Origin of the sequence: Amycolatopsis sp. MtRt-6 (genome assembly GCF_017308975.1) — a bacterium.
GTDB lineage: Bacteria > Actinomycetota > Actinomycetes > Mycobacteriales > Pseudonocardiaceae > Amycolatopsis.
In genome coordinates, this window is record NZ_JADWPD010000035.1 from 55,825 (window position 1) to 111,784 (window position 55,960).

General features: G+C 71.4%; 55 protein-coding genes (1 of these 55 cut by a window edge). 30 read left to right on the plus strand and 25 right to left on the minus strand.

Annotated elements, in window-relative coordinates:
- Positions 1–1,276, minus strand: partial view of a Na+/H+ antiporter gene (locus tag I4Q55_RS40465; RefSeq protein ID WP_242547660.1) — the 5' portion only. The gene continues 620 nt to the left of window position 1, outside the view; the window shows 1,276 of its 1,896 coding nt (coding positions 1–1,276); the start codon lies at positions 1,274–1,276; the stop codon falls past the left edge of the window.
- Between the two features lie 68 nt (positions 1,277–1,344).
- On the opposite strand from I4Q55_RS40465, the gene I4Q55_RS50415 reads away from it, so the two are divergent.
- Complete coding sequence (locus tag I4Q55_RS50415) at positions 1,345–1,560, plus strand: carboxylesterase family protein (RefSeq protein ID WP_307793445.1); 216 nt, start codon at positions 1,345–1,347, stop codon at positions 1,558–1,560.
- A 55-nt stretch (positions 1,561–1,615) separates the two neighbouring features.
- Positions 1,616–2,731: a carboxylesterase family protein gene (locus I4Q55_RS40470; RefSeq protein ID WP_307793446.1), complete on the plus strand. Its 1,116-nt coding sequence runs from the start codon at positions 1,616–1,618 to the stop codon at positions 2,729–2,731.
- Between the two features lie 33 nt (positions 2,732–2,764).
- On the opposite strand, the gene I4Q55_RS40475 is transcribed toward I4Q55_RS40470, so the two are convergent.
- The 6 genes from I4Q55_RS40475 to rnhA form a co-directional block, all read right to left on the minus strand.
- The gene (locus I4Q55_RS40475) at positions 2,765–5,821 is read right to left on the minus strand and encodes a carbohydrate-binding protein (RefSeq protein WP_206795875.1); all 3,057 of its coding nucleotides are present in this window, start codon (positions 5,819–5,821) and stop codon (positions 2,765–2,767) included.
- 114 nt (positions 5,822–5,935) lie between these two features.
- Positions 5,936–7,168 (minus strand): hypothetical protein, encoded by a 1,233-nt coding sequence (locus tag I4Q55_RS40480; RefSeq protein WP_206795876.1) that lies wholly within the window; start codon positions 7,166–7,168, stop codon positions 5,936–5,938.
- Positions 7,169–7,211: 43 nt separating this feature from the next.
- A complete protein-coding gene (locus I4Q55_RS49830; protein ID WP_242547644.1) occupies positions 7,212–7,373 on the minus strand; it encodes a hypothetical protein in 162 nt (53 codons plus the stop codon).
- Between the two features lie 201 nt (positions 7,374–7,574).
- Positions 7,575–7,955, minus strand: a complete 381-nt coding sequence (locus I4Q55_RS40490) for a YchJ family protein (protein ID WP_206795877.1) — start codon at positions 7,953–7,955, stop codon at positions 7,575–7,577.
- Positions 7,956–8,031: 76 nt separating this feature from the next.
- Positions 8,032–8,688, minus strand: coding sequence for a hypothetical protein (locus tag I4Q55_RS40495; protein WP_206795878.1), 657 nt, complete (start codon positions 8,686–8,688; stop codon positions 8,032–8,034).
- A 201-nt stretch (positions 8,689–8,889) separates the two neighbouring features.
- Positions 8,890–9,354 (minus strand): ribonuclease HI, encoded by a 465-nt coding sequence (gene rnhA / locus I4Q55_RS40500; protein WP_206795880.1) that lies wholly within the window; start codon positions 9,352–9,354, stop codon positions 8,890–8,892.
- Between the two features lie 74 nt (positions 9,355–9,428).
- Here rnhA and I4Q55_RS40505 point away from each other — a divergent pair, with 74 nt between their 5' ends.
- The 4 genes from I4Q55_RS40505 (at position 9,429) to I4Q55_RS40520 (ending at position 12,441) form a co-directional block, all read left to right on the plus strand.
- Complete coding sequence (locus tag I4Q55_RS40505) at positions 9,429–10,136, plus strand: Crp/Fnr family transcriptional regulator (protein WP_206795882.1); 708 nt, start codon at positions 9,429–9,431, stop codon at positions 10,134–10,136.
- 110 nt (positions 10,137–10,246) lie between these two features.
- Complete coding sequence (locus I4Q55_RS40510) at positions 10,247–10,414, plus strand: hypothetical protein (protein WP_206795884.1); 168 nt, start codon at positions 10,247–10,249, stop codon at positions 10,412–10,414.
- Between the two features lie 166 nt (positions 10,415–10,580).
- Entirely contained in the window at positions 10,581–11,579 is a 999-nt protein-coding gene (locus I4Q55_RS40515; RefSeq protein WP_307793447.1) for a hypothetical protein, read from the plus strand.
- 79 nt (positions 11,580–11,658) lie between these two features.
- Positions 11,659–12,441, plus strand: a complete 783-nt coding sequence (locus I4Q55_RS40520) for a DUF1684 domain-containing protein (protein WP_206795886.1) — start codon at positions 11,659–11,661, stop codon at positions 12,439–12,441.
- A 25-nt stretch (positions 12,442–12,466) separates the two neighbouring features.
- Here I4Q55_RS40520 and I4Q55_RS40525 read toward each other — a convergent pair whose 3' ends face one another.
- Together I4Q55_RS40525 and I4Q55_RS40530 are read right to left on the minus strand one after the other, a co-directional pair.
- The gene (locus tag I4Q55_RS40525) at positions 12,467–12,958 is read right to left on the minus strand and encodes a hypothetical protein (RefSeq protein ID WP_206795888.1); all 492 of its coding nucleotides are present in this window, start codon (positions 12,956–12,958) and stop codon (positions 12,467–12,469) included.
- Between the two features lie 228 nt (positions 12,959–13,186).
- A complete protein-coding gene (locus I4Q55_RS40530) occupies positions 13,187–13,864 on the minus strand; it encodes an MBL fold metallo-hydrolase (protein ID WP_206795890.1) in 678 nt (225 codons plus the stop codon).
- A 110-nt stretch (positions 13,865–13,974) separates the two neighbouring features.
- On the opposite strand from I4Q55_RS40530, the gene I4Q55_RS40535 reads away from it, so the two are divergent.
- Together I4Q55_RS40535 and uvrA are read left to right on the plus strand one after the other, a co-directional pair.
- Complete coding sequence (locus tag I4Q55_RS40535) at positions 13,975–15,180, plus strand: acyltransferase (RefSeq protein ID WP_206795892.1); 1,206 nt, start codon at positions 13,975–13,977, stop codon at positions 15,178–15,180.
- Between the two features lie 77 nt (positions 15,181–15,257).
- Positions 15,258–18,119 carry an excinuclease ABC subunit UvrA gene (uvrA, locus tag I4Q55_RS40540; RefSeq protein ID WP_206795893.1) on the plus strand — a complete coding sequence of 954 codons (2,862 nt, stop codon included), beginning with the start codon at positions 15,258–15,260 and terminating at the stop codon, positions 18,117–18,119.
- A 4-nt stretch (positions 18,120–18,123) separates the two neighbouring features.
- On the opposite strand, the gene I4Q55_RS40545 is transcribed toward uvrA, so the two are convergent.
- Positions 18,124–18,660: a fibronectin type III domain-containing protein gene (locus I4Q55_RS40545; protein WP_206795894.1), complete on the minus strand. Its 537-nt coding sequence runs from the start codon at positions 18,658–18,660 to the stop codon at positions 18,124–18,126.
- 223 nt (positions 18,661–18,883) lie between these two features.
- Here I4Q55_RS40545 and I4Q55_RS40550 point away from each other — a divergent pair, with 223 nt between their 5' ends.
- The 4 genes from I4Q55_RS40550 to I4Q55_RS40565 all read left to right on the plus strand — a co-directional run bounded on the left by I4Q55_RS40550 (position 18,884) and on the right by I4Q55_RS40565 (position 21,243).
- Positions 18,884–19,387 carry a hypothetical protein gene (locus I4Q55_RS40550; protein ID WP_206795895.1) on the plus strand — a complete coding sequence of 168 codons (504 nt, stop codon included), beginning with the start codon at positions 18,884–18,886 and terminating at the stop codon, positions 19,385–19,387.
- A 146-nt stretch (positions 19,388–19,533) separates the two neighbouring features.
- Positions 19,534–20,085: a sigma-70 family RNA polymerase sigma factor gene (locus I4Q55_RS40555; RefSeq protein ID WP_026469270.1), complete on the plus strand. Its 552-nt coding sequence runs from the start codon at positions 19,534–19,536 to the stop codon at positions 20,083–20,085.
- Complete coding sequence (locus tag I4Q55_RS40560; protein WP_206795896.1) at positions 20,082–20,798, plus strand: zf-HC2 domain-containing protein; 717 nt, start codon at positions 20,082–20,084, stop codon at positions 20,796–20,798. Before I4Q55_RS40555 ends, I4Q55_RS40560 begins: the two co-directional genes overlap by 4 nt.
- Position 20,799: 1 nt before the next feature.
- Complete coding sequence (locus tag I4Q55_RS40565) at positions 20,800–21,243, plus strand: SRPBCC family protein (RefSeq protein ID WP_206795897.1); 444 nt, start codon at positions 20,800–20,802, stop codon at positions 21,241–21,243.
- 104 nt (positions 21,244–21,347) lie between these two features.
- Here I4Q55_RS40565 and I4Q55_RS40570 read toward each other — a convergent pair whose 3' ends face one another.
- On the minus strand, positions 21,348–22,769 hold the full coding sequence (locus I4Q55_RS40570; RefSeq protein ID WP_206795952.1) for a DHA2 family efflux MFS transporter permease subunit: 1,422 nt from the start codon (positions 22,767–22,769) through the stop codon (positions 21,348–21,350).
- A 122-nt stretch (positions 22,770–22,891) separates the two neighbouring features.
- Here I4Q55_RS40570 and I4Q55_RS40575 point away from each other — a divergent pair, with 122 nt between their 5' ends.
- Positions 22,892–23,293 (plus strand): helix-turn-helix domain-containing protein, encoded by a 402-nt coding sequence (locus I4Q55_RS40575; RefSeq protein ID WP_206795898.1) that lies wholly within the window; start codon positions 22,892–22,894, stop codon positions 23,291–23,293.
- Positions 23,294–23,390: 97 nt separating this feature from the next.
- Here the strand turns inward: I4Q55_RS40575 and I4Q55_RS40580 are convergent, their stop codons facing one another.
- Positions 23,391–24,737, minus strand: coding sequence for a cation:dicarboxylate symporter family transporter (locus I4Q55_RS40580; RefSeq protein ID WP_206795900.1), 1,347 nt, complete (start codon positions 24,735–24,737; stop codon positions 23,391–23,393).
- Positions 24,738–24,893: 156 nt separating this feature from the next.
- Here I4Q55_RS40580 and I4Q55_RS40585 point away from each other — a divergent pair, with 156 nt between their 5' ends.
- The gene (locus I4Q55_RS40585; RefSeq protein ID WP_206795901.1) at positions 24,894–26,468 is read left to right on the plus strand and encodes a sensor histidine kinase; all 1,575 of its coding nucleotides are present in this window, start codon (positions 24,894–24,896) and stop codon (positions 26,466–26,468) included.
- Positions 26,465–27,133 (plus strand): response regulator, encoded by a 669-nt coding sequence (locus tag I4Q55_RS40590; protein WP_176171321.1) that lies wholly within the window; start codon positions 26,465–26,467, stop codon positions 27,131–27,133. The genes I4Q55_RS40585 and I4Q55_RS40590 overlap by 4 nt, the downstream gene beginning before the upstream one ends.
- A 13-nt stretch (positions 27,134–27,146) precedes the next feature.
- Here I4Q55_RS40590 and I4Q55_RS40595 read toward each other — a convergent pair whose 3' ends face one another.
- A complete protein-coding gene (locus I4Q55_RS40595) occupies positions 27,147–27,587 on the minus strand; it encodes a hypothetical protein (RefSeq protein ID WP_206795902.1) in 441 nt (146 codons plus the stop codon).
- A 173-nt stretch (positions 27,588–27,760) separates the two neighbouring features.
- Between I4Q55_RS40595 and I4Q55_RS40600 the strand changes: the two genes are divergently transcribed.
- Together I4Q55_RS40600 and erm are read left to right on the plus strand one after the other, a co-directional pair.
- A complete protein-coding gene (locus I4Q55_RS40600) occupies positions 27,761–29,509 on the plus strand; it encodes a M64 family metallopeptidase (RefSeq protein WP_206795903.1) in 1,749 nt (582 codons plus the stop codon).
- 224 nt (positions 29,510–29,733) lie between these two features.
- Complete coding sequence (erm, locus tag I4Q55_RS40605; protein ID WP_242547645.1) at positions 29,734–30,477, plus strand: 23S ribosomal RNA methyltransferase Erm; 744 nt, start codon at positions 29,734–29,736, stop codon at positions 30,475–30,477.
- On the opposite strand, the gene I4Q55_RS40610 is transcribed toward erm, so the two are convergent.
- Genes I4Q55_RS40610 through I4Q55_RS40645 form a run of 8 tightly spaced genes read right to left on the minus strand, consistent with a single transcriptional unit; the run spans position 30,474 to position 40,379 of the window.
- Positions 30,474–31,841 carry a beta-N-acetylhexosaminidase gene (locus tag I4Q55_RS40610; protein WP_206795905.1) on the minus strand — a complete coding sequence of 456 codons (1,368 nt, stop codon included), beginning with the start codon at positions 31,839–31,841 and terminating at the stop codon, positions 30,474–30,476. The two genes, erm and I4Q55_RS40610, sit on opposite strands and share 4 nt — an antisense overlap.
- A 1-nt stretch (position 31,842) precedes the next feature.
- The gene (locus I4Q55_RS40615; RefSeq protein ID WP_206795906.1) at positions 31,843–32,691 is read right to left on the minus strand and encodes a carbohydrate ABC transporter permease; all 849 of its coding nucleotides are present in this window, start codon (positions 32,689–32,691) and stop codon (positions 31,843–31,845) included.
- Positions 32,682–33,629 (minus strand): carbohydrate ABC transporter permease, encoded by a 948-nt coding sequence (locus tag I4Q55_RS40620; protein ID WP_374194530.1) that lies wholly within the window; start codon positions 33,627–33,629, stop codon positions 32,682–32,684. The genes I4Q55_RS40615 and I4Q55_RS40620 overlap by 10 nt, the downstream gene beginning before the upstream one ends.
- Complete coding sequence (locus I4Q55_RS40625) at positions 33,629–34,903, minus strand: extracellular solute-binding protein (protein WP_206795907.1); 1,275 nt, start codon at positions 34,901–34,903, stop codon at positions 33,629–33,631. Before I4Q55_RS40625 ends, I4Q55_RS40620 begins: the two co-directional genes overlap by 1 nt.
- Positions 34,904–34,930: 27 nt before the next feature.
- Entirely contained in the window at positions 34,931–36,058 is a 1,128-nt protein-coding gene (locus I4Q55_RS40630) for a lactonase family protein (RefSeq protein ID WP_206795909.1), read from the minus strand.
- Positions 36,059–36,100: 42 nt separating this feature from the next.
- Positions 36,101–37,489, minus strand: a complete 1,389-nt coding sequence (locus I4Q55_RS40635) for a GntP family permease (protein WP_206795910.1) — start codon at positions 37,487–37,489, stop codon at positions 36,101–36,103.
- Entirely contained in the window at positions 37,486–39,081 is a 1,596-nt protein-coding gene (locus I4Q55_RS40640; RefSeq protein WP_206795911.1) for an amidohydrolase family protein, read from the minus strand. The genes I4Q55_RS40635 and I4Q55_RS40640 overlap by 4 nt, the downstream gene beginning before the upstream one ends.
- Positions 39,081–40,379, minus strand: a complete 1,299-nt coding sequence (locus I4Q55_RS40645; RefSeq protein WP_206795912.1) for an amino acid deaminase — start codon at positions 40,377–40,379, stop codon at positions 39,081–39,083. The genes I4Q55_RS40640 and I4Q55_RS40645 overlap by 1 nt, the downstream gene beginning before the upstream one ends.
- Positions 40,380–40,530: 151 nt before the next feature.
- Here I4Q55_RS40645 and I4Q55_RS40650 point away from each other — a divergent pair, with 151 nt between their 5' ends.
- From I4Q55_RS40650 to I4Q55_RS40660, 3 genes are read left to right on the plus strand one after another with little or no spacing between them, the layout of a single operon-like run.
- Entirely contained in the window at positions 40,531–41,466 is a 936-nt protein-coding gene (locus I4Q55_RS40650; protein WP_242547668.1) for a sugar kinase, read from the plus strand.
- The gene (locus I4Q55_RS40655; protein ID WP_206795914.1) at positions 41,463–42,221 is read left to right on the plus strand and encodes an IclR family transcriptional regulator; all 759 of its coding nucleotides are present in this window, start codon (positions 41,463–41,465) and stop codon (positions 42,219–42,221) included. The genes I4Q55_RS40650 and I4Q55_RS40655 overlap by 4 nt, the downstream gene beginning before the upstream one ends.
- Entirely contained in the window at positions 42,221–42,604 is a 384-nt protein-coding gene (locus I4Q55_RS40660) for a RidA family protein (protein ID WP_206795915.1), read from the plus strand. Before I4Q55_RS40655 ends, I4Q55_RS40660 begins: the two co-directional genes overlap by 1 nt.
- A gap of 15 nt (positions 42,605–42,619) precedes the next feature.
- Here the strand turns inward: I4Q55_RS40660 and I4Q55_RS40665 are convergent, their stop codons facing one another.
- The 3 genes from I4Q55_RS40665 to I4Q55_RS40675 form a co-directional block, all read right to left on the minus strand.
- Positions 42,620–43,615 carry a 1-aminocyclopropane-1-carboxylate deaminase gene (locus tag I4Q55_RS40665; protein WP_206795917.1) on the minus strand — a complete coding sequence of 332 codons (996 nt, stop codon included), beginning with the start codon at positions 43,613–43,615 and terminating at the stop codon, positions 42,620–42,622.
- Entirely contained in the window at positions 43,612–44,247 is a 636-nt protein-coding gene (locus I4Q55_RS40670; RefSeq protein ID WP_374194531.1) for a GntR family transcriptional regulator, read from the minus strand. The genes I4Q55_RS40665 and I4Q55_RS40670 overlap by 4 nt, the downstream gene beginning before the upstream one ends.
- A 129-nt stretch (positions 44,248–44,376) precedes the next feature.
- Positions 44,377–44,736 (minus strand): DUF1844 domain-containing protein, encoded by a 360-nt coding sequence (locus I4Q55_RS40675; protein WP_191313234.1) that lies wholly within the window; start codon positions 44,734–44,736, stop codon positions 44,377–44,379.
- 188 nt (positions 44,737–44,924) lie between these two features.
- On the opposite strand from I4Q55_RS40675, the gene infC reads away from it, so the two are divergent.
- From infC to pheT, 7 genes are all read left to right on the plus strand, one after another.
- On the plus strand, positions 44,925–45,545 hold the full coding sequence (infC, locus tag I4Q55_RS40680) for a translation initiation factor IF-3 (RefSeq protein WP_086840451.1): 621 nt from the start codon (positions 44,925–44,927) through the stop codon (positions 45,543–45,545).
- A 67-nt stretch (positions 45,546–45,612) separates the two neighbouring features.
- Positions 45,613–45,807, plus strand: a complete 195-nt coding sequence (gene rpmI, locus I4Q55_RS40685; protein WP_206795919.1) for a 50S ribosomal protein L35 — start codon at positions 45,613–45,615, stop codon at positions 45,805–45,807.
- Positions 45,808–45,874: 67 nt separating this feature from the next.
- Entirely contained in the window at positions 45,875–46,252 is a 378-nt protein-coding gene (gene rplT, locus I4Q55_RS40690; protein WP_004559056.1) for a 50S ribosomal protein L20, read from the plus strand.
- The gene (locus I4Q55_RS40695) at positions 46,249–47,064 is read left to right on the plus strand and encodes an RNA methyltransferase (RefSeq protein WP_277992078.1); all 816 of its coding nucleotides are present in this window, start codon (positions 46,249–46,251) and stop codon (positions 47,062–47,064) included. The genes rplT and I4Q55_RS40695 overlap by 4 nt, the downstream gene beginning before the upstream one ends.
- Positions 47,065–47,116: 52 nt before the next feature.
- On the plus strand, positions 47,117–47,950 hold the full coding sequence (locus I4Q55_RS40700) for a DUF6159 family protein (RefSeq protein WP_206795920.1): 834 nt from the start codon (positions 47,117–47,119) through the stop codon (positions 47,948–47,950).
- A 133-nt stretch (positions 47,951–48,083) separates the two neighbouring features.
- Complete coding sequence (gene pheS / locus I4Q55_RS40705) at positions 48,084–49,145, plus strand: phenylalanine--tRNA ligase subunit alpha (protein WP_206795921.1); 1,062 nt, start codon at positions 48,084–48,086, stop codon at positions 49,143–49,145.
- Positions 49,145–51,715 carry a phenylalanine--tRNA ligase subunit beta gene (gene pheT / locus I4Q55_RS40710; RefSeq protein WP_206795922.1) on the plus strand — a complete coding sequence of 857 codons (2,571 nt, stop codon included), beginning with the start codon at positions 49,145–49,147 and terminating at the stop codon, positions 51,713–51,715. The genes pheS and pheT overlap by 1 nt, the downstream gene beginning before the upstream one ends.
- A gap of 317 nt (positions 51,716–52,032) precedes the next feature.
- On the opposite strand, the gene I4Q55_RS40715 is transcribed toward pheT, so the two are convergent.
- Entirely contained in the window at positions 52,033–52,722 is a 690-nt protein-coding gene (locus tag I4Q55_RS40715; RefSeq protein WP_206795923.1) for a DNA alkylation repair protein, read from the minus strand.
- Between the two features lie 193 nt (positions 52,723–52,915).
- On the opposite strand from I4Q55_RS40715, the gene I4Q55_RS40720 reads away from it, so the two are divergent.
- The 3 genes from I4Q55_RS40720 to I4Q55_RS40730 all read left to right on the plus strand — a co-directional run bounded on the left by I4Q55_RS40720 (position 52,916) and on the right by I4Q55_RS40730 (position 55,952).
- Complete coding sequence (locus I4Q55_RS40720) at positions 52,916–54,499, plus strand: alpha/beta hydrolase (RefSeq protein WP_206795925.1); 1,584 nt, start codon at positions 52,916–52,918, stop codon at positions 54,497–54,499.
- Positions 54,500–54,702: 203 nt separating this feature from the next.
- Positions 54,703–55,200, plus strand: coding sequence for a helix-turn-helix domain containing protein (locus I4Q55_RS40725; protein ID WP_206795926.1), 498 nt, complete (start codon positions 54,703–54,705; stop codon positions 55,198–55,200).
- Positions 55,201–55,277: 77 nt separating this feature from the next.
- Positions 55,278–55,952, plus strand: coding sequence for a hypothetical protein (locus I4Q55_RS40730; RefSeq protein WP_206795927.1), 675 nt, complete (start codon positions 55,278–55,280; stop codon positions 55,950–55,952).
- Positions 55,953–55,960: the final 8 nt, after the last annotated feature.

Below are 55,960 nucleotides of genomic sequence, written 5' to 3' on the forward strand. Positions count from 1 at the left end.
GGACGGCCGCCTCCTGCAGCGCGTCCTCCGCGGGGTCCGGCCGCGGCAGGCGCAGCCGCCGGATCAGCGGCGGCAGCGTCATGCCCTGCACCGCCAGGGTGCCGGCCACGACGACGAACGCGGCGAGCACCAGCACCGCGCGCTGCGGGGTGTCCGCGGGCAGCACGAACGCGGCCGCGAGCGTCACCACCCCGCGCATACCCGCCCAGGAGATCACCGCCGAATAGCGCCATGGCCAGATCTTCGGCTGCTTCCGCTTCGGCAGCAGACGCCGTTTCACGCGCTTCACGGTGCCGATCCCGGCCAGCCACAGCATCCGGGTGAGGATGGTCGCGCCGAGCACGGCGACGCAGATCCAGGTGAGCGTGAGCAGCGACAGCCCGCTCTCGCCGACCTCGGCGAGGATCCGCCGCAGCTGCAGGCCGATCAGCAGGAAGACCATGTTCTCCAGCAGGAACTGGATGGTCTGCCAGTTCAGCCGGGACGCCAGCCGGGTGGAGCCGGACAGGATCTGCGGCGCCTTGTGCCCGAGGATGAGCCCGGCGATGACGACCGCGAGCACGCCGGAGCCGTGGATCGCCTCGGCCGGGAGGTAGGCGATGAAGGGCACGGCGAACGACAGCGCGGTGTCGAGCACCGGCTCGGTCATCCGGGCGCGGACGAAGGCGGCCGCGAACCCGACGACCAGCCCGACCACGGCCCCGCCGATGGCCGCGCGGAAGAAGTCGGCGCCGACCTGCCACAGGCTGACCGACCCGGCCAGCGCGGCGATGGCCGTGCGGAGGGCGACCAGCGCGGCGGCGTCGTTGAAGAGGCTCTCGCCCTCCAGCAGCCGGATCAGCTTCCGGGGCATCCCGACCCGCCGGGCGACGACGCTGGCGGCGACCGCGTCCGGCGGCGCGACGATCGCGCCGAGCGCGATGCCGCCGGCCAGCGGCAGCCCGGGGATCACCGCCCAGGCGACCACGCCGACGCCGAGCGCGGTGAAGACGACGAGCCCGACCGACATCAGCCCGATCGCGCCCCGGTTCTTCCGGAAGTCGACGAGCGACGTCTGGATGGCCGCGGAGTACAGCAGCGGGGGCAGCAGGCCGAGCAGCACGACCTCGGGATCGAGGTGGTACTCGGGCACGCCGGGGACGTAGGACGCGGCGACGCCGACGACGATCAGGCACAGCGGGGCGGACCAGTCCAGCCGCCGCGCCACCGCGCTGACGACGAGAACGGTCACGACCAGCGCCACTATCTCTGTCGCTACGTGCACGGGGGTAATCATCACCCGGGTGCCGTGGCGGGCGTCATCGGGCCGGGCCGTCGTCCGGGGCAGGTCCCTAGGCTGAGCACGTGACGACGGTGGAGATCGCGGCCGGCGCCCTGCGCGGGTCCGCACGGGACGGGGTCAGGACGTTCCTCGGCGTGCCGTACGCCGCGCCCCCGGTGGGGGAGCTGCGGTTCCGCGCGCCCCAGCCGGTGCCGCACTGGGCCGGTGAACGCGACGCGACGAAGTGGGCGCCCCGCGCGCCGCAGCCCGAGCTGACCGGGGCGCGGCTTCACCGGTGACGAAGACTGCCTCTTCCTGAACGTCTACGCGCCCGCGCGCCCCGGCTCGTACCCCGTGCTGGTGTGGATCCACGGCGGCGGTGGCGTGCTGGGCGCGCCGCACCAGTTCGACGCCTCCGCGTACGCGCGGCGGGGCGTGGTCGTCGTGACCGTCGCCTACCGGCTCGGCGTGCTCGGGATGCTGCACCTGCCCGGCGTCGCCGACTCGAACCTGTCCCTGCGCGACCAGGTCGCCGCCCTCGAATGGGTACGGGACAACATCGGGGCCTTCGGTGGCGACCCCGGCCGCGTCACGCTGGCCGGGCAGTCCAACGGCGGCCGCACGGTCGGGACGCTGCTGGCCGTGCCGGCCACCCGCGGGCTCGTCCACCAGGCGATCGTGCAGAGCGGCACCGGCGTGGGCTCGGTCGTCCACACGCCGGCCGAAGGCGCGGCCGTGGCCGAAGCCGTCCTGACGGAACTGGACGTCTCGCCGGACGAGCTGGCGACGCTCCCGGTGCCGCGGATCCTCCAGGCGCAGCAACGGGTTTCGGCCGCGTCGGGCACCAAGGTGACCTACCGCGTGGTGGTCGGCGACGAGCTGCTCCCGCACCGGCCGCCGGACGGCGTGCGCGACGTCCCGCTGCTGATCGGGACGACGGCGGACGAGGAGGACCTGTTCAGCTGGCTGCAGTCGGGCGGCGCGAAGCTGCTGGGCGTCGGCTCGACCGTGCTGTCCCCCGAGCAGGTCGAAAAGGCCGTCGCGGCCTACACCGAGCTGCTCGACTGGCCCGCGGACCAGGTCCGCAACCGCGCGCTGACGGCGGGGGACTGGTGGATCCCGGCCATCCGGTTCGCCGAACGGCAGCCGGCTGCCTGGATGTACCGCCTGGACTGGCGGATCGCCCCGCGCGGCCGCGGCCTGGGCGCGGCACACGGGCTCGACCTGCCCCTGGTGTTCGACGACATCCGCAACCGCAACTGGCGGTTCCTCTTCGCCGGCCGCCCGTTCCCGGCCGAGCGGATGCAGGCGGTGGCGACGGAGATGTTCGACGCCTGGGTCCGGTTCGTCACAACAGGCGACCCGGGCTGGCCCCGTTACCGCCCGCAAGACCGCGTCACGCGGATCTTCGACGACGTCTCGACCACCGTCAGCGACCCGGACCGCGAGCAGCGCCTCCTCTGGGACTGAGCCGGGGCGGCGCGAGACCGCCCCGGCCCGGACCTAGACGGTGATCTTGTCGACGTTCGGGCCGCCGTTGGCGGTCGTCGCGGTCGCCTTGATCTTGTTCGTGCCGGCGACCAGGGACACCGGGACCGTGACCGTCTGCCACGTGTCCCAGTTCCCCGTCCCGCCGAAGGCCACGTTCGACCCGACCTTCGTGCCGTTGACTGCGATGTCCATCGGGCGGTTCGCCGTCGTGCCGTTGGCGAACCGCAGGACGACGTTCGCCGGGCCCGCCGCGGCCGCGTTCACGGTGAACTCCACCGCGCTGCCGGTCGCGTTGCCGTAGTTGACGAACCCGGTTCCCGTGTAGCCCAGGTGGTTCGACTCCGCGACGCCGTTCGTGATCGTCGCGTCCTCGGCCTGGTAGTCGGCCGGCGCGGCCGAGCCGTCCGCCGGGATCGTCTTCGTCCCGGTGTTCCAGCCCGCGACCCGCACCGAGGGCGCGGCACCGTGGAGGTCCGCGGTCCGGTACGTCGCCGTCAGCGTCGTGGACTCACCGGGCCACAAGCTGACCTGGTTGTCGGTCCACCGCACCGGCAGCACCGGCGCGCCCGCCGCGTCGACCACGTGCGCGTCGACGAAGAACGCCGGCACCTTGCCGGTCGAGTCGTTCTTCAGCGTCACCTTGGTGGTCGTGGTGCCGTCGGCGTTGGCCGTCGAGGTGGCCGTCGACCCCAGTGGCACCTGGGCCAGGCTGTTCAGCCCGGACAGATCCGCGTACGACGTCGTCGGCGTGTAGTACCAGTCGCTGTTGGCCCAATCCAGGGTGTCGGCCTTGGTGGACAGCCAGTACACGTTCCGGCTGACCTCCTTGCCCGCGGCATCGGTCAGCACCAGCTTCGCCAGGTACGTCGTCGACAGCCCGCTCACCGAGCCGATGGTCAGCGCGGTCGTCTTCGCGCCGTCGCCGCCCACCGACACGCTCTTGGCCTGGTTGAACTTCTCCGTCCCGTCGAGGTTGTAGAGCTTCACGGACGCCGTGAGGTTCGACGCCGCGTCGTGGTTGTGGTTGACCACCACGACCGACTTCGTGTCGTACGAGTACTGGATGTGCAGCGGCTCGTTCGCCTTCTTGGCCCCGAAGTACGAGCCGTTCTGGTCGAGGTAGGCGTCGAACAGCTGCCAGTGCAGCGACGTCCAGCCGCTGTTGAGCATCCAGTAGATGATCCCGGTCGCCGGGTTCGAGCCGTCGCTGAAGTTGCGCGAGTGCGACTCGAACTCGGCGCGGACGTTCTCGTACTGCGCCAGCTGCGCCTTCCGGACGAAGTCGCCGAGGCTCGACGGCTTGCCGTAGCGGCCGGTCAGCGCGTCGCCGAAGAGCTTGAGGTTGCCGAACGTCGACGACGAGGAGCGGTGGTACTGCGGGGCCGCGGGGTTCTTCCACATCGTGTCCAGCTCGCTCGCCGACATCATCCGCTTGAGCGTGTCCATCGTCGGGATGTCCGGCCCGGCGCTGGTTTCGGAGTTGAAGCTCCACGCGCCGCCGCCGTCGGAGTGCGCCTTGTCGTACCAGTACACCGGCGGGATCCAGTCGTACGGCCCGTTCATCTTCATCCCGGACGACCCCAGCTGCGGCGACGACTTCGCCGACGCGGCCGGCACGATCGGCGTCTGCCAGTCCGCGGCGGTCAGCGCGTCGAGGTAGTTCTTCTCGATCGTCGCGTCGGGGGCGAAGTCGCTGCCGATGAGGAACGAGATGACGCTGGGGTGGTCGCGCAGCCGCTCGGCCTCCGCCGTCATCGACGCCTTCGCGATCGGGTAGTCCGCGGCGGTCCACGGGTCACCCTTCTCGCTGCCGTTGACCTGGCCCTCCCACTTGTCGCAGCACTCCCAGCCGGGCAGCGTGAGCACGCCCATCCGGTCGGCGAGGTCGAAGAACTCGTCCGGCTCGATGTGGCCCTCCAGCCGCACGGTGTTGAGCCCGAGGTCCTTGACGTAGGCGAGCTTGTCCGCGGCGGCTTGGGCGTTCCAGCGCAGGAACAGGTCCGGCGAGTAGCCGCCGCCCTTGATGAGCAGCGGGCGTCCGTTGATCGCGTACGCCCGGCCGCCGCTCGCGTTCTTGTTCGCGGTCACCTGGCGGATGCCGAAGGTCGAGTGCGAAGAGTCCGACACCGTCCCGCCGACGCTCGCGGTCAGGTCGAGGTCGTGCAGCGGCTGCCCGCCCATCCCGGCCGGCCACCAGATCCGCGGGTTGTCGATCCCGATCACCGGGAAGGTGACCGTCTTCTTCTCCTTGGCCGCCAGGCTGACCGTCTGGCTGATCGCGCGCCCGGCGACCGTGCCGGAGACCGTCGTGGACACGGCGGCCGCGGAGTCGTTGCGGACGTCGGCCTTCACCGTGAGGTCGGCGTGGGTGAGCCCGGTCAGCTTCGTGACGACGTGGCCGCCGCGCAGCGCCACCGCGCCGCTGCGCCGGACGAGGACGTCCCGCACGATGCCCATGTTCTGGTCCGGCGGGGTCTGCGCCCAGTCGATCCAGCCCATCGACAGGTCCTTGTTCGGGTCGTTCGGGTAGACCTTGAACGCGACGCTGTTCGTGCCGGCCTTCACCAGCGCGGTGATGTCGAGGTCGTGGCGGGTGTAGGCGCCGTTGACCTGCGTCCGGTCGGCGACGCGCGTCCCGTTGACCCAGACGTCGGCCTTCGACAGCACGCCGCTGAAGTCGAGGTAGGTGCGCTGGGACGTGTCGGCGACGGTGAGGTCGGTGCGGTACCACCAGGGGACCTGGAAGTCCGCGACCGGCACGTTCTTCATGTTCGTCGAGTAGAACGGGTCGGCGTACTTGCCGTTGGCCAGCAGGCCGGCGTAGACGGTCGAGCGCGGGCCGACCGGGTACCAGCCGGCCGTGTTGTACCCGGGCCTGGAGACCGCGGAGTCGTCGCTGACCTGCGCCGACGTCTGGATCAGGAAGCCGGGCACGGGGGTCGCCGCGGCCGCGGCCACCACGCTGGCCCGTTCCTGCCCGGTCGCGGCCGGGACGGTCGCGCCGGTCACCGCGACGGCCAGTACGGCCGCCGCGAGGAGGGTCCGGGTTCTTCTCTGCCGATAGCTCACTAGCGCGCCTCCTAGGCACCCACGGCGGCGGGGGACAGGCCTATCGTTAGGGAACTTTCCTAACAATTGCGCACGATCGTAGCGGCCCGGTCACGCCGGGAACAGGGTGATTCGTCAGACGCGGGCGGCCTGCCACGCCGCGGCGGCACGCAGGGCCAGCAGGAGCGGCAGGGAACCGTCTTCCCAAAGCCGGTGCGGCAGTGCCTCGCTGAGCGGGACACCGCCGGCCAGCGCGGCGCCGATCGCGGGGAGGTCGACGTCGAAGAGCGTCAGGCCCGCGCTGTAGAGCCGTTCGCCGCTGACCGGGCGGCGCCGCGCGACCTCGGCGCTGTCGACCGCCAGCCGGGTCAGCCCGAAGAACTCGGGCTTGGCGCCGCGTTCCATCCAGCGCGCGAAGCCGACGACCTTCGTCTCGCGGACGTCCGCGGGGGTGAGGCCGCTCTCCTCGCACAGTTCGCGTTCCATCCCGGCGCGGACCGCGGTGTGCAGGAACCGGCGGGTGCCGCCGTCCGGCGTGCGCAGGTCGCGGGGCTCGAGCGAGCCGCTGCCCGAGGGCGCCAGCAGCAGCCCGCTCACGGCGTTGAGCGCCGACTGCCGGACGGTGACGAGCTTGCCGTCGGTGGTGAACGCGACCGTGGAGACGCCGACGTGGTCGGCGAGCGAGCTGCCGCTCAGTTCGCGCAGCGCGCCGGCGGAGTCGGTGAGCTCGGCCGTGCGCAGGTCGTACTCCTCGCCGGTTTCGGTGCGCGTGATGCGGAGCGTGCCGAGCTCGTTCGAGCAGACGGCGTCGAAGAACCGGGCCCGGTGCAGCCGGATCGGCGCGGGCCGCGCGCCGGCGGCGGGCAGCGGGTCGCCGCGCATGCCGACGACCGGGCCGTTGAACAGCAGCCGGCCCCGGGCCCGCAGCGGAAGGACGTGCGGCGCGGTCGCCTTGAGCGCGGGCGGCAGCCGGTAGGGCTCGCCGTCGACCGCGACGGTGAGCCGGTCCGCCCAGAGCTCCCGGTCGATCGCGGCACTCACCAGCGCGGTGCCCCGGGCGGGCACGGCCAGGTAGGCCGCCTCCGGGTAGGCGGACGGCGGGGGCAGTTCCGCCGTGGGGAAGGGGGCGGCGATGGTGGTGAACTCGAACCCGGCCCACCGCCGGCGCAGCAGCCGGACGTCCCGGGTGAAGGTGGCGACGCCGAGGGCGAGCGCGACGCACGAAAGCACCACGCCGACGGCGCTCGGCAGGATGGTGACGACGCCGAGCAGCACCCCCAGCCCGGAGGCGGCGAGCGGCCACTCCCGGGCGCCGATGAAGCCGAGGTAGTCCGCCTTCGCCCGGGCGCGGCGCGTCAGTTTTCCCATCGCCGCACTGTTTAGCACGCCGAGGATGCCGCGTGGGGCGGGATTACCGCTTCTCGATCCCGAGGTCGGCCTTGAAGAGTTCGATCACCGCGAGCCGTCGCCGGTCGACCGCCTCCACGACGGACTGCTCGACCCCTTCGGCCCCGGCGATCTTCGTGTGCACGTCGATCACCAGGCCCGCCAGCTCCCGCGCCGGACCGGCCACATCCCGGCCGGCCAGGACGTCGATCTCGGCGGCGGCGGCGTGCAGGCGCGCGTAGGTACTCGGCGTAGACGGCCTGCTTGAGCTTGCCGAGCGCGTCCTCCCGCTGCCACCGGTGGTTGCGCGCGGTCTGCAGCAGCTGGAGGAGCCCGCCGGCGAGGACGCCGAGGAGGGTGCCGGCGACGCCGACGATCGCGGTCCCCATCAGGCCTGCGCGTCGAGATAGACCCAGTGGCCGTCCTCACGGCGGAAGCGGCTGTTCTCCTCGAGGAAGCCGTCCCGGCCCTGGTGGCGGTAGTGCGCCCGGAACTCGACGGTGCCCTCGGCGTGCAGCAGCCCGCCCCCGGTGCGGCCGAGGATCTCCAGTCGCGTCCACTCCTGGCCGGGATCGAGCCGCAGCTGCCGCGGCCGGGTGTCCGGGTGCCAGGTGCGCAGCAGGTACGCGGTGTCGCCGACGGCGAAGGCGCTGAACCGCGAGCGCATCAGCAGTTCGGCGGTGGGAGCGGTGAGCCCGCCGCCGTGGAACCGGCCGCAACAGGCGGCGTAGGACTCGGCGAGGCCACACGGGCACGGAGCGGGAGGCATCGGGGAATTCTGCCACGAAGGCTTCCGGCTCCCGCGGCGACAGGAGCGGTCGGCGCACGAAGAAATCGTTGTCCCGTCACGGCACCGGAAACTCCGCGGCAACCTCCGACGCGTCGTCGAGCACGGCCGGGTCCGGGTGGCCGCCACCGCTCGCCGCCTCGGCGATCACCAGGAGGGAGCCGTCGAGCCGGGACTCGTAGTGCTCGCCGGTGAACCGGACGCCCGCCCGCTTCAGCAGGGCGTCGGGCACGGCGTAGATGTTGCCCGTCCCGTCGCGGTCGGCCAGTTGCCGCAAGTCGCGCGCTTCGGTGGTCCGCGGCATCCGGACCCAGGCGATGGTGACGACCACGGTGTTCCCACCGCCGTCGCCGGCGGCCAGCAGCATCCGGGACAGCGCCTTGCACGGGTGGCGTACGAAGAAGTCCTGGACCTGGCCGAACGCGTACGGCGCGCACTTCGGTTCGCGCTTGGCGACCTTCTTGATCGTCTTGAGCCCGAGGCGTTTCATCGCGTCCTCGTGCTTGCCCTTGCGGGCGGATTGCTTGCCGGAAGTGCGTGCCTGCAGGCTCGACCCGCCGCCCGGCTCGACTGAGGCAGCGCCGCCACCCGTGCTCAATGCCGTGCCACCCGCGGCGGCGGCACCGACGACCGCGGCGACGACCGCGGCACGGCCCCTCGGATTGTGACGCGGCCTGACCCTGCCGCTCGAGTCCGTGTAGAAGCCGTCGGCCATCGTCCGTTCCCTCCCCGGTCCGGAAGAGTCCGATCCTGCATCGGAACTCCGGAAGAGGGAACGCCTGTCGCCCGGACGGCGCAGCGACCGTCCACTCCGGACTACTGCGCCGTTCGTCACCAATCCGACCACAGCCACGGCCGGATGGCTTTCGCGGCAACGGTTGCTTGCCGCTCGGGGCGCGGCCTGCTTTTGGCCGGATTAGTAACCTGCGTTGACCGGCTTCCCGGTCTCCCGCGCCTCCTGCGCGCCCCGCACCGCGAGCCGGTCGGCTCGCTCGTTCTCCGGGTGTCCCGCGTGGCCCTTCACCCACAGCCACTCGACCGTGTGCCCGCCGATCGCCGCGTCCAGGCGCTGCCAGAGATCCGCGTTCTTCACCGGGGCGCGCGCCGCCGTCTGCCAGCCGTTGCTCTTCCAGCGGGGCAGCCACTGCGTGATGCCGTTGCGGACGTACGTGCTGTCCGTGTAGACGCGGACCTGCGACGGCCGGGTCAGGCTCTCCAGCGCGCGGATCGGCGCCGTGAGCTCCATGCGGTTGTTCGTCGTCGGCGTGGCCTCGCCGCCGTACAGCTCGCGCTCGTGCCTGCCGTAGCGCAGCACCGCGCCCCAGCCGCCCGGTCCGGGGTTCCCGCTGCACGCGCCGTCGGTGTAGATCTCCACGTCCACGCGGCGACCCTACCGGTCGCGGTGGTCGCCGAAGACCGCCACGCCGGGTTACGGTGAGTCTCCGGAGGGGAACCATGGGCGGCGGGCACGACGACGCGGGCGAGGGTGCGCTCCTCGCTTACCTCGCCGACGCCGATCGCGAGTACCTGCTCGCCCGCGGCACCCGCCGCCGGTTCCGCGCGAACGACGTCGTGCTCATGGAAGGCGACCCGTCCGACCACGTCCACGTGCTCGTCTCCGGCTGGGTGCGCGTCTCCAAGATCGTGGAAGACGGCCGCGAGGTGCTCTTCGGCCTGCGCGGCCCCGGCGAGGTGCTCGGGGATCTCGCGGCGGTCACCGGGCGGCCCCGGTCGGCGTCGGTGCGCGCGATCGAACCCTGCACCGTTTTCCAGCTCACCGGCGCCGAGTTCGTCGACGTCCTGCACGCGCGGCCGGCGATCGCCGTCGCGACGATCAAGACGGTCGCGGCCCGGCTCCGCAACGCCGAGTCCGCCCGGCTCGACGCGGCCGCCTACGACGTCAGCCGGCGGGTCGCGGCGGTACTGGTCCGGCTGGCCGAGGAGCGCGGCCGGACCGTGCCGGAGGGCGTCGTCGTCGACGCCCTGTCGCAGGAGGACGTCGCCGCGCAGATCGGCGCCGCCCGGCGTACCGTCGCCCGGGCGCTGCGCTTGCTGCGGGAACGCGGGATCGTCGAGACCGGCCGGCGCCGCTTCGTCATCCGCGAGCTCCGCGTGCTGAGCGCCTTCGCCCACTCTGAGCCAAACGGCACACAAGGCCCGTGACAGCGGACATGTGATGGACAGCCCGCCCGGGCGATCCTGGAACCGGCCGGGAAGAATGCGATGCCACCCGGCCGGACGCCATTTCCGAGCGAGGTCGGGGAGCCCTTGTCGTGAACGTCTACTGCAAGATTTTGACCCTGGTGAAATCGGTCTTCGCCGCGTTCGTGGTCGGCGCCGTCGCGGGTTTCGCGGTGGCCGCCGGAAACGCGGCGGAACCGGCCGCGCCGACGTTACACGGCTCCGCGCCGCTCTCCGCCTCGGCCTGGGTACAGCGATGAGGAGGTGTGTCTGATGGAGAGCCACTCGATCTGGGCCCTGATCTTCGGGGCGGCCTGACCGCGGTGAGACCCGGCCGGCCGGCTCGTGGGGGGTCGGCCGGCCGGGTATTCCCCGAATACCGATGTCCGTAATTTGTCCAGCTCGCGGAGAACGGAAACTGGTAACGTGGGAAAATCTGCGGGGAAACGAGGGGGTGGCAAGACGGAGGAGCACACCTCACCGTTCGTGCGCGAGCTGAACGAACTCCGCCGCGGCCGTGGCCTCGACGCGGCCGACCTGCACCAGCGGATCGGCCCGTGCCTGCGGGCGGCGTGCGCGATCGCCGAGACCGACCAGCCCGCCGCCGCGCGCGAGAAGCTCGTGCTGCGGCTGACCGAGCTGTGCGGGCGGCTGCCGCCGGACCTGAAGCTGGCCGCGCTGGCGGCGTTCGGGCTGCACGAGGAGGCCGCGGGGGAGTTCCTCGACCGGCGGATCTCCTGGCTGGCCAGCGTCCTCGACCGCGACCCGCGCACCGCCCGCCGCCGGATCGACCTGGCGTTCCGCCGCCTCGACGAGCTGCTCGGCGCACCCGCGCCCCGCGGCGACCTGCACCCGCTGGCCGGCTGGTACGTCGAGTCGATGAAGGCGATGCTCCGGCTGGACCGCGACCCGCCGGAACTGCAGGAGGAGCGCCGGATCGTCGCGGAGGTCGACGAGCTCGACGAGCTGGTGCTGCCGTTCAGCGTGCCGGCCGAACCGGGCAGCGACCCGGTGCCCGACATCGCCGCGGACGCGCTGTTCGGCGGCGAAATCGTCGAATCACGCCAGGTTTCGGTGAGCCACGCGCAGTTCGTCATGCGGCTGCCGAACCCGCTGCGGCTCGGCCAGCGGCACGAGTACGGCATCCGCTTCACGCCCCGGCGCACGGAACTGCGGCCGTACTACGTCATGACGCCGCTGCGCCGCTGCGAGGAGTTCTCCGTGCGGGTCTGCTTCGACCGCGCCGCGCCGCCGCGGCGGGTGTGGCGGCTCAACGGCGTGCCGGGCCGGGTGATCGACGACGGCGTCGACTCGGGCGACGCGCTGACCGTCAACCGGGTCGGCGAGGTCGGCCTCGAGTTCCACGACCTGCACCAGGGCCTGAGCTACGGGCTGCAGTGGTCGTTCGATCCGCCGGAAGGCTGAGCCGTCCGGATGCTGGGACCCGGAATAGCGGCGCGGGCGGTGGGTTGGCACCGTCGTAGCCGAGGAGAAGGGGCCCGCGATGAGCACGTTCACGCAGGAGTGGCAGGACTGGAAGGCCCGGCGCGAGACCGACCTGGCCGAGCCGCACGGCTGGCTGGCGCTGGTGTCGCTGGACTGGCTGACGGACTCGCCGCGGGAATACCCGGGCATCCCCGGCCGCTGGTGGCAGGACGCGGACGCCGCGTACGTCGACCCGGCCGGCGCGTCGCTGTCCCACGAGGGCGAGCCGATCACCGACGTCCGGCGGTTCGAGCTGGTCAACAGCGGCCCGGGCACCCGGGTGCTGGCCGGCGACGTCGAGATCGAGGTGGCCCGCCGGTCGGGGTACCTGATCCGCGTCCACGACCCGAAGGCCGAGGTGCTGCGCGAGTTCCGCGGCGTCCCGGCGTACGAGCCGTCGCCGTCGTGGGTGCTGTCCGGGCGGTTCGAGCCCTTCGCCGAGCCGCGGCCGACCACGGTCGGCGCGGTCGTGGAAGGCCTGAGCCACGTCTACACGGCGCCGGGCGTCGTCCGCTTCTCCCACGACGGCGCCGAGCACACGCTGACCGCGTTCAACGGCAAGGACGGCGGCCTCAGCATCCTGTTCACCGACGGAACGAGCGGCGTGACCACCTACGCGGCCAACCGGTCGCTGCCGGTGGGCGCGCCGGCCGCCGATGGCGCGGTGACGCTGGACTTCAACCGCGCGGTGAACCTGCCGTGCGCGTTCACCGACTTCGCGACCTGCCCGCTGCCGCCGGCGGGCAACCACCTGCCGTTCGCGGTCGAGGCGGGGGAGAAGATCCCGTACGAGCGCGGGTGACTCCCCCGCCCGCCATGCGGTGGGCTCAGTGGGCGACGTCGATGACGACGCGGTTGGGCGCGGTGAGGGTGAAGACCTTCACCGCGGTCCGCGACCGCACCCCGAGCCCGATGGTCACCTGCGCCTCGAAGTCCCCGGTGACGGCGACGGCCATGACGTTGCGCAGGTTCCACGTCCGGAACTTCCGCGGCCCGGGGAAGGTCGGGTTCCCGTCGGCGTCGTGCGCGGCGGCTGGGGTGGTGAAGACCTCGATGAAGAACTCCCCGGTGAGCCACACGACCTCCCCGCTCGCGTCCGCGAGCAGCTCGTCGACGAGCTGGTAGGAGACGGACGGCGCGGGCCCCGAGCTCAGATCGAGCACGACCCGGTCGAACCCGGTGTTGAGCCCGGTCCGGATGTTCGTCATGGTGGGAACGACGGGATCGGCGGCCTGCGCGGGCCCCGCGGCGGCGAGCAGCCCGCTCCCGGCGAGCAGCAGCATGACGGCGGCGAGCGCGCGTCTCTTCGGTCTGGACATGGTGGGCCTCCTGGCGGAGCGAACCGGTGGAAGTCCCAGCGCTGGGTTTGCGAGGGACGCCCGGTTCGTCCGGTGCGTTGCCCTGGTGTCCTCTATCGTTATCCGGCTGCTCCGAACGTGTCCGCAGGCGGGCGGCTCGCCTGGATCCCACGACCCCTCGGCCCGGCACCAGGTCTCATGGTCACCGGAAACGGGGCTGCCCGGTAGGCAGCCCCATTCGCGGGAGGATCACCAGCCGCGGTCGCGCCACTCCGTGAGCTTCGGCCGTTCCGCGCCGAGCGTCGAGTCGTCCCCGTGGCCCGGGTAGAACCACGTCTCATCCGGCAGCTCATCGAAAATCCGAGAAGACACATCGTCCAGCAGGGACTCGAAATCCGATGGCGACGCCGTCTTCCCGACCCCGCCCGGGAACAGCGAATCCCCGGTGAACAGGTGCGGGTGACCGGCCGGGTCGCGGTACAGCAACGCGATCGAGCCCGGCGTGTGCCCGCGCAGGTGGATCACCGACAGCGTGACCTCGCCCACCGTCAGCGTGTCCCCGTGCTCGACCAGGAAGTCCGGGGGCACCGGCAACGGCGGAGCGTCCAGCGGGTGGGCTGCCGTGTTCGCTCCGTTCGCTCCCGCCACCGCGCCCAGGGCCTGCCAGTGGTCCTGGTGCTGGTGCGTGGTGACGACCGTCTTCAGCGAAGGCCGGTCCGGGCCGTGGCCGATCAGGTCGGAGATGCGCTCGGGGTCGTTCGCCGCGTCGATCAGCAGTGCCTCGTTCGACGACCGGCACACCAGCAGGTACGCGTTGTTGTCCATCGGGCCGACGGACAGCTTGGTGATCGTCAGCGCGTCCAGGGTGCGGCGGGTGGCGTCGCCACCCGGGTCGACGTGCCCGGTGTAGGTGTCCACGATGTTCACCGTGCACACGGTAGTCGTTTCGCTCCAACCGGTTCCACCCGCACAAGCGCACGGCCGCCCAGCCACGTAGGCTCACCTCGACCCCCGGCCAGACCGACCCCAGGACGATCGTGCCCACCTCCCCGACGCCGCGCCGGATCAGCTGGGACCTCCTCCGGGTCGTCGCCGTTTTCGCCGTCGTCCTCGGGCACGTCACCCACCAGGGCGCGCTCCTGCACCCCGAACTCACGGGGTACCCCGTGCGGGTGACGGCGCAGTTCGGTGCCGCGATCCTGCTGGTGATCTCCGCCTTCTTCGTCTGCGCGAGCCTGCGCAAGGGCAGTCCCGGCCGGTGGCTGTGGCACCGCGTCGCGCGCCTGGTGCCCGCGTACCTGGTCGCCGTCCTGGTGACCTACGTCGTGACGCGGTGGGCGGCCATCTCCTTCAGCGGCCTGCCCTACCCGCCCGGCGTCACCGGGTTCCTGTTCGGCGTGCCGCCGGGGCCGCCGGCGAACCCCTCGCCGTGGTACATCCCGACGTGGCTGGACCTGGTCGCCAACCTCGGCATGGTGCAGGAGTGGGGCATCCGCTGGGCGGCCTTCTACTACCTGGACGGCTCCTACTGGACGCTGCCGGTGCAGCTGCTCGCCTTCACCGGCGCGGCCCTGCTGTGGCCGCGGTCGTGGCGCACGCACCGGCTGACCGTCGCTCTGCTGTGGACGCTGATCCTCGTCCCGCTGGCGCTGCGGTTCCTCGTCTTCCCGCCCGGGACGGCGGGCCCGGTCGTCGAGACGTTCTACTACGGCCTCGGCCTGCACCGGCTGCACGTCTTCGCCGTCGGTGTCGCGATCTGGCTGTGGGCGCGACGCCGGATCGCGACCTGGCACGCCGCGCTCTTCGTGGCCGCCGCCGTCGCCGCGCAGGACCTGCAGGTGTTCCCGTTCCACGTCGCGCTGCCGCAGGACGCCGAGCGCTGGCCCTCCACGATCGGGTTCGCCGTCCTGCTCCTGCTGGTCTGCCTGGCCGCCCGCGGCCCGGACTGGCGGTTCCCCGGGCTGGCGCGGATCGCCCCGGCCGTCACCTGGCTCGCGGGCATCTCGTATGGTCTTTACCTGGTGCACCAGGAACTGGGTTACGTCCTGGCTCGTGCTCTGCTCGACGCCGGTCTCCCCGGCTGGCTGCGGCTCCCCGTGGTCGCCGGCGCCGCCGTGCTGGCCGGCTGGGCGGTCACCGCGGGGGTCGAACGCCCGGCCCACCGGTGGCTCACCAGACGCCGGAAGCCCGAAGAACCGCAGGTCAAGGACGCGGAACCCGTTTTTGTCGGTGGTGGCTCGTAGCATGGATCGCGGCCACCCGTGTAGCTGAAAACCGGGTGAGCGACCGCACCTGAGAATGACATTGAGAGGACCCTGGCGTGGCTGATCGCCTCGTTGTTCGCGGTGCCCGCGAGCACAACCTCCGCGGCGTGGATCTCGACCTGCCCCGCGACAGCCTGATCGTGTTCACCGGCCTGTCCGGGTCCGGGAAGTCGAGCCTCGCCTTCGACACCATCTTCGCCGAAGGGCAGCGCCGCTACGTCGAGTCGCTCTCGGCGTACGCCCGGCAGTTCCTCGGGCAGATGGACAAGCCGGACGTCGACTTCATCGAGGGCCTCTCGCCCGCGGTGTCGATCGACCAGAAGTCGACCTCGCGCAACCCGCGTTCGACCGTGGGCACGATCACCGAGGTCTACGACTACCTGCGCCTGCTCTACGCCCGCGCCGGCAAGGCGCACTGCCCCAAGTGCGGCGAGGCGATCAGCAAGCAGACCCCGCAGCAGATCGTCGACCAGGTGCTCGCGATGGAGGAGGGCACCCGGTTCCAGGTGCTCGCCCCCGTGGTGCGCGGGCGCAAGGGCGAGTACGTCGACCTGTTCGAGAACCTGCAGCAGCAGGGCTACGCGCGCGTGGTCGTCGACGGCACGGTCCACGCGCTCACCGACCCGCCGAAGCTGAAGAAGCAGGAGAAGCACCAGATCGGCGTGGTCATCGACCGGCTCACGGTGAAGGCGGCCTCGCGGCAGCGGCTCACCGACTCGGTCGAGACGGCGCTGCGGCTGGCCGACGGCCTGATCGAGCTCGAGTTCGTCGACCTGCCGGACAACGACCCGCACCGCATTCGGGGCTTCTCCGAGAACCTGGCCTGCCCCAACGGCCACCCGCTGGCCATTGAGGACCTCGAGCCCCGCTCGTTCTCCTTCAACTCGCCCTACGGCGCCTGTCCGGAGTGCACCGGCATCGGCATCCGCAAGGAGGTCGACCCGGAGCTGGTGGTCCCGGACGACGAGCTGTCGCTGGCCGAGGGCGCGATCGCGCCGTGGTCGGGCGGGCAGAGCGCGGACTACTTCGTCCGGCTGCTGGAGTCGCTGTCGGAGACCATCGGCTTCCGGATGGACACGCCGTGGCGGCGGCTGCCGGCGCGCGCCCAGAAGGCGGTGCTGCACGGCGTCGACGAGCAGGTCCATGTCCGCTACAAGAACCGCTACGGCCGCCAGCGCTCGTACTACGCGAACTTCGAGGGCGTCATCCCGTTCCTCGAGCGGCGCCAGGAGCAGACCGAGTCCGAGTACATGCGTGAGCGGTACGAGGGCTACATGCGCGAGGTGCCGTGCCCGGCCTGCCAGGGCACCCGGCTCAAGCCGGAGATCCTCGCCGTCACGCTGGCGCACAAGACCCGCGGCGACATGTCCATCGCCGAGGTCTGCGCGCTGTCCATCGCGGAGGCGTCGCAGTTCCTCGACGAGCTGGAGCTGGGGCAGCGCGAGGCGATGATCGCCGGCGCGGTGCTCAAGGAGATCCAGGCCCGCCTGCGCTTCCTGCTCGACATCGGCCTGACGTACCTCTCGCTCGACCGCGCGTCCGCCACTCTTTCGGGTGGTGAAGCCCAGCGCATCCGGCTCGCGACGCAGATCGGCTCGGGCCTGGTGGGCGTGCTGTACGTGCTCGACGAGCCGTCGATCGGCCTGCACCAGCGCGACAACCATCGCCTGATCGAAACGCTGACCAGGCTGCGCAACCTCGGCAACACGCTGATCGTCGTCGAGCACGACGAGGACACCATCCGCTCCAGCGACTGGGTGGTCGACATCGGCCCGGGCGCCGGCGAGCACGGCGGCCACATCGTCCACAGTGGACCGTACAAGAAGCTGCTGAAGAGCAAGGAATCGCTGACCGGGCAGTACCTGTCCGGGCGCCGGAAGATCGAGGTGCCGGCGATCCGGCGCCCGGTCGACAAGAAGCGGCAGCTGACCGTCGTCGGCGCGCGCGAGCACAACCTGCGCGGGCTCGACGTCTCGTTCCCGCTCGGCTGCCTGGTCTCGGTCACCGGCGTGTCCGGCTCGGGCAAGTCGACACTGGTCAACGACATCCTCGCGACGGTGCTGGCGAACAAGCTCAACGGCGCCCGCCAGGTGCCGGGCCGGCACACCCGGGTCAACGGCCTGAACAACGTCGACAAGCTGGTGCGGGTCGACCAGTCGCCGATCGGGCGGACCCCGCGGTCCAACCCGGCCACCTACACCGGCGTCTGGGACCACGTCCGCAAGCTGTTCGCCGCGACTACCGAGGCGAAGGTCCGCGGCTACCAGCAGGGCCGCTTCTCGTTCAACGTCAAGGGCGGCCGCTGCGAGGCGTGCGCCGGCGACGGCACGATCAAGATCGAGATGAACTTCCTGCCGGACGTCTACGTCCCGTGCGAGGTCTGCAAGGGCGCCCGGTACAACCGGGAGACCCTCGAGGTGCACTACAAGGGCAAGACCGTCTCGGACGTGCTCGACATGCCCATCGAGGAGGCCGCGGAGTTCTTCGAGCCGATCAAGGCCATCCACCGCCACCTGCAGACGCTGGTGGACGTCGGCCTCGGCTACGTCCGGCTCGGCCAGCCCGCGCCGACGCTCTCCGGCGGCGAGGCGCAGCGCGTCAAGCTGGCCAGCGAGCTGCAGAAGCGCTCGACGGGCAAGACGGTCTACATCCTCGACGAGCCGACGACCGGTCTGCACTTCGAGGACATCAACAAGCTCATCGGCGTGATCAACGGGCTGGTCGACAAGGGCAACTCGGTGATCGTGATCGAGCACAACCTCGACGTGATCAAGACCTCCGACTGGATCATCGACATGGGCCCCGAGGGCGGCTCGGGCGGTGGCACGGTGGTCGCCGAGGGCACGCCGGAGCACGTGGCGGGCATCGAGGAGAGCTACACCGGCCAGTTCCTGAAGACGGTCCTCGCGGCCGAATAGGCGGCTACCGCTCCTTCCCGGTGGTCTGGTGGACCACCGGGGAGAGCGGCCCGTAGTACAGCGCCCGGATCCGGAAAGCCGAGTTCTCCTCGCCGGGCAGCAGCGAGAGCACGCACGTCGTGACGTCCGGCTCGGTCACCTCGACCGGGTCGAAATCCGGCGCGCCCGGCCGCCGGATCTCCAGCAGGAACCCGGCTTCGTCCGGCGTGCGGTCGGGCCAGGTGAACGTCACCGTGTCGCCCGTGTGCGCCACCTGCAGCTCCGTCGAGACCGGACCGGTGAACGGCCGCACCCGGTAGTGGAACGGCGTCTCCGGGATCAGGTCCGGGTGGTGGTAGCTCCTCACGTGCGGGGCCAGGAACCGCAGCGTCGTCCACGGCCCGGCCGGGTCGTTGGCGTACTCGACGCGGTGGCCCGCGCCGTCGTCCGGCCAGCCGAGCACCACGTCCGTCGGCGAGGTCAGCGTCGCCGTGAGAGCCGGCGCGGGAGCGGAACAGCCCGCGGCCAGCAGCGTCACCAGGGCGAGGGGTTTGACGGGCACGGCGGCCTCCCGGCACGGGCAGGGGCGGCGGTGCGGACGTGATCAGCTTAGGAAGCCGCCCGCACGGCGACAAGATCGTGCCGATCACCGGGACACACCAATCCGCCCGCGAACCGGCACCGAATGGGCGTGAACCCGGCTGAACCGTTTCGCGGTGGCGGCCGTGTCTCAGGTGTCGAGGTCCACCGGACGGTGGAGCCGCCCTCACCGAGGAGAGAACGTCATGAACCGTATCCGGCCGGTGGTCGTCAGCGCGGTGGCGCTGGCCGCTGTCGCCTCCTTGTCCGCCTGCGGTGACATGGCCGGCGGCGCCCAAGGACCGCAACACGGGGAGCCGGGGCACAAGATGCTCCAGGTCGCCACGGTCGACGGCGTGGGCGCGGTGGTCACCGACGCCGACGGCAAGACGCTCTACCGGTTCGACAAGGATCTCTCCTCACCGCCGACGTCCAACTGCGACGGCGAGTGCGCGACCCAGTGGCCGCCGATGCTCGCCGGGGTGGCCACGCCGATGCTCAAGGGCGTCCAGGACACCCAGGTCGGCACGACGACCCGCAAGGACGGCAGCAAGCAGATCACGCTGAACGGCTGGCCGCTCTACGGCCACGCGGGCGACAAGGTCACGGGCGACATGACCGGCCAGGGCGCCAACGGTACCTGGTTCGCCGTCGCGCCGGACGGCAGCAAGATCACCGCGAAGAGCAAGGCCGGCGGCGCAGGGTACTGACAGACGACGGGTTTCCGGGCAGAACGAGGAAGGACGGGCAGCCGATGAACACCATGGTCGCGCTGCGCTCGGCGCACGCACCGCCGGTGGAGCTGAGGGTTGCAGTACTGTCCTCGCCGACTCAGAACACCGTCGGGAGGACGAGGGTGGCCATAGGAGGCAGGCGGCCTAAGAAGGCCAAAGGCGAGGACCTGATTCGGCAGCTGTACGCCGAACACGGGCGAAGCCTGCTGGCCTACGCGACGAGGCTGACCGGGGATCGGGCGGCAGCCGAGGACGTGGTCCAGGAGACGCTGGTCCGAGCCTGGAAACACGCGGACGACTTGCAGAACGACGGAAAGGGCTCGGTGCGCGGCTGGTTGCTGACCGTCGCGCGCAACCTGGTCACCGACCGGGCACGAGCGCGGGCGGCCCGGCCACAGGAAGTGGCCGAACCGGCCGAAGGCGTGCCGACCCCGGCCGTCGAGCGGGACCACGCGCAGGGCGTGGTCGACTCGATGACCGTGCTCGGCGCGATGGACGGGCTGTCCAACGAGCATCGAGAGGTCCTGGTGGAGATCTACTACCGGGGGCGGACGGTGGCCGAAGCGGCGAGAACACTGGGCGTCGCACCGGGTACCGTGAAATCAAGGTCGTACTACGCACTACGAGCACTCAGAGCAGCGATGATTTCGAGCGGAACGGAGGTGGCGCGATGAACTCGGTGGACGAGAGTCACACGCAGCTCGGCGCGTACGCCCTCGGCGCGCTCGATCCCGCGGAGGCGGCCGACTTCGAGCGGCGGCACCTGCAGACCTGCGCCCAGTGCCGGTTCGACCTGAACGAGCTCGTGGCACTGCGCGACTCGCTCGACGAAGTGCCGCCCGAGGCGTTCCTCGACGGGCCGCCCGAGGGCGGGGACCTGCTGCTGCAGAAGACCCTGCGCCGGGTGCGCGACGAAGAAGAGCGGGTCGCTCCACCGGCCCGCTCGGCCGGACGCCGGGGCCTGGCCCTGGTCGCGGCGGCGGTACTGGTGGTGGCCGCCCTCGGTGGCGGGATCCTGGTGGGCCGCCAGACGGCCCCGGACAACGGCGGCTCCCTTGCGGTACCGCAGTCGAACGTGCCCGGCACGAAGACCGTCGAAGCCCGGGACCCGACGACCGGCGTGCAGCTGGCCGCGTCGATCGCTCCGTTCCAGGGCTGGGTCAAGACGGACGTCAGCGTGAAGGGCGTCAAGGCCGGGGAGAAGTGCCTCCTCCAAGTGGTCACCAAGGACGGCAAGGCGGTGACCGCCGGCAGCTGGCAGGTGTCCGAGAAGTGGGAGAGCACGGGCTTCAACCTCGACGGGTCGGCCCTGGTCGCCCCCGACGACGTCGCTTCGATCGACATCGTCACGGTGGACGGCCGGAAGCTGGTCTCGGCCCAGGTGTGACGTGACGGGTGCGCGCTACCGGTTCCGCAGCACGTGGCTGCTGCCGGGAACCGCGCCCGGGCGGGTGTTCGACGTGGTCACCGACCTCGCCGGCTACCCGCGGTGGTGGTCGGACGTCCGCGCGGTGCGCCGCGTGGACGACGACACCGCCGAGCTTGTTTGCCGGTCCCGGCTGCCGTTCCGGATCATCGTCCGGATGCACCGGGACCACCAGGACGAGCGCACGGGCCTGATGCGGGTCAGGCTCAGCGGCGACCTCGACGGGACCCTGGCGGGAGCGGTCCGCGCGGCGGGCGCGGGCACGCTGCTGGAAATCACCCAGGACGTCCAGGCCCGGAAGAAGTTGCTGCGGCGCTTCGACACGGTGGCCCGGCCGCTCTTCCGCGCGAACCACGCGCTGATGATGCGGCGGGGCCACCGTGGGCTTTCGGCCTACCTCACCTGAGGCCCGGCCCCAAGCGCCCCAATGTGGCCTTCGGTGCGTTCAACGCACCGAAGGCCACATTGGGTGCGTTGAGCGCAACCAAGGCCACATTGGGGCGCTGGGAGCTACCGGGCCTGGTCGGCCACGCAGACCTCCGGCTCGGGAGCGGCAGCGAACTTCCGGGTGCGGCGGGCCAGCACCAGCCCGCCCAGCGCGACCGCCGCGATCAGGAAGCCCGCGCTGACCCCGTAGGCCAGCCGGAACCCGGCCGCCAGCGCTTCGCGGTGATCAAGCTCACCCAGGCTCTCCGTGCGGGCGGCGGCCACCGCGGCCAGCACCGCCGTGCCGACCGCCGCGCCGGCCTGCTGAGTCGTGTTGATCAGGCCGGACGCGACGCCCGCGTCCGCGGCCGCGACGTCGGACATCGCCAGGCCCATCAGCGCCGGGATGGCCGCGCCGGCGCCGAGACCCATCAGCAGCAGCGGCGGCAGGACGTCGGCGAAGTAGGAGCCCGACACCCGGGTGAGCAGCAGCAGGCCCACGATCACCAGGCCGAGTCCCGACAGCAGCACCGCCCGCGGGCCGAAGCGCGCGGCGAGCTTGTCCGCGAAGCCGAGCGACGCCACCGCGATCACCACCGGCACCGGCAGGAACGCGACACCGGTCCACAGCGCGTCGAGGCCCAGCACCTGCTGCAGGTACAACGCCGTGACGAACTGGAAGCCGAGCAGGCCGGCGACCATCAGCACCATCACCACGTTCGCGCCGGCCACCGCGCGGATCCGGAACAGCCGCAGCGGCAGCAGCGGCGTCCGCGCCTTCGCCTGCCGCACCGCGAACGCCGCGAGCAGCACGGCCGCCGCCACCAACGCGCCCCAGGCCGACGCCGAGATGCCGTACACGCCGAGCATCACCGCCGCGGTGACCAGGACCGCGCCGAGCACGTCCAAGCCCGCCCGCAGGCCAGTCCCGCGGTCCGGCGAGACCACCCGGACGGCCAGCACGAGCGCGGCCACGCCGATCGGCAGGTTGACGTAGAAGGTCCAGTGCCAGCTCAGTGCCTGCGTCAGCGCGCCGCCCGCGATGAGCCCGATGGACGCGCCCGCCGCCTGCGTGAAGCTGTAGACGCCGATCGCCTTCGCCCGGGCGCGGGGCTCGGGGTACATCGTGACGATCATCCCGAGCACCACGGCCGACGCGAGCGCGCCGCCGACGCCCTGGGCGAACCGCGCCACGACCAGCACGCCCGCGTCGGCGGCCAGGCCCGCGACCAGGGAAGCCAGCGTGAACAGGCCGAGCCCGCCGAGGAAGACGCGGCGGCGGCCGAGCAGGTCGCCGAGCCGCCCGGAGATCAGGAGCAGGCCGCCGAAGGCGACCAGGTAGGCGGTGACGACCCAGGACAGCCCGGCGGGCGTGAAGCCGAGGTCGGCCTGGATCGCGGGCAGCGCCACCGCGACGATGCTGCTGTCGAGCACGACCATCAGCGAGGCGGCACACAGCACCGCCAACGCGAGGCCGCGGGAGCGGGTGGGGTGGTTCTCGGCCACGTTGTTGTCGAATGACACAGTAGGCCCCTCCAGACGAGATTTCCCCTGGTCGTCGCCAGGGCACTTCTTGTAACAGTGCCCATCTTGTGTGACTATGGGGTCGCCGGGAAGGAGGCACTTTCATGTCCCAGGGGAACATCGGTGTACCTGTCCAGGTCACCGAGATCGACCCGGAGAAACTCGACGTCTGCACGGTGCTCGAGGTCATCAACCGGATCAGCGGCAAGTGGGCGATCGGCATCCTGCTGGAAGCCATCCGCGGCCCGGTCCGGTTCACCGAGCTGGAACGCGCGGTCGAGGGGATCAGCCGCCGGATGCTGACGCTGACCCTGCGCAACCTCGAGCGCGACGGCCTCCTGGTGCGCACGATCTACCCGACCGTGCCACCACGCGTGGAGTACGAGGCCACGCCGATGGCGAAGGAGCTGTACCAGTCGCTGAACGGCCTGCTCGGCTGGGCGGAGCAGCACCGGGACGACATCGCGGCCGCCCGCGTCGCCTACGACGGCCACGCAGCCTGCTGAAGACGTGGAACGGGCCGCGGTGCGAGGTCGGGGAGACTCGCACCGCGGCCCGGGTGGTTCGTGCGCAGCGGGGGCATGAGCACGAACGTTCAGGGGGTCAGGCTTTCGCCGCGGCTTCCTCGGGTTCGGGTTGCCGCTCCTCGTCGATCAAGGTGGCCTCGTCGAACGGCGCGGTCCCGGCGAACACCCGTTCCGCCTGTTCGCGGTCGAACTCCTTCGTCCAGTTTCCGATGAGGACGGTCGCGACGGCGTTGCCGGCGAAGTTGGTCAGCGCGCGGGCCTCGGACATGAACCGGTCGATGCCGAGGATGAAACCGACGCCGTTGACCAGTTCCGGCCGGTGCGACTGCAGGCCGCTGGCCAGGGTGGCGATGCCGGAACCGCTGACACCGGCGGCGCCCTTCGACGCGATGATCATGAACAGCAGCAGCCCGATCTGCGCGCCGAGCGACAGCGGCTCGTCCTGCGCCGCGGCGATGAACAACGTCGCCATGGTCAGGTAGATCGCCGTACCGTCCAGGTTGAACGAGTACCCGGTGGGCACGGTGATGCCGACGACCGACTTGCCGACACCCAGGTGCTCCATCTTCGCGATCAGCCGCGGCAGCGCCGACTCCGACGACGACGTCGACAGGATCAGCAGGAACTCGCGGCCGAGGTAGCGCAGCAGGCTCAGGATGTTGACGCGGGCGCCGATCCACAGCACCAGGCCGAGGATGACGAACACGAACACCAGGCAGGTCGCGTAGAAGCCGATCATGATCACCGCGAGGCTCTTCAGCGCCGCCCAGCCGGTCGCGCCGACCACCGCGGCGATCGCGCCGAACGCGCCGATCGGCGCGGCCCACATGATCATCGCCAGGACCCGGAACACCAGCCGCTGGATGTGCTCGATGCCGCGCAGGATCGGCGCGCCCTTCGAGCCCAGCTTCTGCAGCGCGAAGCCGACGAGCAGCGCGACGAGCAGCGTCTGCAGGACCTGGCCCTCGGTGAAGGCGGACACGAGCGTCTTCGGGATGATGTGGAGCAGGAAGTCGACCGGGCCCTCGGCGCCGGTGGCGGACTTCTGGACGCTCTTCACGTCGGCGGGGTTGAGGTGCAGGCCTTCGCCCGGGTGCAGGATGTTGCCGACGACCAGGCCGATGGCGAGCGCGAAGGTCGACATCACGATGAAGTAGACCAGCGCCATGATGCCGACCTTGCCGACCTTCGCCGCCTTGGCGACCGAGCCGACACCGATCACGATGGTGCAGAAGATGATCGGGGAGATCATCATCTTGATCAGGTTGACGAATCCGTCGCCCAGCGGCTTCAGGCCCTTGGCGAAGCCGGGGAAGAGAAAGCCCACCAGGATCCCGAGCACGACCGCGGCGATCACGGCCAGGTACAGGTAGTGGGTCTTGTCGCGGCGGCGCGGCGCCGCGTCGGGGGTCGGTGTAGGCACCGTTGCCTCCAGCTAGGGGTGTTCGGGTTGCGGCACACTGTAGGCCGAGTTCGGTGATCCGGCTCACTTGTGTTCATTGAGTTCGTGTGATGATCGCACTGTCCCGTTCGGACAGCGGCCTGCGCGGTGTGCTGGTATGAGGAGGTGCCTCCGACGTTGCGGTCCCATTGGAGCCTGGCGCGCCAGCTGCTCGTGCTGCAGCTGGTGGTGCTCTGCGTGCTGGCCGGCGCCGGGACCACCTTCGCCTGGCTCGACGCGGGGCGCGCGGTGAACGAGAACGCGCGCGACCAGGTCCGCGCGGTCGCCTTGACCGTCGCCGACGCGCCGACCGTCGCCGCCGCGGTGACCACACCGGACCCGAGCGTGACGCTGCAGCCGTTCGCGCTGCTCGTGCAGAACCACACCCAGGTCGACTTCATCACGATCATGAGCCCGGCCGGGATCCGCTACACCCACCCCAATCCGGCGCTGATCGGGCAGCACTACATCGGGACGATCGACAAGGCGCAGCAGGGCCACGAGCTCACCGAGACCTACACCGGCTCGCTCGGCCCGTCGGTGCGCACGGTCGTGCCGGTGTTCGACGCCGGCCACCGGGTCGTCGCGCTGGTCGCGGTCGGGATCAGGGTCGCGGCGATTTCGGCCGAGCTGCGCGAACGGCTGCTGCCGCTGTTCGGCGTGGCGGGTGCGGTCGTGCTGGTCGGGGCGCTGGGCGGCTGGCTGATCAGCGCCCGGCTGCGGCGCCAGACCCGCGGTGTCGCGCCGGACGAGCTGAGCAACCTGTTCGAGTACCACGAAGCCGTGCTGCACTCGGTCCGCGAAGGCGTGCTGCTCGTCGGCCGGGACGGGCGGATCGGCCTCTGCAACGACGGCGCCCGCGCGCTCCTCGGGCTCGACGCCGACCCGGTCGGCCGCGACCTGGCGACGCTGGGCCTGCCCGACGGGCTGGCCGAGGCGTTCACCTCGGCGGAGAACCGGGCCGAGGAACTGCACCTGACGGACTCGCGCGTGCTGCTGGTCAGCACGACCGCCGTCCGCTCGGGCGGCCGGGCGCAGGGCACCGTCGTCGTCCTGCGCGACCACACGGAGCTGCAGTCGCTGACCGGTGAGCTGACCACCGCCCGCGGGCTGGCCGAGGCGCTGCGGTCGCAGGCGCACGAGGCGGCGAACCGGCTGCACACGGTCGTTTCCCTGGTCGAGATCGGCAAACCCGAGCAGGCCGTCGAGTTCGCCGTCGCCGAGCTCGCGTTCGCCCAGGAGCTGACCGACCGGGTCGTCGGCGCGGTCGCCGAGCCGGTGCTCGCCGCGCTGCTGCTGGGCAAGGCGGCCGAGGCGAGCGAACGCGGGGTCGAGCTGACGGTCACCCCGGACACCGTGATCGACGACGTCTCGCTCGGCATCGAGGCCCGCGACCTGGTGACGATCCTGGGCAACCTGATCGACAACGGCCTCGACGCGGCCGTGCGCGGCACCGGGCACCCGAAGGTCGTCGTCACCGCCCGTTCCGACGAGGACGGCCTGCTGCTGCGCGTCGCCGACAACGGACCGGGCGTGCCCGAGGACGCCGACGTGTTCCGGCGCGGCTGGTCGACGAAGGCGGAGGACGGCCACGGGCTCGGTCTCGCGCTCGTCGGGCAGGCGGTGCGCCGCTACGGCGGCACGGTCGACATCGGCCGGGACGAGGGCGCGGTGTTCACCGTGCGGCTGCCGCGGCAGGAGGCGGGCCGGTGATCCGCGTGCTTGTGGTGGAGGACGAGCCGGTGGCCGCCGAGGCGCACCGCGTCTACGTCGAGCGGCTGCCGGGGTTCGCCGTGGCCGGCGTGGTCCACTCCGGCGGCGAGGCACTGCGGTTCTGCGAGCGCGAGCCGGTCGACCTGGTGCTGCTGGACTTCTACCTGCCGGACACGCACGGCCTGGCGGTGTGCCGGTCGCTGCGCGCGGCCGGGCTGCCGATCGACGTCATCGCCGTGACGTCGGCCCGCGACCTCGGCCTGGTCAAGGCGGCGGTGTCGGTCGGCGTGGTGCAGTACCTGCTCAAGCCGTTCACGTTCGCGACCCTGCGCGAAAAGCTCGAGCGCTACGCGGAATTCCGCGACGCGTCCGGCGAGGTCACCGGCCAGGCGGAGATCGACCGCGCCCTCGGCGCTTTGCGCACGACCGAGCAGCCCCCGCTGCCGAAGGGCATGAGCGTCCAGACGCTGGAGGCGATCACCGACGCGCTTTCCGGCGCGGCGGAAGGACTTTCGGCGGGCGCGGCGGCTTCGGCGATCGGTGCTTCCCGCGTGACGGCCCGGCGCTACCTGGAGTACCTGGCGGACAACGGCATGGCCCACCGCGAGCCGCACTACGGCCAGGTCGGGCGGCCGGAGGTCTGGTACCGGCTGACCCGCGTCTGACGCACAGGCGGGCTCAGGACCGGCTGGACCGGAGCACGTCACGGACCTGCCGTTCGACTCGCGCCCGCCCGAAGTGCCGGACCAGGGCGAGGGAGAACAAGGCCGGCGCCACCGAGGTCCACTCGGAACGGTCCAGCCCCAGCTCTTCGCGTAGCCCGCGCCTCGCGACGTCGTAGAGGCCCGGCGGGGTCCGGCCGTGCGAGTCCAGGGAACGGGACAACGCCTCATTGGCCGACGCCGCGTTGCTTCGCTTGGCGAAGACGGCTTGCCGATCCGCCGGCTGCGGGACGACGCTGGTGCGCAGGGAGCCGAGCGCGAACCCCGAGCCGGTGCCCGGGACGGCGGCGCGGGTGAGTGCGCGCCGGACCCGGCCGGCCGAGCGGGTCAGCGCGCCTTTCAACGGGTCCTCGAAAAGGACCGAAAGCGCGAGCCCGAGCACCGCACCGACGATCAACCCGGCTACTCCGGAACTGAGCTGCCCCACAGTCAGGTCAGTCGCCGGAGGGCGCCGAACCGTTTCGCCCGGTCGGGGTATAACGCCCTATACCGCGCCCCCGACTTCCGGCGGGTTCCGGTCGCCCCGCTACTACGGTAGACCGGAAAGCACGCCGACGAGGGAGTGCCGCCATGCGGAAGTGGGCAGGGTTCGTCGCAGCGCTCGTCGTCACCGCCGGGCTCGCCGCTCCGGCACACGCCGAGGCGCCTGCCGCCAGTGTCACCGACGTCCAGGTGACCGGGCCGGCCGCCCAGCGGTTCAACCTCGTCGTCCTCGGGGACGGCTACACCGCCGCCGAACAGCCCAAGTTCTTCGCCGACGTCGAGCGGCACGTCAGTACCCTGTGGTCGCTCGAGCCGTTCAAGTCCTACCGCAGCTACTTCAACGTCCACGCCGTCTCGATCGCCTCGCCCGAGTCCGGTGTGGACTGTGACCCTGCGCTCGGCTCACCACGCCGGGACACCCCGCTGAACATGGGGTTCTGGGGTGGCTGCAACCCGCAGAGCGTGCAGCGGCTGCTGACCGTCGACGACGCCGCCGCGCAGCGGTACGCCGACCTCGTGCCCGGCACGACGCCGGCGAACCGGCAGATCCTGGCGCTGGGCAACAGCACCACGTACGGCGGCGCGGGCGGCACCTACGCGACGGCGTCCGGCGGGAACGCGCTGTCGGCGCTCATTTCGCCGCACGAACTGGGCCATTCGCTCGGCGGTCTGGACGACGAGTACGACTACTACGCCCGCAATGTCCCGGGCGGCGCGTACGAAGGCGGCGAGCCGGATTCGATCCACCACACCCTGCTCACCGAGCCGCAGATGCGCGCGCAGCACGCGAAGTGGTGGCGGTGGCTCGGCGAACCCAGTGAGTCCGGCGGCACGATCGGCCGGTTCGAGGGCGGCCTGTACAGCCAGACCGGCGTCTGGCGGCCGAGCGGGCACTCGATGATGAAGACGCTCGGCTACGCGTTCGACCAGGTCGGCCGCGAGCGGATGACGCAGCGGATCGCGGCGAAGGTCCCGCTGATCGCGGGTGGCACGCCGGCGGGCACGATCGGTGCCGACCGCGTCGTGTGGGTGCGCCCGATGCACCCGGTGAGCCACCGCCTGGACATCCGCTGGACCCTCGACGGCGTCGCGCTGCCCGGCCGGGACGCGGTCGACCTGCGCCGCGCGCACGTCCGGCCCGGTCGCCACACCTTGACGGCGACGGTGACCGACCCGACGCCGTTCGTCCGCGACCCGGCGGTCCGCCCGACGGCGACCCGCACCTGGACGGTCGACACGACGGTGGTCACCCCGCCCGCGGGCGGCCCGGCCGTCGTGGCGTCGACGCCAACCTCGCGACCGGTCGGCGGGCACGACGTCGTCTACGTCGAAACCGGCGAGCCGACCGGCTCGATCCCGCCGGTCCTGTGGATGCTCGACGGCCGCTTCGCCGGGACGGGCACCGACTACGCGCTGAACCTCGCCCGCGGCACGCACACGCTGACGGCGACGACCGGCGGCACGACCCTGACCTGGACGGTGGACGCGACGGGCCCGCTGACGACGGCCGAGCTGCCGCCCGGCCCCGTGCACCACGGCTCGTTCACGATGCGGCTGACGTCGCCCGACGGGCTGCCGGAGTTCCGCGTCGACGGCGACGGCTGGCACAAGTACTTCGGCTGGCCGACGGACCCGGCGGCACCGTACGTGTTCACCGCGCTCGGCACGAACATCGACGGCCTGGCGTACGGCAACCTCGGCTCGGGCGGGCTCACGGTTTCGCCGTTCGCCGAGCGGCAGCCGGGGTACGGCAAGCACCGGATCGAGTACCGGTCCATCGACGCGGCGGGGAACGTGGGCCCGACCCGGTCGTTCACCGTGACGCTGCTGCCGTAAACCGGTCGCCGGGTGCGTTCCGGGCTTGTAGGGTCCGTACCCATGGGAACTTTGTGGATGCCCGCATACGGGCGTAAGTCTCAGCGTCCTCGCCGCGCCTGACGGCGCGCCTCGCTGACGATCCGATCGCGCCGTACTTCCGGATGCCCTGGCACCCGGAGGCGGTCGAGCGCACTCCGCTCCCATCCCCGGGTGCTCCATTCCGTATGTCTGGAGTACCTCCCTTGTCCCGTTCCGTCCACGGTGGACGCCACGAACTCGGCCAGAACTTCCTGCACCACTCCCCGACGATCGACCGGATCGTCCGGCTCGCGCGCGCGACCGACGGCCCGATCCTCGAGATCGGCGCCGGCGACGGCGCGATCACCGGTCGCCTGGCGGCACTCGGGCGTGACGTCCGGGCCGTCGACCTCGACGAGCACCGCGTGCGCCGGCTCCGGCGCCGCCTGCCGTCGGTGACCGTCGTCCACGACGACGCCCTGCGGACCCCGCTGGACCGGCCGGTCGTCGTCGGCAACCTGCCGTTCCACCTCACCACACCGATCCTGCGGCGGCTGCTCACCGACGGCAGCTGGCAGGAGGCCATCCTCCTCACCCAGTGGGAGGTGGCCCGCAAACGCGCCGGCGTCGGCGGCCGCACGATGCTGACGGCGCAGACGGCACCCTGGTTCGACTTCACGTTGCAGGCACGCGTCCCGGCCGACGGGTTCCGGCCGAAACCCAGCGTCGACGGCGGGCTCCTGACGATCGTCCGGCGGCGGGAACCGCTCGTCGACCCGGCCGACCGCGCGGGCTACGAACAGTTCGTCCGCGAGGTCTTCACCGGCCGCGGCCGGGGGATCGAGCAGATCCTCACCGCGACGGTCCCGAAGCGGTGGCGTCCGACGTTGAAGGCGGCGGGGATCCCACCGTCAGCTCTGCCGCGGGACCTCACGCCACGGCAGTGGACGGCGGTGTGGCACGGCTAACGCGGCCGTCCGGGCACCCCTGGCCGCGTCTGCCAGGGGTGCGGGCCGGCCAGCGGCCGGTAGTCCACCCCGAGCGCGTCGAGCCGAGGCAGGTGGTGGTCGCGCAGCCGTGACAGGAACTCCGCGTAGTCCCGCGGGCCACCGCTCCACGCCACCTCCGCGAACGCCGACAGCCGCGGGAACGCCATGTAGTCCACCCGCCGGACGCTGTCCAGGTGCTCGCTCCACACCTGTGCCTGCACACCCCGCAGCCGCGGCCCGCTCAACGCCGGCTCGTACGCGTACACGTCCTCCAGCGTGTGGACCCAGCCGACCGGGATCGGCTCGTCGGGGTGCGTGGACTGCCGGTGGTCCAGGTACACGTGCTGCTCCGGGCACAGCACGACGTCGTGCCCGAGAGCAGCTGCCCGCAGGCCCGCGTCCTCGTCGCGCCACGCGCCGATCACCATCGGGGGCAGGCCGTCGATGTCGAGGACCTCGTCCCAGCCCATCGGCGTGCGGCCGCGGGCCACGAGGTGCTCGGCCAGGTGCCGGACGAACGCGCGGTGCTCGTCGGTCGCGCCCGGCGTCTCGTCGCCGCCGAGGGCGATCACCGGGGACGGGAAGATCTCCAGCAGGTGGTCGAACACCTGGCGGAAGAAGTCCAAAGTAGACTCAACGGGCGAAAGCAGCGAAGTGCTGATACCCCAGGAAGTCCACACTTCGTAGGACGACGACGTCCCCAACGCCGGATAGGCGGCGAGGGCCGCCCGCGCGTGGCCGGGGATGTCGATCTCCGGCACCACCGTGATGGCGCGCGAAGCGGCGTAGGCGACGATCTCCCGCAGGTCGTCGCCGGTGTAGAACCCGCCGTGCGGACGGCCGTCCTGCGCGCCACCGCTGCCGGCCATCGACGACGGCCGCCAGCCGCCCACCGACGTCAGCCGCGGGAACGCCGGGACCTCGAAGCGCCAGCCCTGGTCGTCGGTGAGGTGCAGGTTGAGCACGTTCAGCTTGTGCGCGGCCAGCAGGTCGACGAACCGCAGCACCTCGGCCTTCGTCCGGAAGTGCCGCGCGACGTCCAGCAGGCAGCCGCGCCACCCGAACCGCGGGTGGTCCTCGACGACCCCGCACGGCAGCGACGACGGCGGAAACCCGGCCACCCGGAACGCGGACGGCCCCGCCAGCTGCCGCAGCGTCTCCCGCCCGTAGACCTCCCCGGCAGCGTCGGCCACCTCCAGGACCACCCCGGACGGGGCGATCGAGAGCCGGTACCCCTCCGGCGGCAGGGCAGCGTGCCGGACGTCCACTGTGGACGGCCACGGGCAGGACCCCGCGGCGGGCGTCACCGAGACCGGCCGGGGGAGCAGGGTGCCGAAAGTCATGTCAGCCCTTCACGGCGCCGGCCATGCCGGACACCAGCCGTCGCTGGACGAGGACGAAGAACACCAGGACCGGGATCGTCATCAGCGTCGACGACGCCATCACCGCGCCCCAGTCGGTGTCCTCCGGCTTGAAGAACACCAGGATCGCCTGCGGCAGCGTCTGGTTCTCGGTCTTGGAGACGATGAACGTCTTGGCGAAGAGGAAGTCGTTCCAGGCGTGGATGAACGCGAGCACGCTCACCGCCACGAGCCCGGGCGCCACCAGCGGGAACAGGATCTGCCAGGTGAACCGCAGCCGCGACGCGCCGTCGAGCTTGGCCGCCTCTTCGAGCTCCACCGGCACCGCGGCGACGAAGCCCCGCAGCATCCAGATCGCGAACGGCAGGCTGAACGCCAGGTGCACCAGCACCAGCGAACCCAGCTCGTTGAGGCCCAGGGCCGGCACCGCGCCGCCGAGCGACCGCATCAGGAAGAACAGCGGGATGGTCAGCGCCTCCACCGGCACCATCTGGGCGACCAGCGTCATCACCAGCAGCACGGTCCGGCCCTTGAAGGAGAACCGCGTCAGCGCCACCGCCGAGAGGAACGACATCACCAGTGACAACGCCACGACGACCAGCGCCACGAGCAGGCTGTTGACGAAGTACCGCCCGAAGCCCGACACGGTGAGGACGCGCGAGAAGCTGTCGAACGACGGATCGAAAGTCCACGGCTTCGGTGAAGCCGACTGGATCTCACCCGCCGGCTTCACCGCCGAGAGCAGCATCCAGTACAGCGGGAACGCGACGATCCCGGCGATCACGACCGTGACGACTTCGGCGATCAGGCGCCCGGGACGTTTCACAGCCATGCCGCGCTCCGGCGCTGCGCCCGGACGTACAGCCCGGTGACCGACAGCAGCAACAGCGTCATCACGACTCCGATCGCCGAGCCGAGGCCGTACTCCTGCCCGGCGAAGGCCTGTTGGTAGGCGTAGACGTTGAGCACGAGGTTGCGCCCGGCCACGCCGCCGCCGTTGGTCATCACGTAGATCTGGGTGAACACCTTGAAGTCCCAGATGATCGACTGGACCGTCGCGATCATCAGCAGCGGCCGCACCATCGGCAGCACGATCGTCCACGTCGTGCGCCACGCCGACGCGCCGTCGAGCGACGCGGCTTCGAGCACCTCGTCCGGCACACCCTTGATCCCGGCGTACATCGTGACCAGCACGAACGGGAACGAGCACCAGATCACCTCGGCCGCGACCAGCCCGAACGCGCCGAGCGTGCCGAACGTCCAGGAGTGGTGCTCGAACGGCAGCCCGAGGCCCGACAGCACCTCGTTGACCAGGCCGAAGTCGGTGTCGAAGAGGAACAGCCAGACGTAGGAGCCCGCGATCGCCGGCGTCGACCACGCGCCCAGCGCGGCCAGGAACAGCAGCATCCGGGGCAGCGAACGCACCCGCGAAGCCAGCACCGCGAGCCCGGTGCCGACGACGAGCGAGCCGACGACGCAGGCCGCGGCGAACCCGACCGTCTTGCCCAGCACGGTCCAGAACTGCGCCTGGGACAGCAGGTCGGCGTAGTTCGCGAAGCCGAGGAACACCAGGGGCGCGTTGCCCGCGGCCTGCGGCTGGCCGTAGTCGTAGAAGGAGATCAGGACCAGCTGGTAGATCGGGTAGGCCAGCAGCGCGGCGAGCAGGATGCCCGCCGGGGCGAGGTAGAGCGCGGCGGCCCGGCCGTCCCCCTTCCGCCGCGGCCGCCGCGCGGGGGCCGTGACGGAAGGGGCGTCCTGGAGCGTCACCACTAGCCGAAGGCCTTGTTCATCGCGGCGGCCGCGTCGGCCAGGGCCGCCGCCGGGTCCTTTCCGCCGGTGGCGATCTGCTGCACGGCCGTCGGCAGCACGTTCTGGCTGTCGATCTTCGACCACGCCGGCGTCGCCGGGACGAACTTCGTGCCCGCCTTCAGCGTGTCGACGAACGGCTTGAGGAACGGGTCGTTCGCGGCAAGCTTCTGCTGCACGCTGCCCAGCGTCGGCAGGTTGCCCATCGCGGTGTACATCTTTTCCTGGTACTTCGCGCCGCCGAGCAGCTCGACGAACTCCAGCGCCAGGCTACGGTGCTTGCTCGCCTTGAACACGCCCAGCAGGTTGCCGCCGGCGAACGCGGGCGCGATGCCGCCCGCGCTGGTGCCCGGGATCGGCACGACGGCGTACTTCCCCTTGACCGCGCCCTGCTCGACGGCCTTGCGGTTGAAGTCGCCGCCGATCGTCATCCCGGCCTTGCCGCCGGCGAAGGCCGTGACGCTCTGCGTGCCGGTCAGGTTGGCGCACTGCGCGGGCGGGCAGATGTCGTCCTTGAGCAGGTTCGCGTACTGCGTCACGCCGGCCTTGGCCTGTTCGCCGGTGACCGCCGACGTCCACTTGCCGCCGCTCTGCTGCGCCAGCTCCCCGCCGTTGGCCCAGAGGAAGGGCAGCATCGCGTAGGTGTACTTGCCGCCGACGGCGATGCCGTAGAGGTCCGGCTTGGCAGCCCGGATCCTGCGTGCGGTGTCGGTCAGCTCGGCCAGCGTCGCGGGTGGCTTGAGGCCCAGCTCGGTGAAGACGTCGGTGCGGTAGTAGAGCGCGCGGATGCCGGTGTACCAGGGCAGGCCGTAGGTCTGGCCGCCGGACTTCGCGGTGTCCAGCACGGTCGGGATGAGGTCCTTGCCCTCGGGCCACGCCGCGAGGTCGCCGGTCAGGTCGGCCAGCGCCCCGGTGGCCGCGTAGCTGGAGACGTCGGTGTTGCCGAACTCGGCGACGTCCGGGGCGTTGGCCGGGTCGTTGAAGGCACCCGAGAACTTGTCGGCGCGGCCCTCGACCGGCACCCACTGGACGTCGACCTCGACGCCGGCGTGCGCCGCCTTGAACTCGGTGATCGCCTCCTTGACCACGGCCTCCTTCGGCGCGCGGTTGGCCTCGTCGAACAGCCAGACGCGGACGGTCCCGGTCTTTTCGTCCCCGCCGCCGCCCGCGGGCGCGGACTGGGTGGGGGCGCAGCCGGCCAGCAGGGCCAGCCCGGCGACGAACGGCAGCAGTCTCATGGGGTGCCTCCAGTGGGGGACCGGTGCTCAGGCGAAGTAGACGGAGTTGACGGACCCGACGGCGAGTGAACCGGCGGGGGTGCCGGGCAGGCCGGTGGCCGGGTCGCGCGGCAGCCAGGTGACGGTGCCGGAGCGCTGGTTCGAGACGTAGAACCAGCTTTCGGACGGGTCGAGGGCCACGTGCCGCGGCCAGTTGCCGCCGGTCGGCACGTTCGACAGGAGCTTCAGCGTGCCGCCGGCGGCCGTGAACGTGGCCAAGGTGTTGGGACCGCGGACCGTCGCGTAGACGAACTTCCCGTTGCCGGACACGACGATCTCGCCCGGGAACCGGTCACCGGTGCCCCCGGCGGGCACGGCCGGGACGACCGAGAGCGCTTTCAGCTTCCCCGCCGCCGCGTCCCAGCTCGCCACGGTCACCTCCGCCCGCAGCTCGCCCAGGATGTAGGCGAACTTCCCGGTGCGGTCGAAGGCGAGGTGCCGCGGCCCGGCACCCGAAGGCAGCTTCAGCTGCTGGTGCAGCGAAAGCTTCCCGGCGGCGAACCCGTAGACGTACACCGAGTCCGCGCCGAGGTCGACCGCCAGCACCCAGCGGCCGGTCGGGTCGTTGACGACCTGGTGCGCGTGCGCGTCCCGTTCGGCGCCGTGGTGGGTGACGAGGTCGGTTGCCGGCCCGAGCTTGCCGCCGGCCAGGATCGGCAGCACGACGACGCTGCCCGAGCTGTAGTTCGCCGCCAGCACGTACTTCCCGCTGGAGTGCACCGAAAGGTGCGTCGGCGCGCCGCCCTTCGACGACACCTTGTTGAGCAGCTTCGGCGTCGCCGGATCGGCGAGGCTCAACGCCGAGACGTACCCCGCCGGGTCGCCTTCGTTGGTGACGTACAGCGTCTTGCCGTCGGCGCTGCGGTCGAACCACGACGTGTCGGTGATCCCCGGGATCGTCCGGACCGGGGACAGCGCCGCGCCCGAACGCGTGGCGACGTCGAGGCCGTGCCCGGTCGCCCCGGTGGTGTAGCTGCCGATGTACGCGGTGGTGCCGGCGAAGCAGCCCTTCTCCGTGGTGGCCGCGCCGGCCACCTGCGTGCCCAGGACGGTCGCGGCGCCCGCGCCGGCCGCGGCGCCGAGGAACGTGCGACGGGAAAGTCCGGTCATCGTCATTGTCTCCCAACGGGTTTCGGCGGTGACAGGCTCCAGTATGGTCTAGACCACGGCCATGAGCAATGCCGAAACCCCGAATCCCGAAAGGGAAAGCACGGTTTCCAGCGCGGTCCAGGACTTGATCGTTTCCGGCACGGTGAGGTTGAAGTACCGCGAAACGATCCAGAAGCCGCCGTCGTTGACGTGCGAAGCGATGATCGAGCCCGCCGAGATCGCCATCACGAGCAGCGCCAGCTGGATCTGCGAATAGCCGAGCTGGGCCACGGTCGGCGCGACGATCCCGCTGGTGGTCACGATGGCGACGGTCGCCGAGCCCTGCGCGATCCGCATGCCGCAGCTGATGACGTACGCCGCGAGCAGCACCGGCAGCCCGGCGTCGTGCAGCGAGTCGGCCACGGCCTTGCCGATCCCGGTGGCCGAGAGCACCGCGCCGAAGAACGCGCCCGCGCCGACGACCAGCAGGATCATCGCGACCGGCCGCAGCGACTTCGCGGCCAGCTCGTTGAGGTCCTTGCCGGTGAACCCGCGTCGCAGGCCCAGCAGCCAGGACGCGAGCAGCACGGCGACGGTCAGCGCGACCGCGGGGGTGCCGATGAACGCGGCGACGCCGGCGAGCGCGGAACCCTTGGGCAGCCAGATGCTGCCGAACGTGCCGGCCAGGATCAACACCAGCGGCACCGCGATGATCGCCCCGACCAGCGCCAGCGACGGCGGGTTCTCCTCCTTTTCGCCCTCCTCCTCGGCGAAGACCATGTCCTCGGGCACCTCGACGGTGATGCGCTTGCCGATCCACGTCGAGTAGAGCACGCCGCCGATGAGGAACGCCGGGATCCCGCAGGCCAGGCCCATCAGGATGATCCAGCCGAGCTCGACGTGCAGCAGCCCGGCCGCGGCCACCGGGCCGGGGTGCGGCGGCAGGAAGGCGTGCGTGATCGACAGGCCGGCCAGCAGCGGCATCGCGTACAGCACGAGCGACTTGCCGCCTTGGCGCGCGGCCACGTAGACGAGCGGGGCCAGCACGAAGATGCCGATGTCGAAGAACACCGGGATGCCGAAGACGAACCCGGCGACGCCCATGGCGAGCGGTGCCCGCTTCTCGCCGAACGACCGCAGCAGGGCCCCGGTGAGCACCTTCGCGCCGCCCGAGCGTTCCAGGATCGACCCGAGGATCGTGCCCAGGCCGATGATCGCCGTGATGTGGCCGAGGATGCCGCCGAACCCCTTCTCCAGCAGGGAGTCCGACGCCTTCTGGGCCGAGCCGACGATCGTCCCGACCGGCAGGCCCGCGGCCAGCGCCGTCAGCAGGCCGACGACGATCAGCGCGATGAAGGGTTCCAGCTTGAGCTTGATGATCAGCACCAGCAGGACGGCGATCGAGACGGCGGCGAGCGTGAGGAGCCCGCCCGTGGTGTGTTGCAGCCAGTGGATCATCGAGCTCTCCGGGGGTTGCGCAGGGAGTGTCCGGCGAGGGCGCCGGTGGGGCTTCCGTCGTCGAGGGCGGCGACGCCGTTGACGAAGACGTGGGTGATCCCGGTGGCGGCCTGCCGGGGATCGTCGAAGGTGGCGGTGTCGGCGACCGTCTCGGGGTCGAAGAGCACCAGGTCGGCGGCGTAGCCGGCGCGGACGAGCCCGCGATCGGTCAACCGCAGGCGCCGCGCGGCCCGCCCGGTCAGGTGGGCAACGCACTCGGCGAGGTCCAGCGCGCCCAGTTCGCGGACGTACCGGGCCAGGTACCGCGGGAACGTGCCCCACGCGCGTGGGTGCGGCCGGGCGCCGACGAGGAGACCGTCGCTGCCGCCGGTGTGCGTCCGGTGCCGCATGATGGCCTGGACGTTCTCCTCGTGCCCGACGTGCATCAGGCACGACGTCCCGAGCCGCTCGTCGAGGAGCGTGTCGAAGTACAGCTTGGCCGGTTCGGTGCCTTGCGTGCGCGCCGACGCGGCGACGCTGTGCCCGACCAGGTGGGTGTTGCGTTCATTGCGGACGCCGTTGATTTCGATGGCGTCCCAGTCGATCGGGACGCCGTGCGCACCGTCCGAACCGGACTCTTCGATCTCGGCGCGGATCCGCTCCCGTTCGCCTGCGTCGGACAATCGGGCCAGGGTGGCGTCGAGTCCGCCTTCGGTCGCCCAGCTCGGCAGCAGCGCCGAGAGGTAGGTCGCGCCCGGCAGGTACGGGTAGGTGTCCAGGGAGATGTCGCAGCCGTCGTCGAGGGCGTCGTCGAGGAGCTTCAGCAGGTCGGGCGCCTTGCCCTTGTTGACCGAGAAGTTCATCGTCGCGTGGGCCAGGTGCAGCGGGCAGCCGGACTGCCTGCTCACCTCGATCATCTCGGCGAACGCCTCCAGCGCGCCCTTGCCGTAGCTGCGGTGGTGCGGGCTGTAGAAGCCGCCCAGCTCGCCGACGACCCGGCACAGCTCGACCAGCTCGCTCGTCTCCGCGTACATCCCGGGCGTGTAGGTGAGGCCGGACGACATCCCCATCGCGCCTTCGCGCAGGCCCCTGGACACGAGTTCCTTCATCCGGTCCAGCTCGGCTTCGGTGGCGGGCCGGTCGGCCCAGCCGACGGCGAGCATCCGGACCGTGCCCTGCGGCACCAGGTAGGCCGCGTTGACGGCGATGCCCCGATCCAGGCGGTCGAGGTACTCGCCGACCGAGCGCCAGTTCCAGTCGAACCCCGGCGGGTCGTCGTTCCAGCCCGCGAGCTGCTGCCGCAAGGCCTCGAGGACGACGTCGTCGACGGGCGCGTACGACAACCCGTCCTGGCCGAGCACCTCGGTCGTCACGCCCTGGGTGATCTTGGCCGGGTGGTCCGGGTTGGCCAGCAGCTGCAGGTCGGAGTGCGAATGCATGTCGATGAACCCGGGCGCGAGCACCAGCCCGTCGGCGTCGATCGTCCGGCCGCCGGTGAGCGAGCCCGCGTCCGCGACCTCCGCGATCCGCCCGCCGGCGATGCCGACGTCGTGGCGGGCGAGCGGGCCGCCGGTGCCGTCGGCGACCAGCGCGTTCTTGACGACGACGTCCATCAGAACCACGTCCGGACGTAGTCGACGACGGTTTCGCCGTCGGCCGCGGTCACCGGCAGCAGCGGCCACTTGTCGAACACCGTGCACGGGTGGGACAGGCCGAGGCCGATCCAGTCACCGACCTCGACCGGCGAGCCCGGCGGCAGCGTGAGGAACGCGTGCTGGTCGTTCATCTTCGCGACGACGTGGCCGTCGAGCGGCTCGGCAGGGCCGCCCGGCGTCCGGCGCAGCTGCGGCTCGGGCATGCCTTCGTCGAAGGACGCGTCACGCTTGCCGAGGGTGAGCAACGCCAGTTCGTCCGACGGCTTCGACGTCACCTGCGCCCACGCCCGCAGTGCCGGGCGGAAGGAGTCGACGCCGTCGATGCGCGGGTGGTCGCCCAGCGGCGAGATCTCGCGGTAGAAGCCGTCGTCGTGGGTCAGGTAGGCGCCGCTGCGCAGCACCGGCAGCACGTCGAGGCCGTCCGGCCACGGCTTCGTCAGCTCGTTCGCGACCTGGTCGAAGTAGGCACTGCCGCCGGCGGTGACGACGATCTGCCCCTCGAGGAGTCCCTTGTCCGCGAACGAGATCGCGAGCTCGCGCAGACCGTCCACATAGGAGCTGATCTTGTGCAGCGCGGCTTCGTCGGTCTCGTGGGACAGCGCGCCTTCGTAGCCGCCGGTACCGCGCAGCCGCAGTACCGGGCTGGCGTGGACGGCCTCGGCGACCGCCAGCGCGGTCGCGGTGTCGCGGACGCCGGTGCGGCCGCCGTCGGCACCCAGCTCGACCAGGACGTCCACCGGGCGCTCGGCGCCGTCGAGGGCCGCGGTCATCAGCTCGACCCCGCGGACGGAGTCGACCCAGCAGAAGAACTCGAAGCCGCTGTCGGCCGCCAGTTCGGCGGCCAGCCAGCGCAGGCCGGCGGGATCGAGGAGCTGGTTGGCCAGCAGGATCCGGGATACCCCGAAGGCGCGGTAGATCCGGAGGTGACCGGCGTTCGCGCAGGTCACGCCCCACGCGCCGTGCTCCGTCTGGCGGGCGAACAGCTGCGGTGCCATGGTCGTCTTGCCGTGCGGCGCGAGCACCACGCCCCGCGCGGCGCACCACGCGGCCATCGTCCGGAGGTTGTGTTCGAGCGCTGCTTCGTCCAGCACGACGAAGGGCGCGAAGAACCCGTCGGTGAACAGGTTGAGCCGGCGGTCCGCGGCTTCCTCCAGGGTGAGCCCGGACAACGCGGGGGCGGCGGAGCGGAAGCGCCAGTCGATCCGCTCCTGGCGGAGGGCTTCGAGCGCGGCGGGGTCCAGCTGGCAAGGGTTCATCGGCGGCGACCTCTGTTGCGTATGTTGCAACGACTGTTGCGCATTTTGAGTGCCATAGGTGTAGCATCCGGGTCGCCACAGGTCAACGGGGTGAAGGGCAGGGAGACGGACAGTGACGAGCGGGCCCGAGGTGTTGTGCGTGGGCGAGACGATGGCGCTGTTCGTGCCCGCCGAGCCCGGCCCCCCGGACGAGGTGAAGCACTGGGTCCGCACCATCGGCGGCGCCGAGTCGAACGTGGCCTGCAACCTGCCGACGCTGGGCGTCCGCAGCGGCTGGGTGAGCGCGGTCGGCGACGACCCGTTCGGCCGGGCGATGCTGCGCGAGGTCGCGTCCCACGGCGTCGACGTCAGCGCGTGCTACGTCGACCCCGCGCGCCCGACCGGGCTCTACGTCAAGGAAAGCGGCGCCGGCGGCAGTCCCGTGCGCTACTACCGCGCGGGCTCGGCGGCGTCCGGGATGGGCCCGGGACTGCTGGACCGGCTCGACCTCGACGGCGTCCGCGTGCTGCACCTGTCGGGGATCACGCCCGCGCTGTCGGACAGCTGCCGCGCGCTGGTGCGCGCGCTGCTGGAGCTGCCCCGCGGCAACCGGCTGATCTCGTTCGACGTCAACCTGCGGCCCGCGCTGTGGGTCGATCGCGATCCCGGCCTGCTCGCCGAACTGGCCGGTCAGGCAGACATCGTCCTGACCGGCGACGACGAGGCCGAGCGGGTGTGGGGGACCGGTGACCCGGCGAAGTTGCGCGCGTTGCTGCCGCGGCCGCGCACGCTCGTCGTCAAGCACGGCGAACGCGGCGCGACGCTGGTCGAGGGTGAGCCGCTGTTCGCGCCCGCGCTGCGGGTCGACGTCGTCGAGCCGGTCGGAGCGGGCGACGCGTTCGCCGCCGGGTTCCTCGCCGCGACCCTGCGCGGCGCCACGCCCCTGGAACGCCTGCGGCAGGGGCACCTGCAGGCCGCGGTCACCCTGCTCACGCACGACGACGTCGGCGTGCCGCTGCCGCCCGCGGTCGTGGATACCCTGCTGCACGCGGACCCGGACGAGTGGCGTTCGGTCCGGCTGACCGGCGAAGGGGTGGTGCGCACGTGAGTCAAAGCTTGGACCGCGCGTTGACGCTGCTGAACTCGATCGCGCAGGACGCGCGCACGCTCGACGACCTCGCCGAGGAGATCGGCGTGCACAAGTCGACGGTGCTGCGGCTGCTGCGGACCCTCGAACAGCACCACTTCGTCCGCCGCGAAGGCGCCCGGCACTACCGGCTGGGCAGCGCCATGTTCGACCTCGCCAACCAGGCCCTGGACTCCTTCGACGTCCGGCGCAGCGCCCACCCCGCGCTCGCCGCCCTCAACGCGCGCACCGGGCACACCGTGCACCTGGCCAGCTACGAGGACGGCGAAGTCGTCTACATCGACAAGTTCGAGGGCCGGCACTCGGTGCGGATGTACTCCCGCATCGGCAAGCGCGCGCCGCTGCACTGCACGGCGGTGGGGAAGGTGCTGGTCGCGGCCATGCCGCCGGCGCGGCGGGAGGAGATCGCGCGGTCGATCGACTACCCGGTCCGGACTCCGAACACGATCACCACGCCCGAGGAGTACCTGGCGGAGCTGGAGCGCGTGGCCCAGCGCGGGTACGCCGTCGACAACGCCGAGCACGAGGACTTCATCCACTGCATCGCGGCGCCGGTCCGGGGAACCGGCGGCGAGGTGCTGGCCGCGGCGTCGATGTCGGTGCCGAAGGTGCTGCTCGACTACGAAGGCCTGCTGGCGCTGGTGCCCGAGCTGCGGGCCGCCACCAAGGAAGCTTCCGTCCACAGTGGATGGACGGAGAACGGAAAGGGGCACTGATGAGCAAGACGGCAGTTTCCACCGAGAACGCGCCGAAGCCGCCGGCGAAGTTCTCGCAGGCCGTCCGCAAGGGGAACCTGCTGCAGGTCGCCGGCCAGGTCGCCTTCGACCCGGCCACGGGCGCGATCGTCGGCGACGACGTCGCCGGCCAGACGCGGCAGACGTTCAAGAACATCGAGGCCGTGCTGGCGGCGGCGGGCGCGAGCCTCGCCGACGCGATCATGGTCCGGGTGTACCTGACCGACACGGCGCACTTCGCGCCGTTCAACGAGGTGTACGACGAGCTGATCGGCGACGAGCCGCAGCCCGCCCGCACGACCGTGTACGTCGGCCTCCCGGGCGAGCTGCTGGTCGAGATCGACGTGCTCTGCGTGCTGGACTGAGCCTCCGGCGGGCGGTCAGCCCAGGACGCTCGTGTAGCCGTTCAGGGCCGGCTGCCCGCCGAGGTGGGCGTAGAGGACGTTCGAGCCGCGCGGGATCCCGCCGGTGGTGACGAGGTCGATGAGCCCGGCCATCGACTTGCCCTCGTACACCGGGTCGGTGATCATCCCTTCCAGCCGGGCGCACGTCTCGATGGCGTCCACCGTGGACTTGTCCGGGATGCCGTAGATCCCGGCGTGGTAGCGGTCGTCGAGTTCGACGTCGGGGATCTCGCCGGTGCCGATCAGCGCGGCGGTGTTGCGCGCGATGCGCGTGACCTGCTCGCGGGTTTCCTCGGGCTTGGCCGAGGCGTCGATGCCGAGGATGCGCCGCTTCTTGCCGATGGTGGTCCCGGCGACCATCCCGCCCTGGGTGCTGCCGGTGACCGAGCAGACGACGACGGTGTCGAAGAAGACGCCCAGTTCTTCTTCCTGATTTTCGAGTTCGACGATCCAGTTCGCGAAGCCGAGGCCGCCGAGCCGGTGGTCGGAGGCGCCGGCGGGGATGGCGTAGGGCTTCCCGCCCCGCGCTTCGACCTCGGCGACCGCGTTCTCCCACGCCTCCTTGAACCCGATGCCGAAGCCGGCCTCGACGAGCCGGACGTCGGCGCCGAGGATCCGCGACAGCTGGATGTTGCCGACCTTGTCGTAGAGCGGGTCGTGCCAGTCGACCCAGCTTTCCTGGACGAGAACGGCCTTCAGCCCGGCCCGCGCGGCGGCCGCGGCGACCTGGCGGGTGTGGTTGGACTGGACGCCGCCGATGGAGACGAGCGTGTCCGCGCCGTGGGCCAGCGCGTCGGCGACGAGGTATTCGAGCTTGCGGGTCTTGTTCCCGCCGTACGCGAGGCCGGAGTTGACGTCCTCGCGCTTGGCCCAGATCTTCGCGCCGCCGAGGTGTGCGGTGAGGCGTTCGAGGGGGTGCACCGGCGACGGGCCGAAGAGCAGGGGGTAACGCGGGAAGTCGGCGAGGGTCATCGGTCCTCCAGCAGGTCGGTCCAGATGGTCGAGATCACTGCGACGGCGGTTTCGGTGTCGTGCCGCTCGAGCGCGTCGATGAGCTTCGTGTGGCGTTCGACGGAGTTCCAGGCGAGCGCCGAGCTGAAGCGGGCGTGTTCGAGGCGGCGGAGCAGGGGGGTGTAGCGGTCGAGGGTCGCGGCGACGGCGGCGTTGCCGGCCAGCCGGACCGGGACGTCGTGCAGCTCGTCGTCGGCTTGCACGGCGGCCGCGATGTCCCGGGCCTCGATGGCCGCGGCGAACCGGTCGTTGGCGGCCCGCATGGCGGCGACGTCGGCCGGGCGGCACTTCGGAGCGGCTTGCTTGACGGCGAACTCGTGCAGCACCCGGACGATCTCCCGGGCGTCGAGCACGTCGGGCGACATGACATCGGAGACGCGCGTGTAGCTCTGCGGCTTGGAGTCGACCAGGCCGTCGCCGGCCAGGCGCCGGAGGGCTTCGCGCACGGGAGCTTTCGAGAGGCCGAGCTGGTCGGCGAGATCGCCGTCGCGCAGGGCGGCGCCGGGCGGCAGCGTGCCGTCGACGATCGCGCGGCGGATCCGGTCGTAGGCCTCGTCGCGAAGCAACGGCCGAGTGACCTTGGAGAGACTCACATCTAACATGTTAGATGTCCGACGCCGAGTGCGCCACCCCCGATTCGAATGCGGGTCAAGCACCCCAAAGTGGCGTTGGGTGCATCTCACGCAACCAACGCCACATTGGGGTGTGGGCAACCGGAGCCGTCAGTAGACCGGACCGGTGTACTTCTCGCCGGGGCCCTGGCCGGGCTCGTCCGGCACGGCCGAAGCCTCCCGGAACGCCTTCTGCAGCGACTGCAGGCCGTCCCGCAACGGTCCGGCGTGCAGGCCCAGGTACTCCGCGGAGGCGGTCACCAGCCCGGCGAGCGCGGTGATGAGCCGTCGCGCTTCGTCGAGGTCGCGGTGCGGGGAGGTCGCCGGGTCGGCGTCGGCGAGACCGAGCCGCTCGGCGCCGGCCGACAGCAGCATCACCGCCGCGCGGCTGATCACCTCCACGCTGGGGATGTCCTCCAGGTGGCGGGCTTCGGGGGAATACGGGGGCTGTTCGGAGGGTTGTTCTGACACGTCTGGTACCCTTCCACGAGCGACCAGCCCCCGAGTGATCGGGGGCGGCAAGTGGAGCCCCGCTCCCACCCGCGTCACCGTACAGGTGGCCGGGTCCGGTCTCACCCGTCCAGGGTGAACAAGTGCCCTCCGGGGCACGATCGGAACAGAGTGGGCCCCGCGCACCGAACGGTGTCGGGGCCTTCGCTATGTGGGCACCAGGTCGAAACGAGAACAGGAAACATTCCTCGGACCAAGGAGGCCCCATCAGCTCCGAGACACGCATCAACGACCGAATCCGGGTGCCGGAAGTCCGTCTCGTCGGACCCGCCGGCGAACAGGTCGGCATCGTCCGGATCGAGGATGCGCTGCGCCTGGCGCAGGAGAACGACCTCGACCTCGTCGAGGTCGCGCCGCAGGCCCGCCCGCCGGTGTGCAAGCTCATGGACTTCGGCAAGTTCAAGTACGAGAGCGCGCAGAAGGCCCGCGAGTCGCGGCGCAACCAGCAGCTGACCGTCATCAAGGAACAGAAGCTGCGCCCCAAGATCGACCAGCACGACTACGAGACCAAGAAGGGTCACGTGTCGCGCTTCCTGGCGGCGGGCAACAAGGTCAAGGTCACGATCATGTTCCGCGGCCGCGAGCAGTCCCGGCCGGAGCTCGGCTACCGGCTGCTGCAGAAGCTCGCCGAAGACGTCACCGAGCTGGGTTTCGTCGAGTCGTCCGCCAAGCAGGACGGCCGCAACATGATCATGGTGCTGGCCCCGCACAAGAACGTGAAGCCGAAGGCCAAGGCCGAGCCTGCCCCCGAGCAGGCTCCCGAGGCGTAGGCGCCGACCAGCACGAGTCAGCGGCTCACCGGTTCTCCGGTGAGCCGCCGCACGAAAGAGGACAGAAATGCCGAAGATGAAGACCCACAGCGGGGCGTCCAAGCGGATCCGCATCACGGGCACGGGCAAGCTGCGTCGCGAGAAGGCCGGCCGCCGCCACCTGATGGAGAAGAAGTCCAGCCGCGTGGCTCGCCGCCTCGAGGGCACCGGCGAGGTCGCGAAGACCGAGGCCGGCCGGATGAACCGCCTCCTCGGCCGCTGACCCGCAGAACTTTGCAGTAACCACCCGGGGCGTCCCCCTCGCCCCCTGAGATCGACAGGATGGACCCGTGGCACGCGTCAAGCGGGCGGTCAACGCCCAGAAGAAGCGTCGCGCAACTCTCGAACTGGCCAGCGGCTACCGCGGCCAGCGTTCGCGGCTGTACCGCAAGGCCAAGGAGCAGACGCTTCACTCGCTGAACTACGCCTACCGGGACCGCCGTGCCCGCAAGGGTGACTTCCGTCAGCTGTGGATCACCCGCATCAACGCGGCCGCCCGCGCCAACGGCGTGACCTACAACCGGTTCATCCAGGGCATCAAGGCCGCGGGTGTCGAGGTCGACCGCAAGATCCTCGCGGACCTCGCCGTCAACGACGCCGCCGCCTTCACCGCGCTGGCCGAGCTCGCCAAGGCCAACGTCAACACCGGCGAAGCGAAGTCGGCCTGACCGGCAGCTTTCAACGACCCGGGGCGGAACCGTTCACCGAGCGGACCCCCCGGGTCGTTGCTGCGCGCAAGCTGACGCGGCGCGCGGAACGCGACAAGACCGGCCGGTTCCTGGCCGAAGGCGCCAACGCCGTCGAAGCGGCGCTCGAGCACGGCACGGTGCACGAGCTGTTCGTCACCTCCCGTGCGGCGGAGCAGCACGCGGACCTGGTGGACGCGGCCCGCGCGGCCGGCGTCGGCGTCTCGCCGATCACCGACCGCGCCGCCGACGGGCTGTCGGAAACCGTGACACCCCAGGGCATCGTGGCCGTCTGCGCGCTGCTGGACCGGCCCCTCGACGAGGCCGTGACCCCGGCCGCGCGGCTCGTGGTCGTGCTCGTGGACGTCGCCGACCCCGGCAACGCGGGCACGGTCATCCGCGTCGCCGACGCGGCCGGCGCCGACGCGGTCGTCCTGGCGGGCGACACCGTCGACCCCCACAACGGCAAGTGCGTCCGCGCGGCCGCCGGCAGTCTGTTCCACCTGCCGATCGCGCGCGTCCGCGACGTCCCCGCCGCGCTGGCCGCCTGCTCGGCCGCGGGTCTGCGGACGTTCGCCGCTCACGGCTACGCCGACGCCGAACTCGATCGGGTGGATCTCGCCGCGCCGACGGCGTGGGTGTTCGGCAACGAGGCCCACGGCCTGCCCGCCGACGTCCTCGACCGCACCGATCTCGCCGTCCGGATCCCCCTGTACGGCCGCGCCGAGAGCCTCAACCTGGCCACCGCCGCGGCCGTCTGCGTCTACACGAGCGCGATGGCGGCACGCCGCTGACCTGCGAGTAGGCTGCCCCAGTATCCATTGTGGCCGGTATTGGGGGAGTTCCATGGGCAGGCTTGCTCGTTCGTTCGCGTTGTTCTCCGCTTCGTTGAAGGTGCTGCGCGCCCACAAGGGCCTGGCGTGGTTCCCGGTGCTCGCCGGGGTCGCCGGGCTCCTGGTCGCCGCGGTGTTCCTGACACCCGCGTTCTTCACCGCCCACCTCGATGCCGACAACTTCCGGCCGACCGCCGGTACGTACGTGCTGCTCGCGGCGTTCTACCTCGCCTCGGCGTTCGTCACGATCTTCTTCAACGCCGCGCTGGTCTCCCAGGCGGACATCGCGCTGCGCGGCGACGGCGGCCTGCCGGGCGTCGGCGCCGGCCTCGCCGCCGCCGCTCGCCGCTGGCCGGCGCTGCTCGGCTGGGCCGGCGTGACCGCGACGGTCAGCGTGGTGCTGCGCACGATCGAAGAGCGGCTCGGCTTCCTCGGCAGCATCATCAGCGGCCTGGTCGGCCTGGCCTGGCGGCTCACGACGTTCCTCGTGCTGCCGGTGGTCATGCTCGAAGGCACCGGGGTCCGCGGCGGCGTCAAGCGCTCGGTCGAGCTGTTCCGCCGCGCCTGGGGCGAGAACGTCGCCGGCACCGCCGGCCTCGGCCTCGTCGGGTTCCTGCTCACCCTGGCCGGGTACGTCGTGCTCCTCGGCGGCGGGTTCCTGCTCGGCGGCACGGCCACGGTGTTCGTCGCGGTCGGGCTGGCGATCGTCTGGACCCTGCTGGTGGCGGTCTTCGTCACCACGTTGTCCGGCATCTACCAGACGGCGCTGTACCGCTACGCGGCCGAAGGTGTCGTGCCCGGCGAGTTCGCGTCGGTCGACTTCGCCGAGGCGTTCCGGCGGCGCTGACGGTGCGTCCGCGCGGCCCCGGGGCGACCGGGGGCGCGCGGAGCCGATCCCATAGACTTTTCCCGCCTTTGACCTCTCGCGAGCCGTGTGCGGCGGCGCGCGAACGACCAGTCCCAACGGACGCCGAGGAGTTATGTCCGGAGCCACGGAGAAGGAAGCACAGGGCGCGGTACTCGCCCCCGAGACGCTGCAGGAGGCGGTCAAGGCCGCCGAAGCGGCGTTCGCCGCCGCGACCGGGCTCGAAGGGCTGGCCGAGGTCAAGCCGGCCCACCTCGGCGACCACGCGCCGCTGATGCTGGCCCGCCGCGAGATCGGCGCCCTGCCCAAGCAGGAGAAGGCCGAGGCGGGCAAGCGCGTCAACGAGGCCCGCCAGGCCGTCCAGGCGGCGTTCGACGCCCGCCGCGCCCAGCTCCAGGCGGAGCGCGACGAGCGCGTCCTCCGCGAAGAGGCCGTCGACGTCACCCTGCCGTGGGACCGCGTCCCGCGCGGCGCCCGGCACCCGATCAGCACCATCTCCGAACGCGTCGCGGACGCCTTCGTCGCGATGGGGTATGAGATCGCCGAGGGCCCCGAGCTCGAAGCCGAGTGGTTCAACTTCGACGCGCTGAACTTCGGCAAGGACCACCCGGCCCGGCAGCTGCAGGACACTTTCTACGTCGGCGAAGAGGACTCCGGCCTGGTGCTGCGCACGCACACCTCGCCGGTCCAGGCGCGCACGCTGCTGCACCGCGACCTGCCGGTGTACGTCGTGTGCCCCGGCCGGACGTACCGCACCGACGAGCTCGACTCCACGCACACCCCGGTGTTCACCCAGGTCGAGGGCCTCGCGGTCGACAAGGGCATCACCATGGCCCACCTGAAGGGCACGCTGGACGCCTTCGCCCGCGCGATGTTCGGCGAGAGCTCCAAGACGCGGCTGCGCCCGCACTTCTTCCCGTTCACCGAGCCGTCCGCGGAGGTGGACGTCTGGTTCGAGGAGAAGAAGGGCGGCCCCGGCTGGGTCGAGTGGGGTGGCTGCGGCATGGTCAACCCGAACGTGCTGCGCGCCTGCGGCGTCGACCCCGAGGTGTACTCGGGCTTCGCCTTCGGCATGGGCATCGAGCGCACCCTGCAGTTCCGCAACGGGATCCCGGACATGCGCGACATGGTGGAGGGCGACGTCCGCTTCACCCTTCCCTTCGGAACGGAGGCGTAGTGCGAGTCCCAGTCAGCTGGCTGACCGAACACCTCGATCTCGCTGAGGAGGTCACGCCGCAGGACCTGGCCGACGCGTTCGTCCGGATCGGCATCGAGGTCGACGACCTGCACGAGCTCGGTCCCGTGACCGGCCCGCTGGTCGTCGGCCGGGTCGCCGAGATCGAGGAGCTCACCGAGTTCAAGAAGCCGGTGCGCTTCTGCCGCGTCGACGTCGGCGAGCCCGCCGACGAAGCCGCGGAGCTCGACGAGCTCAGCGACGAAGACGACGAGGACGACGACGAAGCCGGCGAGCTCGACGAGGGTCCGCACGGCATCAAGACCCGCGGCATCATCTGCGGCGCGCGCAACTTCGTCGAGGGCGACCTGGTCGTCGTGGCGCTGCCCGGCGCCGTCCTGCCCGGCGACTTCGAGATCGCCGCCCGCAAGACCTACGGCCGGATCAGCGACGGCATGATCTGCTCGGCGCGCGAGCTCGGCCTCGGCGACGACCACACCGGCATCCTCGTGCTGCCGCCGGGCACCGCGAGCCCGGGCGACGACGCGAGCGAGCTGCTCGGCCTGAACGACTCGGTGATCGAGCTGGCCCCGACCCCGGACCGCGGCTACGCGCTGTCGATCCGCGGGCTCGCGCGCGAGCTGTCGAACGCGCTCGACGTCCCCTTCGGCGATCCGGCGCTGCTGGAGGTCCCGGCGGCCGAGGGCGACGCCTGGCCGGTCCGCGTCGAGGACCCGGAAGGCTGCCCTCGGTTCGTGCTGCGCCGGGTCACCGGCCTGGACGCGACCGCGCCGACCCCCTGGCGGATGCGGCGGCGGCTGATGCTGGCCGGCATCCGGTCCATCTCGCTGGCCGTCGACGTCACCAACTACGTGATGCTCGAGCTGGGGCACCCGCTGCACGCGTTCGCGACCAAGGCCATCCAGGGCGACCTGGTGGTGCGCCGCGCGAAGCCGGGCGAGAAGCTGACCACCCTGGACGACGTCGAGCGCGCGCTCGACCCGGACGACATCGTGATCGCCGACGACAGCGGGGTCATCTCGCTGGCGGGCACGATGGGGGGCGCGAGCACCGAGATCACCACGGAGAGCACCGACGTCCTGCTCGAGGCGGCGCACTGGAACCCGGCGGCGATCAGCCGCACGGCCCGGCGGCACAAGCTGTTCTCCGAGGCGGCCAAGCGGTTCGAGCGGTTCACCGACCCGCAGCTGTGCGCGGCGGCCGTCGAGCTGGCCGCCCGCCTGCTGCGCCAGTACGGCGACGCGGCGATCCAGCCCGGCCGCACCGACGAGGGCACGATCGAGCCGAACCCGCCGGTCGTGATGCCGATCAACCTGCCCGACAAGGTCGCGGGCGTGAACTACCAGCGCGGTGTCACGGTCCGCAGGCTCACCCAGATCGGCTGCAAGGTCTCGGTCGGCACGGGCGACGACGGCACGGGCCTGGTCACGGCGATCCCCCCGAGCTGGCGCGGCGACCTGCGCCAGCCGGCCGACCTCGTCGAGGAGGTGCTGCGGCTGGAGGGCTACGACAGCATCCCGTCGACGCTGCCCGCCGCCCCGGCCGGCCGCGGCCTGACCGACGCCCAGCGGCGCGTCCGGGGCGTGTCCCGGGCACTGGCCGAGGCGGGTTACGTCGAGGTGCGCCCGTTCCCGTTCGTGAGCGACGCGGTGTGGGACGCCTTCGGCTTGCCGGCCGACGACGTCCGCCGCAACACGGTCGTGGTCCGCAACCCGCTGGAGGCCGACCGCAACCGCCTGGCGACGACGTTGCTGCCGGGCCTGCTGGACACCATGCAGCGCAACGTGTCCCGCGGATTGAAGGACGTCTCGCTGTACCACATCGGCCAGGTGGTGCTCCCGGCGCCGAACCCGCTGAAGATCCCGGACCTCGGCGTGGACCGGCGGCCGACCGACGAGGAGCTGGCGCTGCTCGAGGCGGCCGTGCCGCAGCAGCCGCTGCACGTCGCCGTCGTCCTCGCCGGAAACCGGCGTCGAGCGGGCTGGTGGGGCGCCGGCGAGCCGGCGAACTGGGCCGACGCGGTCCAGGCGGCCCGCACGGTCGCGGAGGCGGCCGGGGTCGAGCTGACGGTGCAGGCGGCGGACCTCCCGCCGTGGCACCCGGGCCGCTGCGCCCAGCTGCGGGTCGGCGACTGGCCGGTCGGCCACGCCGGTGAGCTGCACCCCAAGGTGGTCGAGGCCCTCGGCCTGCCACCGCGCACGGTGGCGATGGAGCTCGACCTGGACGCGATCCCGCTCCCGGACTCGCGCCCGGCACCGAGCGTCTCGGGCTACCCGCCGGTGCTCCTGGACGTCGCCCTGGTGGCGAAGGCGGACGTGCCGTCGGCCGACCTCGCGTCGGTGCTGCGCGAGGGCGCGGGCGAGCTCCTCGAGGACATCACGCTGTTCGACGTGTACGCGGGCGAGCAGGTCGGCGAGGGCAAGCGATCGCTGGCGTACAAGCTGCGGTTCCGCGCACCGGACCGCACGCTGACGGTCGACGAGGCCACCAAGGCCCGCGACGCGGCAGTGGCAGCGGCGGGCGAGCGCTTCAACGCAACGCTCCGCGCCTGACGGCCACCCGGCCCGACGCTCACCCGGCCTCTCCCGCTCACCAGAGCAGGAGGGGCCGGCCCACATCTGACCCCCACACCGGCCCGCGTTCCGGCCCCACCCGGCCCGCCGTGTCGTCCCTCCAGTCACGCGTGTCGTCCGCCTGATCACGCGAGTCGACCTCCCAGCCACGCGAGCCGACCCTCCCGGTCGGCAATCCGACCGTCCGGGTACGCAGGCCGACCCGCCAGGTACGCCAGTCGACCCTCCAAGGCGGCGAGCCGACCCATCGGGCACACCGACCGGCCCACTAGCCGCGCCCCAGCCGCCGCAGTACCTCAGCCGATGTGCTTGAGCGCCTCCCGCCGGGACAGCCCGGACAACCCCGGGTGATCGTCCACGAAACGCCGCACCCAGTCCGGCGCGGTCTTGGCGTAGTCCCGCAGGGCCCAGCCGATTGCCTTGCGCAGGAAGAACTCCGGCTCGGCGATCGCCGGCTCGATCGCGCGGGTGAGCAGGTCCGTGTCGGTCTCCTCCTTGGCGCCCACCTGGCAGATGATCGCCGTGCGCCGGCGCCAGAGGTCGCCGTCGCCTGCCCAGGCCAGCATCGTCGGTGTCATCCGGGTGCGAGATGCCCGGAGGATCGGGCCGATCCGCTGGATGGCGAGCTCGTCCACCAGGTCCCACCACGCCCCGCTGACGATCATTTCCTCGTACACCGGGACCAGGTCCGGATCCTGCCACCGCCGGTAGGCCCGGTACCCGGAAAGATCGATGGCCGCGTACCGCTCCTCGCGGAATTCGGCAGTTCGCCAAAGCGTCAGCACCGTCGCCGAAAATGTCACCCGATCGGGCAATATATGGTCGGCCAGCACCCGCTTGAGGAGCGCGCTGCGCTCGGGCTTCGCCACGCCGTGGAAGGGCATGGCCGACTTCATGTACGCCCGCATCGCCGGCGCCTTCACCGGGTCGGCCAGCTCGGCCAGCCCGGTGCGGATGGCCTTGACCAGGTTTTCTTCCGCGCTCATCCGTCCTCCCGTCGCACACCGGCGATCCGCAGGGTACTGCCGGCCACCGACAGTTCCACGACCGCGCGGGCAACGCAGGTACCGGCGAAAGGCGAATGGCGAAAGTCGCGCCGGTCGGCGAGATTGTCCACGATTGCCGGTAGCTTCGCCGGAATCCGGCGAACGTTGTCGAATGCAGAAGAAAAGGACGACTGTGAAAAGAACCGTTGCCGCCATTGCCGCCGCGGGGCTCGCGGCCGGGCTGATGGCCGCCGCGCCCGCCGCCTCGGCGGAATCCGGGGTGCAGTTCAGCCCGGCGCCGATCGCCTGGGGCCCCTGCGCGTCGGCGAGCCTCAAGTCCAACGGTGCCGAATGCGGCTTCCTCGAGGTGCCGATGGACTATGCGAAGCCGGGCGGGACGAAGGTCTCGATCGCGGTCTCTCGGATCAAGCACAAGACCGCCCGGTCCCAGGGCATCATGCTGGTGAACCCGGGCGGCCCGGGTGGTTCCGGGCTCGGCCTTCCGGTGCTCGGCAAGTACGTGCCGGACCACGCCGGGGACGACTACGACTGGATCGGCTTCGACCCGCGTGGCGTCGGGTCCAGCAAGCCCGCGATCAGCTGCGACGGGAACTACTTCGGCTACAACCGGCCCGCCTACGTGCCGACCACGCCGCAGCTGGAGAAGACCTGGCTCGCTCGCTCGAAGGGGTACGCCGACGCGTGCCGCAAGAACGGCGAGATCCTGAACCACCTCAAGACGACCGATGTCGCGCAGGACATGGACAGCCTGCGCAAGGCCCTCGGCGAGAAGCAGATCAACTACTACGGCTTCTCCTACGGCACCTACCTCGGCCAGGTGTACAGCACGCTGTACCCGAAGAACGTCCGCCGGATGGTGCTCGACGGCAACGTCGACCCGCGGAAGGTCTGGTACCAGGCCAACCTCGACCAAGACGTCGCGTTCGACAAGAACATCAAGATCTACTTCGACTGGCTCGCGAAGTACGACGACGTCTACCACCTGGGCAAGACCGGCGACGCCGTCGAGAAGCTGTGGTACGCCACGCAGCGCAAGCTCGCCAAGGAGCCGGCTGGCGGCGTCATCGGCGGTGACGAGTGGACCGACATCTTCCTGCAGGCCGGTTACTACGTCTTCGGCTGGGTCGACATCGCCAAGGCCTTCGACGGCTACGTGCACAACGGTGACTGGCAGACGCTCAAGGAGCTCTACGACAAGTCGAACCCTCCGGGTGACGACAACGGGTTCGCCGTCTACCTGGGCGTGCAGTGCACCGACGTGCAGTGGCCGACCGACTGGAACCGGTGGCGGATCGACAACTGGCTGACGTACTTCAAGGCCCCGTTCGAGACCTGGGGCAACGCCTGGTTCAACGCGCCTTGCGTGTACTGGCCGGCGAAGGCGGGCAAGCCGGTGAACATCGACGGCAGCAAGGTGGCCGGCGCCCTGCTCATCAGCGAAGAGCTCGACGCCGCGACGCCGTACGCCGGCAGCCTCGAGGTGCGGAAGCGGTTCCCGGACTCGAGCCTGATCAGCGCGCCGGGCGGGACCACGCACGCCGGTTCGCTGTCCGGGGTGTCCTGTGTGGACGACAAGATCGCCGACTACCTGGCCACCGGCACGCTGCCGAAGCGCCGGCCCGGCAACCACTCGGACGCCCAGTGCAGCCCGGTGCCGCCGCCGGTGCCCGACGGCGCCGCGGCGCAGAAGTCGGACAACTCCGCGAAGGCCGCCCAGGAGAAGCAGAGCACGCCGGCCCAGCTGCTGCACTTCTGAGCGAAACCGCCGCATCCCGCTGCCCCGGTCCGGTGCTTCCGGACCGGGGCAGCGTCTTGTCCGCCGATGTCCCATCGTCGCCTCCTCGTGACGGTTCGTGGTCGAGGGGAACGTTAGGCGAGGGGTCCGACAATTTCGGAGCGGAGTGGGCCGTGAGCAGCGCGTGGCCGAAAATTGTCGGGGGTGCGCGCTAGCTTCATGGCATGTCGATCATCGAACAGCGCCGGACCGAGGTCCGGGCACAGGAGAACACCTACCAGATCATGGTCGCGACCAGGACGGACGTCGACCGCCCCGAACCCACGCCCCGGGTGATGATCACCCTGGAAGCGGGCGGGCCCGGCGGCGAACCGGTGGCCGAGGGCAGCCTCGACCTGGACGTCGCGGTGGCGGCCACGGTGGCAGAGCTCGTTTCGGACGAGTTGCTGTCCGCAACCGGCGCGGGCCGCGGGCCCCGGCGAAGATCCGCGGACCGTCCTGCCCAGCAGGGCCGCCCGTGGAGCGAGGAGATGGACGCGGAGCTGGAGAGCCGGTGGATCGCGGGGGAGAGCGTCGCGCAGATCGCGGCGTACTTCGAGCGCACCCCGGGCGGCATCCGCGCCCGTCTGCCGCGCGTGGGCTGCGACCCGGAGAACCCGGGCTGCTACCTCCCGGTGCCGCCGAGCAGGCGCACCGACCTGGACGGGGGTGAGCCGAGCTGAGCGGCGGCGGTGGGCCGGTCCCCAGGTGGACCGGCCCACCGGCCGTCGTTCCCGACCGCACCGAACGGAGGTGCCCGATGAGCTTCGACCTCGCAGTCTGGCCGGAAGCCTCGACCGTGACCGCGGAGGAAGCAACCCGCAAGTACTTCGCGCTCACGGCCCTGGAGCCGGGCGCGCTGCCGGCCGGCCCGCGGGCTGTCGCGTTCCACCGCGAGCTGACGGCGCGCTACCCGGAGCCGTCCGCGCTGCCCGACAGTCCGTGGTCCGCGGAGGTGACTGTGCTCGGCGACGCGGTGCTCATGTCGATGGGCTGTTCCACGCCCGGCGTGGTCGTCGCGTTCGTCCGGGAACTGGCGGAGCGTCACGGGTTCGTCTTGTACGACCCGCGGGACGGCGCGGTGTACTCGCCACCGGCCTTGCGCGGTGAACCGGCCGTGGTGTTGTCGGCCTGCGACGGTTCGCGGGTCGAGAATCCCGGCGCCGCCCGGATCGAGGCGGCGTTGGCGCGGTTGTCGGCCGGGAACTGGTTCGTGGTCCTCGATCGCGGCGACCACTACGTCCAGGTGGGCTTCGGCGAGCGGGCGGCCACCCGCCGTGGCTGGTTCGCGCTGGAGCACCGGGAGGGGTTGCCCCACCGGCATTTCCGCGCCGAAGTCGCCGAGCGGTCCCGGATCGTCCGGGCGTTCACGGGCTTCGCCACCGGCGACGACAGCTGGCGGCTGGAGTTCGACTGGCAACGGACGAACTTCTGACCACGAAG

What these genes read in the sequence shown, in the direction of transcription:
- I4Q55_RS40665 (WP_206795917.1), bottom strand. Translation starts at nt 43,615, where the DNA reads ATGACCCTCGCCGACTTCCCGCGTTACCCCCTGCTCTTCGGCCCGTCG.
- rpmI (WP_206795919.1), top strand. Translation starts at nt 45,613, where the DNA reads ATGCCGAAGATGAAGACCCACAGCGGGGCGTCCAAGCGGATCCGCATC.
- I4Q55_RS40660 (WP_206795915.1), top strand. Translation starts at nt 42,221, where the DNA reads ATGAGCAAGACGGCAGTTTCCACCGAGAACGCGCCGAAGCCGCCGGCG.
- I4Q55_RS40550 (WP_206795895.1), top strand. Translation starts at nt 18,884, where the DNA reads ATGAACCGTATCCGGCCGGTGGTCGTCAGCGCGGTGGCGCTGGCCGCT.
- pheS (WP_206795921.1), top strand. Translation starts at nt 48,084, where the DNA reads ATGTCCGGAGCCACGGAGAAGGAAGCACAGGGCGCGGTACTCGCCCCC.
- I4Q55_RS40480 (WP_206795876.1), bottom strand. Translation starts at nt 7,168, where the DNA reads ATGGGAAAACTGACGCGCCGCGCCCGGGCGAAGGCGGACTACCTCGGC.
- I4Q55_RS40625 (WP_206795907.1), bottom strand. Translation starts at nt 34,903, where the DNA reads ATGAGACTGCTGCCGTTCGTCGCCGGGCTGGCCCTGCTGGCCGGCTGC.
- I4Q55_RS40730 (WP_206795927.1), top strand. Translation starts at nt 55,278, where the DNA reads ATGAGCTTCGACCTCGCAGTCTGGCCGGAAGCCTCGACCGTGACCGCG.
- I4Q55_RS40615 (WP_206795906.1), bottom strand. Translation starts at nt 32,691, where the DNA reads ATGGCTGTGAAACGTCCCGGGCGCCTGATCGCCGAAGTCGTCACGGTC.
- I4Q55_RS40700 (WP_206795920.1), top strand. Translation starts at nt 47,117, where the DNA reads ATGGGCAGGCTTGCTCGTTCGTTCGCGTTGTTCTCCGCTTCGTTGAAG.
- I4Q55_RS40640 (WP_206795911.1), bottom strand. Translation starts at nt 39,081, where the DNA reads ATGGACGTCGTCGTCAAGAACGCGCTGGTCGCCGACGGCACCGGCGGC.
- I4Q55_RS40630 (WP_206795909.1), bottom strand. Translation starts at nt 36,058, where the DNA reads ATGACGATGACCGGACTTTCCCGTCGCACGTTCCTCGGCGCCGCGGCC.
- I4Q55_RS40715 (WP_206795923.1), bottom strand. Translation starts at nt 52,722, where the DNA reads ATGAGCGCGGAAGAAAACCTGGTCAAGGCCATCCGCACCGGGCTGGCC.
- I4Q55_RS40650 (WP_242547668.1), top strand. Translation starts at nt 40,531, where the DNA reads ATGGCGCTGTTCGTGCCCGCCGAGCCCGGCCCCCCGGACGAGGTGAAG.
- I4Q55_RS40525 (WP_206795888.1), bottom strand. Translation starts at nt 12,958, where the DNA reads ATGTCCAGACCGAAGAGACGCGCGCTCGCCGCCGTCATGCTGCTGCTC.
- I4Q55_RS40645 (WP_206795912.1), bottom strand. Translation starts at nt 40,379, where the DNA reads ATGAACCCTTGCCAGCTGGACCCCGCCGCGCTCGAAGCCCTCCGCCAG.
- I4Q55_RS40725 (WP_206795926.1), top strand. Translation starts at nt 54,703, where the DNA reads ATGTCGATCATCGAACAGCGCCGGACCGAGGTCCGGGCACAGGAGAAC.
- I4Q55_RS40600 (WP_206795903.1), top strand. Translation starts at nt 27,761, where the DNA reads ATGCGGAAGTGGGCAGGGTTCGTCGCAGCGCTCGTCGTCACCGCCGGG.
- I4Q55_RS40490 (WP_206795877.1), bottom strand. Translation starts at nt 7,955, where the DNA reads ATGCCTCCCGCTCCGTGCCCGTGTGGCCTCGCCGAGTCCTACGCCGCC.
- I4Q55_RS40610 (WP_206795905.1), bottom strand. Translation starts at nt 31,841, where the DNA reads ATGACTTTCGGCACCCTGCTCCCCCGGCCGGTCTCGGTGACGCCCGCC.
- I4Q55_RS40560 (WP_206795896.1), top strand. Translation starts at nt 20,082, where the DNA reads ATGAACTCGGTGGACGAGAGTCACACGCAGCTCGGCGCGTACGCCCTC.
- I4Q55_RS40495 (WP_206795878.1), bottom strand. Translation starts at nt 8,688, where the DNA reads ATGGCCGACGGCTTCTACACGGACTCGAGCGGCAGGGTCAGGCCGCGT.
- I4Q55_RS40575 (WP_206795898.1), top strand. Translation starts at nt 22,892, where the DNA reads ATGTCCCAGGGGAACATCGGTGTACCTGTCCAGGTCACCGAGATCGAC.
- infC (WP_086840451.1), top strand. Translation starts at nt 44,925, where the DNA reads ATGTGGGCACCAGGTCGAAACGAGAACAGGAAACATTCCTCGGACCAA.
- I4Q55_RS40635 (WP_206795910.1), bottom strand. Translation starts at nt 37,489, where the DNA reads ATGATCCACTGGCTGCAACACACCACGGGCGGGCTCCTCACGCTCGCC.
- I4Q55_RS40505 (WP_206795882.1), top strand. Translation starts at nt 9,429, where the DNA reads ATGGGCGGCGGGCACGACGACGCGGGCGAGGGTGCGCTCCTCGCTTAC.
- I4Q55_RS40520 (WP_206795886.1), top strand. Translation starts at nt 11,659, where the DNA reads ATGAGCACGTTCACGCAGGAGTGGCAGGACTGGAAGGCCCGGCGCGAG.